Source organism: Pontibacter sp. LHS2 (genome assembly GCF_058932845.1).
Map to the genome: position 1 here is coordinate 173,015 of NZ_JBZYWG010000004.1, position 57,671 is coordinate 230,685.

The following is a 57,671-nucleotide window of genomic DNA, read 5'->3' on the forward strand; positions in this document are numbered from 1 at the left end:
AGTATACAGTTCTTTTGCTTTCTCGTAGTTACCGTTGCGTTTAGCCGCTTCAGCATAATGGTAAATACTGGCTGGCGTTACATTTTCAAAACCGGTAGCCTGGGCATACCAGAACTCGGCCTCCTTGCTGTTGTTCATCAGGCGGTAGCTATCCGCGATGCGCTCGAGCAAGTAAACGTCTGGCTCTTTGCGCTCCATCAGTTTTTTGTAAGCATCGAGGGCCAGGGCATACTCAAAGCTATTGAAGTATTTATCAGCCTCCTTCATCTCTTTTTTCTGCGCTGCAAGGGGTTGCGCACATACTGTTGCCAGAAGAATCAGTAGGTATAGGAATCGTAATCTCATGTCTGCTTTCTGGGTGAAATTAGAAGTAACGTGGGGTCAGCATTCGGTTATCCTGCTTCTTGAAGAAAGAGTAGCCTAATGATATTTCGTGGCTGGCATGCTGACGCAAGGCATTTAAGCTCATATCGTAAGAGTAGCCCAGTCGCAACTTAGGTGTTACATACAACTGTGCGATAGCTGCCCATGCATTGCGACGGTCAAGCTCATATTCATCTGAGTAATTGCTATGCACCTTCACAGCCGTACGGTAAGATCCTCCTAACCAAATGCGCTCTCCCAGCAGGAAAAATGCATTTAGGTCCAGGCTCGTTGGGCTGTTGAAATCCTCTTTCACCAAAAAGCTCGGCTTGAAGATAAGCGTTGACGAGAGGTCCATCACGTAACCTGCCGACAGGAAATAATGTCGGTTTGGCATCGTCACCTCCAGGTTGTCACTCCCTGTATTGATCAGGTTGGCAACCGACAGACCTGTGTAAAAACGCTCCGTGTTAAAGAATGCTCCAATGCGGAAATCAGGCATCAGCTCTGATACACGCCCCGGGTTCAGTGCCTGGTCAGGTCTTGAGTTTCCTGTGTTGAGCTTGGTGCCATCGAGTGTATACTGTGCCAGACCTGCCGCAAAGCCAAGTGCCAGCCTGGAGGTCTCGCTCATCTGCAGACGTACAGCCAGGTTGCCATGAAGTCCCATTTGGCGCTGTGCTCCCAGTTCGTCGTTCATGGCATTGAGGCCAAAGCCTAATCGTCCACTACGTGAGGCCCCATCCACACTGAAAGTCTGGGTGGTAGGAGCGCCCTCTATACCTACCCACTGGCTGCGGTGCGTTAGGTTGGCGTTCACAATCTCTTTGCTACCCGCGTACGCCGGGTTGATGATCAGCTCGTTGAAGATGTACTGTGTGTATTGCGGTGCCTGCTGCGCATAGCCTTCCCAGGACAGCAGCAATAACACCAGAAGTACCCCTAATTTTCGCATGGTAATCACTTAATTCGTTTGTTTTCTTATCGGACGATCATCACATAACCCTTGTAGGTCTTCTCAGAGCCATCGCACAGCGTGAGACGAATCAGGTAGTAGTAAGTACCTTCCGCTAATTTGTCTCCGTTCCAGTTGTTTTGATAAGCCTTGCTCTTGTACACTTCATTACCCCAGCGGTTCACTACTACTACATCGTTGTCCGGGTAATTTGCCAGGTTTCCGATTATCCAGGTATCATTCTCGCCATCATTGTTAGGTGTAAACACATTTGGCACGTTCAGAGCAGCTTCGCGCATGCCTGGGTCTGAGATCATGGTCACCGGGTCGCTCTTACACTCGCCGTTGTCAGCTACTACAGTAATTTCTCCTCTGTTATTACCCTGCATCACCGTAATCACGCTAGTACCCTGACCTGAAAGGATCTCCCATCCGGTAGGAACTTCCCAGGTAAAGAGAGCAGATGGGCTGTTTGACTCCAGTTCGAATGTAGCAATATCAGAGCAGGCAAGCGTGCGGTCCACAATGCGGCTGATCACAGGAAGTGGTCTGGTAGTGACTGCCAGTGTAGTTGCATTGCTCTTGTCACAGTCATTCTCGGCTTCCACACTGATACTTCCTGAACTAGTGCCCATCTGTACGGTAATTTGTGTAGTGCCCTGGCCCGACATAATGATCCACCCTGCTGGTACTTTCCAGGAATAAGAAGAGGCGTTCGCTACTGCGTCAATTGAGTAGGTCGTGATGCGTGTTGCGCAAGTCAGCGTTTCTCCTTTGATAGCAGCTGGTGCAAGCGGTGGCGATGTCACGACTTCTACTGTCAGTTTCGCCTCTGCCGTCAAACCGCAGGCATTCTTGGCTCTCACTCTTACATCGCCTCTGCCTGTTATTTTTACTCTAATGCTATTTGTGCCTTCACCTGCCAGTATTTCCCATCCGGTTGGCAGCGTCCACAAATATGTTTCAGCACCGCTGATAGCAGGTATAGAATATACGGCGTCTGTTCTGCCTACACAAGCCAGCTCAGGCCCTTTAATAGCTTCCGGGTTCATGAGCGGACGCTGAGGCTCTGTCAGGAATTTTACACTCTGGCTCTTTCCACAGGAGTTCACGGCAACTACCGTAACTTCACCGCCACTTGTACCGGCAGTTGCTTTTATCTCGGTTGTTCCCTGCCCGGACGTGATCGTCCATCCTTGTGGTACCGCCCATTCATAACTCAGTGCTGTCGGAACAGCTGCTATGCGGAAAGTAAGTCCGGTTGAATTGCCGCAGTACGTATCATTATCACTTACAATTGCTGATGGTGAAGGTGGTACTGAACCTACTGACTGCACTGTCAGGCCTGTAGCTGTGCTTCTGGTTCCGCAATTATTAACGGTTGCTACACTTACTTTACCCTGCGTTGTACCTGCCTTTACGATTACACGTGTTGTGCCTTGTCCTTCTACGATCACCCAGTCTTCGCCAGGGAAGGTCCAGAAGTAAGAGCTTGCACCCTGTACCGGGTTAATAGAATATGTTTGATTAAGGCCGGCACAGTACTGAGCATTTCCGGTAATTGGTCCTGCCACCGGGGCTGGAACGTCGGCTACTGGAGCAACCCGCAGCCTGGCAGGCATACTGTTGCCGCATGGGTTCGAGGCCGTCACAGTGATGTCACCAGCCAGTGTACCTACTTTCACTACCACTTGCGTTGTACCCTGACCTGACAAGATGGTCCAGCCAGACGGTACGGCCCAGATATACTCTAAGGTATGATCAACAGGCTCCAGCATATAGACCACTTCGCTCTGGCCTATACATACTTCGTTAGGACCTTTGATGGCAAATGGAGTCGCTGGTACTGTTGGGAATGGTCTTACGGCTTTGGTAGCAGGGCTACTCTGACCGCATGAGTTTACCGCGATCACACTTACGTTGCCCGACTGACTACCAATCGTTACGGTAATACGGGTAGTACCCTGTCCGCTATTGATGGTCCAGGTTGCAGGCAGTGTCCAGGTATAGCTCTGAGCTCCTGCGACAGGATCTATTTCATATACAGTTGTTTTAGCGGAGCAGCCAAACTCTTCTCCTTTTATCACGATAGGAGCAGATGGAGCGGCTGTTGCAGTGGTTACATCTTTACGGGTGATACCGCTTGCGCCGCATTCGTTGACTGCTTGCACTCGGATCTGGCCTCCGCTGGCATTCTCACTCAATGTTACTGTGATTTCATTTGTACCCTGGCCTGCCGTAATTGTCCAGCCGTCTGGCACATACCAGGTATAGCTGGTTGCTCCTGGCACTGGTGCTACTGAGTATTTAGTGCCCACACTGCCTTGGCAAACAGGGAAAGCTCCTGAAATATCTCCTGGATTGACTGGAGGGCCTGGAACAGGCACTACACTGAAAGTTCTCGATGGGCTCTGACCGCAGGTGTTTATACCTTTTACTGTTACAGTACCGCCTACTCCATTCGGATTAAAGACAACGGTGTTTGTTCCCTGTCCTTCGATCAGCGTCCACGCAGCTGGGTATTCCCATACGTATTCTGCCACATCGCCACTAGCTGTTACACTAAAGGTCACACGATCTGTCGTCACACAGAATGGAAGCGTGCCAGAGCCGGAGATATTAGATGGCTGGTTTGGAGCCTGCAGGAAAGGTTTCACATCCAGTTCAGATGCGCGGGGGCTTTCGCCGCAGACGTTTGCCGCTTTTACAGTTACTTTACCAGCAACTTCTCCCACACTTACCGTGATTTGTGTCGTACCCTGACCTGAAACGATCTTCCAGTCAGATGGTACAGTCCAGATATAAGTCGTAGCATCCTTAACAGGATCTATGGAATATGTTGCACCTTCACCGGCACATACGCCTTCATTAGCCGTAATCGGCCCAGGGGTTACAGGTGGATCAGGATAGTTATTTACTTTGAGGCGGCTTGGGGGGCTGGCGCCACAGCTGTTGTTCACCGAAACCTGAATGAAGGCGTCGTCATTTCGTGATGTTGCCCTAACAACGATTTTGGTAGAGTTTCTGGAGCCAATAATTTCCCATCCGCTTGGCACGTTCCAGGTATAGCCCGTGGCACCAACTACTGGTTCTATACTGTACTCTCCGTCATTTCCCACGCAAAGCTCTACCGGACCTGTGATAACCCCTGCATCTGGCAGTACCGCGCAAAAGTTAATATCAACCGTGTTATTTTGCTGGATCTCATCTTCAGCCGCACCGGAGACAGTACCACGCACAAAGCCCGGGCCTGTTTCGTTGATTGTTGCCGTAAGTGTGAGGGTGTAGGTCTGTCCTACTTTCAGGCTGCCGATATTCCATACCCAGTTGCTGTTGACAAGCGAAAAGGTAGAGCCTGGCGCATCCGTTGTAAAACTGTGGTTAGCTCCTGAAAAGAGGATAGGAGTCACCCGCACGTTTTCGTCATCAACCGGTCCCCTGTTTGTGACAGTGAAGGTATAGGTAATCGTTTGGCCTACAATGTAACGGTCAACACCGGCACTACCTTCTGTTTTCTGTATTCTGATTTCCAGGTCTGTCGGCAGGAAGAAGTTATTGTTGTTCAGCCTTACTTCGCTTTGCAGGGAAGCCACACGTCCTCTTACAATGGTACCATCACCCAAGGTTACGGCCTGCTGCGCCAGATATTGGCCCTTAATCTCCGCTCCGTTGGCTACGGTGAGTGCATTTTCCACTACCCAGAAAACATTGCCGATTTTGGCATCCCGAATCAGCTCAATATCAACTCCGGCGCTTATACCAAGATTTCCCTTGATGATAAAAATGAAGACTGCATTGGGGTTATTGTTTCCGTCCAGTGTGATATCATTGGCTACTGTCGCATTGCCATTATACAGGTATACACCTGGGGCGTACGTACGGCCGCCAAGTTCAGGACTGGTAAGTGTAGTGGTAGGAGCAGTGGCAGCGGCCGTATTGTAAACTGCAGTAGCTGCGGCAAGTGCTTCGTTGGCGGCGGCGTTTGTGTTCTCGATGCCACGCCATACTGAACCGTTCGTAAAGCCTTGAGCAGGTCTGCTAACAGAAGCTACTTTTGCGCGAACAACTGTACTTGTATTGTTCTGGTTGAAAACCCTATCGCCACCTACTACGTTATAGTCGTAAAAGGCCCCCAGTGTGGGCGCTTGTTGCGCATTTACGCCAAAAGTAACCAGCCATAAGCCTAGCACTAAGAGCACGGCTCTACTTAAGAAGCTTGTCATGAAATCAATGAGTATAAGTTTGTTATAGAACTTGGCGTTTTAAGTATTCAACAATTTGCAACTCCGGATAGCCATTTCCGAAGCTCTTTCTTTCCATCCCTTCTGGCCAAATAAGTCGCAAGTATATACTTTAAAAAGTACATAATAAAGCTTCAAAAGTATATTGCACATATTTGGGGCTATATTAACCTCTAAAATTTAACAAAATTTGATAAGCACCAAATTTTAAGTTAAAGTTTAAACTTAATTACAGCAAAGTCCTATTTGATCTTTTCTATTACTAAGCAGCTTCAGCTTCGCTTTTCAGATCAACTGCCCACATCCGTGCAGGGCTATTCCGCAATAGTATTTTTAGACTTGGGTGCAAAAGTAGACACAATTAGGCACACTCTGTATCAGCAACATAAAAAAAATATTACTTCCCAGAATCTCTCTAAATTGTACTTAAACAAAAAGTGCTTACGCTGTTACCATACCCATTGCGGACAGATGATACGGCGGTCATTCAGCAGCTTAAAGCCTACTATTACCTCGTGGGTTCCGGCGCTTACCCGGTTGAGGCCTGATGTAGTAGCATCATAAGAATAGGAAATATCAATTAGCGGACTAACGTACACGCCCACCATACCGACTATGGCATCGTTGTGGCGGTAGGAAGCCCCCACCCAGAAGCGCTTATCGTAAAGTGCGCGTAAGTTTACATCAACAGAGAGTGGACTTGGGGCAGCCAACTTGAGCATCACTGACGGGATCAGATCAATGCGACCTCCCGGAGCAAAGCGGTAACTACCCGTCAGGAAGTAATGCCGCTGCAAGTCAAGCGACACGTTGTTATTCTCAGCGGAGCGGAAAGTACCGGCATTCTCCAGCAGTTGCGCCCCAGCAAGGCCAACAGAGAAGTTACGTGAGTAAACCCACAACCCCAGCGACAAGTCCAGTACGTTCTGATTTATCCGGCCACCGCCTATGAGCGGCTCTGCCGGATTAGTAAACTCCAGCTCGGCACTGTTCACAGTATTGCGAATGAGGCCCGCCGCCACACCCGCAGACACATTGATGGTGCGGGTGACAGGCAGGTGATACGCATAGGTGCCAGACAGCCCCGTTCGACGCAAAGGGCCCGTTTTATCAGTATGAAGAATCACTCCCGCCCCGTGATGGGCGAGCGCCTTGGCATACTTGGTGCTTGCTGCGCCCTTATTGAGCGGCATGTGGGCAGAGACATAATAGGTAACAGGCGCACCATCGAGCCCTACCCACTGCTGTCGGTTACTTACGCGTATATCGGCATAGTCTTCTATACCTGACAGGGCGGGGTTGAGCAGAAAGTTATTGACCATGTACTGGCTATACTGCGGACGCTGCTGTGCGAAAGCCTGCGTAACAACACCTACCAATACAACCAACAGGAGAGACAGCTTTTTCATAGTCATTATCTGATAATAGTCACATGCCCTGAAATCGGTTTTTCGGAGCTGTTGAGATAGATGATATAGTAATAGGTTGCCACCGGCAAAGACTCCCCGTTATAGGTACCGTCCCAAGGCGTGGCATAGCCAGTTGAACTAAAAATCTGGTTACCCCAGCGGTTGAAGATCTCGATGCGGGCATCCGGGTAATTCTGGATGTTCTCAATCTCCCACACATCGTTTACCCGGTCACCGTTTGGCGAGAAAGCATTTGGCGCTGTGATGGCAGGTATAACCGTTACAGTCACTTCATCAGTTGCCGTACAGCCTTCTTCCGTCGTGATAGTCACCGTGTAAGTGGTAGTCACGTCTGGTCTGGCTACTGGGTTTGATACATTAGCATTGCTGAGGCTGGCAACAGGCTCCCACTGGTACGATACCCCGCCGGAAGCGCGCAGCTCTGCAGGTCGGCCTTGAATAATAGTAACATCCTCACCGGCATCAGCCACAGGCTCTACCACAGTTACGTTTACTGCCGTACGGGTAGCATTCGTGCAATTGCTATTGTTTCTAGCCTGCACATAGAAAGTAGTATTGCCAGTAAGCTCTGGTGTCACGAAAGTAGTACCTACAAAGAGCGGTGACCCACCGGTTGGGGCGTCGTACCACTCAATGGTATTACCGGCGGCATTGGCTACCGTCAATGTAGCAGAACCGCCCACGCAGGCTCGGGCATTCTGCACTGTCAGGATAGGGGCATTTGGCAATGGCAGCATCGAGATCAGCACTGCTTCCGAAGGGTTCTCACAGCCTCCAGAAATAGCCACACGCCGGAACCAGGTATTGCGGGTCAGCACAGGTGGACTATAACCCGCTCCTGTATTCTGACCAGGCGCAGGATTGAAGCCTGCATTTGGTCCGCTGATGCTGCTTTCCCAACGATAAGTGAATCCACCGCTGCCACCCGAAGGGGTGGTACCCGTCAACGCGGCTGGCTGTGTACCTGAGCATATCTCCTGGGCAGCCGAAATGGAGTTACCCGTAATGGCAGGCCGTATACGGATCTCCACAACATTGCTCTCGTTTGGCGTGCATTGTCCGGAGCGCACTATTCGCTGATAATAGGTGGTCTGGGTGATAGCACCCGGGGTATAGCTCTGCTGATTGTTGGTGCCCGGTGCTGGCACGAAACTGCCTGCATTTCCCGTTCCACTGATCAACCATTCGTAGGTATAGTTACCGCTGCCGCCAGATGGAGCCGAACCAGTAATAGCACCTGGTGCAGCACCCGAGCACTCATCCTGGGCTGGCGCTGTAATGGTGTTATTGGCAAGGGCTGGAAATACAGAAATCTTAACGGTTCCTGAAACGACTGTACAGCCTCCTGATGTAACAGATCTTCTGTACCAGGTATCCTGGGTCAGCGCAGAAGCAAAGGTATAGTTCTCTCCTGCGTTGTTGCCTGATGCCGCTACAAAACCGGTGTTAGGACCAGTGGTACTTTCCTCCCAGAGATAAGTATAAGGCTCGCCGCTACCACCTGTAGGTTTTGAGCCAACCAGTTGCGCTGGCACCTCTCCACCACATATCTCTTGATTGGCACTGATAGTGTTATTCTCAACACGCGGCACGGTTTGGATCTGCACCACATTACTGATGTTTGGCTCACAATCGCCCTGCCGCACAACACGACGGAACCAGGCATTTGCACTAAGGGCCTCCGGGCTGTAATCCTGGTTGTTATTCACACCGGGAGCCGCTGTAAAGCCATCATCCGGACCTGTCGTACTAATTTCCCAAGTATAGGTATAGTTGGTGTTACTGCCTCCAGTTGGTTCACTGCCTTCTAGCGTTGCAGGGCGATCGCCTACGCAAATGCCCTGGTCTTCGCCAATCGTGTTATCAGCTATACCTGGCACTACATTCACCACAACAGTGGCACGAGGACTCACGCAGTTATTTGAGTTTACGCCCTCCACATAGAAGTTTGTAGTTGAGCTGAGGGGCTCCGTTGTAAACTGCGCCCCCTCAAATACGGGTACTCCGCCGCTAGGCTCTGTATACCAGCGATAGATCAAGCCACTAACAGGTCCAGAAGCACGTAGAGTAGCAGTCCCCCCAATACAGGCTGGCGCTGGCGCAGGCACAGTAGGCGCAGTAGTTAGCGGAGGCAGTACAATAACCTCCTGCTCTGTAGGACCCTGGAAGTCGGATCTGCCGCATTCGTTCTCACCGAGCACCCGCACACGCCAGGTTCCTACCTGATTAAAGTTTATCGTCTGGTCTTCTCCTGTTCTGTTGGTTGTAGTACCGTCTGGAGCAGTGATCGTCCAGGTCACCGTGAACTCGTTACCGAAGTTTCTATCAAAAAAGGAATTTGTACTGTTGAAAGTAAACTCATCTGGCCCGCAGAATGGCCCTACAGTCGGCAGCTGTACCTGCGGGTAGCCTACTACCACACTTTCTTCTGCTTCGTCGGTACCACAGGCATTCTCAACCGTTAGTTTTATCTGATAAACCCCATTGTCAAAGAAAATTACTTTAAGGTCTTTCTGGTCCAGCCCACCTTCCACTATCTCGTAAGGTGTAACACCCGGCGGAGAGGTAATTTCCCAGGTATAGGTCAGGCCACCTCCTGTAGACTCTTTCGCCTCCTGATCCTCCGTCTCTTCGGTTTCCGTCATGGTGACATAAACTGGTCGACAGCCAATGCCAGGCTCTATTTCAGCAGGCTTTTCAGGATCATTCTTTGCCGGGTTGAAACCAGCTTTAGGCTTCTGCAGAAACTCGAACACCTCTTCATAAATAGAGGAGCATCCATTTGCATTTACTGCTCTGATTCTAATGTTATAAGCTCCTAGTTCTTCGTAAACAGGACCTTCAACCGGAAAAGTAGTGACACGCTGCTCTTGCTCATCCTCACCAAGACCCCATGTTATGTAGTACTCTGTAATATTGTTAAGCTGCGGAGACTGTGGGTCTGACACGACAGCACGTACCTCCGCTTCTGTAGGATCTTCGTCTTCCGGAAGGCACTGTGTAAATGTCTCGCCGTCCTTGTCCTTGCCTTCTATGGTATAAGTAACCTCAGCCTGCTGCTGCACCGATACGGGAGCTTGCCCTTGTTGAGACGGGCAACCACCCGTTCTGCTAATAGCAGTAACTCTTACTGTAAAAGGAACACCACCGGTTCCAATACTCTCAAAGCTATGTGTTTCAGTTGCGCTTCCTCTTGCAATTACATTCCCGTCACCGAAGTCCCAGTCAAATGTATAGTCTGCATCTGAGAGGTTTGTAACGTTGAAGGTAAACTCCTGCCCTGAGCAAATAGGGCGATTAGGATCAACTACAATGGTAGGGGTGGGAGGGGTTGCGGAAACAATAACTGGGTTCGTGCGCAATGGTATGTTATTATCGCATGCGCCGGGAGCTGGTGTAGCGACGGCGTAATATGAGCCAGGTTCGCTAACTGAAAGGGTATTGGCATTCGGAGCGCCGCTGATCAACTGTTCATCTTTATACCATTGCCAGGTTGCTACAGTAAATGTAGCATTTGCGGTAATAACCGCTGGTTGACTTCCCAGGCATACATTTACATTATTATCGATCGTTGCAGTTGGGGAAGGGCAGTTGTCTACATTCCCCGATGCCTGCTGGACAACAGCGAGGAGTAAGAGTAAAAACCAGGTAAAAGTCTTATACGAAGTGAACCGCATCAGGAAAGCTTTAAGGGTGAATTTGGGCTGCGCCTAAACTATAACGATATAACCTTTAATTATGATTTATAAGGGCGTGACTTTAAAGTAAACATCGCTTAAATATAAGCAAAACAATTAAATAACAGCATATATACACTTGGCAATGGTCACAAAGCAACTTCCTAGAATTGACTTACAAAATAAGTGCACTTATGTTTCGGTTTCTCTTCGTTATTTCTCTAGAACAGAAGACCCTTGTCTACGTCAGCAGGTATAGTTCTGTTCAAATATAGTAGTAATAAAATTTAGTAAGTAGTACTCAGCAAGGTGAGCTTTTGGGCAAATTTGATAATAGCAAGTGCCCCTTTCAGATGCAGCCTTGCTAGGCGTTTACATCTCCAAATATTGACTGTAAACGCCTAGAAGTGATTACTCATTCACGCTTCTACACAGCCTTATTAGCATACCTGTAGCCTACAGGCGCTTTGCGTTGATGTACCCTTTTAGTGGTTTGATGCTTTTTAAGCTTCCAGATAAAGAAGCCTGAAATTGCCAGTATCCCTGGCATGAGCCCGAAGAAGCTATAGAGCAGTTTAACGGCAAGACCGGCATAGTCTCCGAAATGTAGCGGCTTGAGTACCGTAATTGCGCGTTCGTGCCATGGTTTATCCCGCACAAAACTCACGCTTTTAATTTCACCAGAGCTTAAGTCTACCTGCAGATTACTATAAGTGGCTCCGTAATAAGCGGGGTCAGACTTAAGCCGCCCTAATACCGATAAATTCCCACCTGCTATTCTAAGGTATTTGGCTTCAAATTCTGGGTAGTCCTGCCTCACCTTCTCAAGCACCTCATCAACAGAAGTGGTAACCGGTGAGTTGCCAACCGAACCAGCACTTACAGGCGCAAGAGCACTCTGCACAATGGTATAAGCTATCCAGGTGCCTGTAATACTCAGCAACAGATTAAATGCTAGGCTCCACACCCCAATGATACGGTGTAGGCTGGAGAAAAAGGATCGTCTGCTTTTAAAAGAAATACGCTGCCTGAACGCAAGCACTTTCAGAATGGATTTGCGGTATAACAAAAAGCCCGTAATAGATAGCGCAATCAAACAGAGACCTCCCAATAACACGATCATCTTACCCGGCGTGCCCGATAGAAGATTGTAATGAATATCCAGAAGAACATGCACCAAACGCTTATCTGCCCGTGCTAACGTAGCCAGTGTATGGCCTGCCTCCGGATGCACAAAAATCCACTGTCTGGTGTTACCCTGCCTAATCTCATATTTTAGCGCCTGCCCTGGATCCTTGGGAAGTTCCGGTATCCGGATATCTGCTGCCGGAAATTCGGCCAGTATCCGCTTTAAAGAAATGTCCACATTAAGTCTGCTGGCAGGTGCCGGCAACTCAGAGATATGGGCAAACTGGGCGTGGTCAATATCGTGATGGAATACCAATACCGATCCTGTAATACTGCTAATAAGAAGAAATACACCCGTCACTAAGCCCAACCAGTGATGAATGGAAAATGCTTTGTTTACCCGTTTTTTCAAGTCTCTATTTTAATACTATCTGACATGCTCGACACAAACCCTTTTCAAAGTTTATTTCGATCCAAAGAGAAGCAAATCTATAGGGAAATGGTATAAGGTCAAAAGCTTATTTAAAATTATTCTAAATAATATTTGCCATTATAATTTTCAGCTTTACTTTTGCCGAACCAATTATTTATAACAATTCTAAATAAGCCTAATGAAAAAAGTTATACCCATACTGGTCGCTTGTTTTATGTTTGCGATAAGTGCCTTCGCTCAAACTGGTAGTATCAAGGGTAGCGTGTATGATGCACAAAACACCCCCTTGTCTTATGGAAGTGCTTTCCTGCAGGGCACCAGCAAGGGAACAGCAACTGATGCTAATGGCAATTTCCTTTTGGAAAGACTGAAGCCCGGCACATATAAACTGGTGGTATCTGCTGTAGGATTTGAACGCAAAACTGAGACTGTTCAAGTTCTGGAAGGTGCAGTAACAGAGGTAAGAGTGTCTTTGTCTCCGAGCCAGCAAGGGCTCAATGAAGTTGTTGTTTCAGCCAGCAGAACCCCGGAGACCATCGATCAGGTACCTTCTTCGATTACTGTCCTTTCCAGAAAATCGATAGAGCAGGATATGCTGGTAACAACCAACATTATCGATATTCTTAGCAATACGGTACCGGGTCTGGCGCCTAGCACTACTACAAGCAGCAACTGGGGGCAAACCTTAAGAGGTAGATCCATGCTGGTTATGATTGATGGTGTACCACAGTCCACCCCACTCCGAAATGGCGCTATGGACATGCGCGCACTCGACCCGGATGCCATAGAGCAGGTTGAGGTAATCAAAGGAGCTACTGCCATTTACGGCAATGGTGCGGCAGGCGGACTCATCAACTATATTACCAGAACTCCTGTTCAGCAGAAGCCATTTTCTTCCAGAACTTCGCTGGGTATGACTGGCTCTTTAGTGGATGCTGACAATAGCATTGGGGCAAGGGTTAGCCAGATGTTTTATGGCAAAACAGGCAAGTTTGACTACGTATTAAGCGGTGCTTATGAGCAGACCGGAGAATGGAAGGACGCAGAAGGCGATGTACTTCCCCCGGACTACGGACTTGGCGAAACAGACTCATACAATGGATTCGTAAAGCTCGGCTACGACATTTCAACCTTTAATCGCGTGCAATTCACCTACAACTACTACAGCAGCGAACAAAAGACAAACTATGTACCGAAGTATGGCAACTACCAGGATCGTCAAAAAACAACGGCCGTGCTGGGTGAAACACTCGGCGTTCCACAAGGGGTTCGCTCTAATCATAACCTAAACCTGCGCTTTTCTGGTGAGCATGCTTTCCTGAACAGCCGTTACGAGGCAGATGCTTACTTGCAGTCAGTGGACAATGTCTTTTTCTGGTCTCCTAATTTTGAGTTTGGCGGACAGTCCATGATATCTTCTGTGAAGAAAGGGGCAAGGGGCGTTCTTACTACGCCCTATAAAATAAGCGATGCGATTGACGGGGATGTAACATATGGACTTGATGTGCTGAACGACGTGACATCACAGCCATTGGTAGATGGCAGAAGCTGGGTTCCGGAAATGAACATGCTGAATGTGGCTCCTTTCGTACAGTTAAAGACTACGATCGCTGAGGACCTTATCCTTAAAGGTGGCTTCAGGGCCGAGAAGGTGAACATCTCTGTAGCTGATTATACTACACTTCGCACAGTAAACCCAACTACCGGCGCAATTGACAACCCGGGTTTTAATGTAAAGGGTGGAGAGCTGGGCTACAATGCGTACCTTTTCAATGCGGGGCTGCGCTATAACAAATTCAGCTTCTTTACTCCTTATGCCAGTTTCTCACAAGGTTTCTCTGTAGCGGATATTGGGGTGATGCTACGCTCTGCCAGAGTGGATAACATCAGCAAGATCAGCACTGAAGCCATTGTAATCAATAATTATGAGGCAGGCTTTGTAAGCAGACTCGGCAAGCTCAGGTTTGAGGGTGTTGGCTTTATCAGCACATCGGAGCTTGGCGCCAGCGGGCAGTACAAAGATGGTGTTTTTGTTGTTATGCGCACACCCGAGAAGATTCATGGTTTTGAAGCAACGGCCGACCTGAACTTACTGGAGCATCTTCGAATGGGTGCAACCTTCTCTTATGTGGAAGGCAAGATGGATGTCAATAAAAATGACAGCTTTACTGACGCTGAAGATGTCTATCTGGGTGGCGAGCGCATTTCGTCTCCGAAGTACACGGCTTATCTGCGTTACGCTTTGCTGGACAACAAGCTTGGCTTAAACCTGCAGTACACAGGAGTAGGAGAAAGAGACCGATTTGAGCAGAATGATAAAGGGACTTATAATTTTTACCAAGGGCCTGTGAAACCATACCAGTTGGTCAACCTATCAGCTAGCTACAAACTGAGCGAATCTACTTCGTTTAACGTAGGTGTTGAGAACTTGCTAAACGAAGATTACTTTCCAGCCCGTGCCCAGTGGTTCACTTCACCAACCATGTACTCAAAAGGCAAAGGTGCCGCCTTCAATGTTTCCATGATCGTAGAACTCTAAAAAGCCAGTTTTAGTCATAAATAAAAAAAGCCCTGGTGTCGCCAGGGCTTTTTTTATTTAGTGCACAGTATACGTTTTGATCAGGTATGTACATAAAAAAGCCCTTTAGAATTAACTAAAGGGCTTCTAGGTAGCGGGAACAGGACTCGAACCTGTGACCTTTGGGTTATGAGCCCAACGAGCTACCAACTGCTCCATCCCGCACTGTTATTGTGTTACAAAAGTAGTATAAACATACTTACAATGCAAGTATAGGTTACTAAAAACCTCAAAAAAATTGCGCTCTGCTAGAATTTACTTGTGATGCCGAAGTGTATCTTCGAGGCTCTCAGTGACATAGGTTGCTGTTCTGATTTTCCGACTGAGTAAACTAATTGAAAAATTCCGGCGCCGGTACTGAAGCTGATACCTCCGCCAACACCAAGCGGCAGGCCTTCCGCTTTGGATTGCTCCAAATCACTTCGGTAATAGCCCTGGTCGTAGAAGAGCAGCACGTAGGAGTCTTCGGCTGTGAACAAGCGGTACTCCAGTGTACCGATGCCGTAGGTGGAAGCAAAAAAGAAATACTCATCAAAACCCCGCAAGGACGCCAGTCCGCCGATGCGGTACATGTCATTCAGGAAAATCTGGTCATTGAGCAGTGCCTCTCCACGCACCCTGGCCAGCAGGGCACTGTTTTTGCCAACTCTGAAGAAATTCTCCAGACGCACGCCTAAGCTAAGTTGGGTCGTGTTCACCTCTAGGGTATCATAAAACTCCTTCTCCAGACTTGGGTTGCGCAATAGCTTCTTGCGCCCTGCCGCCAACTGTAATTCCACTAATCGCCCTTTACGGGGAAAATAGAAGTCATCCAGGTTGTTCCAGAGGTAGTTCAGGCCATAGGTATTGGTACGCGCATCGGCCAGGTCGAGGGCTCGCAGACTTTGCGGGCTGGCCGTGGAGAGAATGCGGGAATTACGCCATTCCGTAAACACACTGAAGCGCCCGTACCGGATGGTGTTATACGCCAGCTGCACCCGTGGCTGTATGGTGATAAAACTGGAATCCTGCTTGAGCAGTCCGAAGCGGGTACCTAGCTCAAAGGGAGTTCCGAAAAGATTGGGATGCAGGTACTCGCCGTTAAGAATCACAGAACCTTTGTTGACCCGACGCCACTGCAGGCCAAGCTGCTTGCCGCTGCCTTTGATGTTGCGGATGTTCATGTTGGCCTCACCTGTGATGAGCAGCTTGTTGCCTGAGCGACTCGGGTCAGGCAGAAAACCGACCACGCCATCGATCTGGTTTGTTTGGCGATCTTCAAGAAAGTATACTACCCGTGCCTTGTCGCGGTAAAACTGCACCTGCGGAGGACGCACTACTTTCAGGTAGGGCAGGGTGGTGAGCATGCGTTGCGATGCCTCCACCTGATCCTGGTTGTAGGGCTGATCCGGGTATAGCTGCAGGTAGCGCATCAGGAACTTAGGCTGTGTCTTGCTGCCTCCCATCACCTGCAGCGAGTCATAGGTCACAATAAAAGCTTTCTCAACCATAAGGGCCGCTTTTATTTTGTTATCTACTATCTGAATAGAGTCGAGCCAGACGGAGGCGAAGGGGTAGCCGTTGCGCTCGGCATAATCGAGGATACGTTGTTGCAAACGGGCGTATTCGGCCGGTTTGAAGGGCACGTTGCGGTAAAATTTTTCCCGGAAGCCAGACTCCACCAGTATACCTTCGCTCAAATTGCCGTTCCGTAATTCGGCCCAGTCAAAGCGATTGCCGATGTGCAGTTTCACGTGGAGCGTATCGCCACGCTTGTATGAGCTGTCGCCTGAGGCGAGCAGGTAGGCATCCTGGTGCAGGCGATGCACCAACGCTGTGACTTCTTTGCGGGCTTCTACGGTATCGGTGTGCTGGGTGCGGTAGTTGTATTGCCGCAACACCTGTCGCTCAGCACCTGTCGTGTATACTTTTAGCGCTGCTTTTGTCTGGTTTACCAACTTGGGTGTTGGCGGCTGTACCTGCTGCTGCGGCACAGGCGGCTTGTCCTGCGCCTGCGCCAACAAGGGCAGCCATAGGAATAAGCACCAGACTAAGACAGCGATTTTGTACATTTGTATTCCGAATTGTTGAATTGTTTAAGGGCTAATTTGTTAAATCTAGAACAGGAGCCCTTGTCACAGTATATCGTAGCGGCAAAGGTATGACCGCCCGGGCGGATTCCTGCATGCTATTTTCACATATTACACAAGCTGACCAACAATTTAACCATCAACAATTTAACAATTAAAATATTGTCCGGCATCTACCTCCATATACCTTTCTGCAAGCAGGCCTGCCATTACTGTGATTTCCACTTCAGCACCTCCATGGGGCACAAGGAAGCCACCATACAGGCCATTGCCCGTGAGCTGGAGCTGCGCCGCGACTACCTGCAGGGTCAGGAAGTGGGCACCATCTATTTCGGAGGTGGTACCCCATCACTGCTCACACAGGCGGAGCTAAGCCTTCTCCTGCAAACCATCAAAGACCTGTTTATAGTTTCGGAGGAGGCAGAAATAACACTGGAGGCTAACCCGGACGACCTTTCACCGGAAAAGCTGCAGGAACTGAAAGCGGCAGGTATAAACCGACTGAGCATTGGGTTGCAGTCCTTTCATGAACCGCACCTGCGCATGATGAACCGCGCTCACAATGCAACAGAGAGTTTGCAGTGCGTACGCGACGCACAGGCTGCTGGCTTCGACAACATTACCGTAGACCTGATTTATGGTATACCTGCCCCTGACCACAGCATTTGGCTCGAAGACCTGAAAACATTGTTCTCACTGAACGTGCAGCATGTTTCCTGCTATGCGCTTACCATCGAACCTGACACGGCGCTAGGGCGCTGGAGCAAGAAAGGCACCTTCAAGCCTTCAGAAGATGAATTCACGGCACAGCAGTTTGAGATTCTGCTAGAGCAGATGAAGGCGCATGGGTATGTACAATACGAGGTATCTAACTTCAGCAAACCTGGCCATGAATCGCGGCATAACAGCAATTACTGGCGTGGGGTGCATTACCTGGGGGTGGGACCTAGTGCGCACTCCTTTAATGGACCTAGCCGGCAGTACAATGTAGCCAACAACCGCAAGTATACCGCTGCCCTGGCAGAAGGCACTATACCTACCGAGGTCGAAGAGCTTACGCAGGCTGATCAGGCAAACGACTACCTGCTCACCACGCTCCGCACTATTTGGGGTTGCGACCTCAAAGTGATGCGCGACAGGTATGGCTACGACCTACAGTCACAACACAAGCTATACCTGCATCAGTTACACGAAAAAGGACTGGCTTGGGTCGAGGCTGATGTGCTGTACTTAACTGACCAGGGCAAGCTGTTAGCCGACCAAATAACACTGGATCTCATGGTAGATTAGCTCTTGCGGATAATATCAGATTTATTCGTAGATTTGATAGCAGCCGGAATATAGCCCCGTGCTACACCACTATGAAGCTATTGGAAACACTTTACTTAAATGACATCAGCCAAATTGCTGCAGACCGCCATCACGGCATATTAACGAATACCTGGCTACGCCCTGTAGAGCATAACGAGATGCTTCAGACAGCAGCGAAAATAAATTTACTGCTACAGGAGATGGAGGCTGATAAGCTACTTCTTAATGCGCTTGTTATTGGCAAGCTGCTGCCCCATACCAAAGAGTGGCTCTCTACGACTTACTACAAATCCCTATCGGATCTGGGCCTGAAGAAACTAGCCCGTGTGCTGCCTGAAAATGTGTTCAACAGGCTTTCCTTTGAGGCTGTGATAACAAGGGCTGAAGCACTGGGCGGTGTAAATTTCGAAGTCAAAAACTTTACCAGCGATGAAGCCGCCCTGCGGTGGCTCCGGGATTAAACGCTTTAGCTACATGGAAGCTTCCGTCACGTACCGCGACCAACCCTATACCTTTGACCCAACGCAACCGTTGGATATCTCCATGCCACTGCACGACCGTCAGCAACAACCCGAGTGCTTCTGGGCTGAACCGGTGGCGTTCGATGTGATCCGGGTAGGTGATTTTGTGGGCAGTGTAGCGGAAGGCGGCAGTACAAATTACAAGCGTGTACATGTAACACCACACGGAAACGGCACTCATACCGAGTGCTATGGCCATATCTCAGCAGACGAAAATGCCACCATCCACAATTGCCTCAAGCGCTTCCTGTTTGTAGCGCAGCTGATTACGGTAACTCCTCAAAAGCAGGAAAACGGTGACCAGGTAATACTGTTGGAAGATGTGAAAACCAAGCTGCAAGGTATAAAAGCTGAAGCGGTCATACTCCGCACGCTTCCTAATACTGACGAGAAGCTTACCCGCCATTATTCCGGTACCAACCCGCCATACCTCGAGCATACCATCGGGCAGTACCTGGCTGAGAAAGGTATACAACACCTGCTCCTCGACTTACCCTCCGTAGACCGTGAACTGGACGAAGGCAAACTGCTCTGTCATCACGCTTTCTGGCAGTACCCCAAAAATACCCGCTGCGGTGCTACCATCACAGAGCTGATCTACGCACCCAATCATATCGACGATGGGCTATACCTGCTTAACATTCAGATTGCAAGTCTCCAGCTTGACGCCAGCCCGAGCAAGCCAGTGCTGTATAAGCTATCACCGGTATTCCCGGCTTTATAAGCACTTCCATTTTGTGCCAGCTCCTGTGAGCGCCTGATACTTGATCCTTAGTTGGCTACTAGACGCTCACAGGTCTGGGAGACACTGTGAGGTCGTGCAGCAGGTATAGCTATACCTCATAAAAAAGAAAAGCTGGCGCCATGAGCACCAGCCTTAAGGTTAGGTTTAGTTTAGTTGTGGTTTCTCTAAAACAGCGCCTCTGCGACTTTCCGCACGGACTCTGACTTGCCCATTGAATAGTAGTGCAAACAGGGCACGCCAAACTCCATCAGCTCTTTGGACTGCTGTATCGCCCACTCCACACCCACCTGCGCAGCAGCTTTGTTGTCCGGACAGCCTTCAATGGCATCGGCTAGTGCGCAGGGGATTTCGATGTGGAACAAGCTTGGCAGTATGGTGAGTTGGGTCTTGGTGGTCATAGGCTTCAACCCTGGAATGATCGGCACGTTTATACCTTCGGCACGGCAGCGCTTCACAAAGTCAAAGTACTTCTGGTTATCAAAAAACATTTGCGTAACGATGTAATCTGCTCCCATTTCTACCTTCTTTTTCAGCCAACGAAGGTCAGACGTAATATTGGGCGCCTCAAAGTGCTTCTCCGGGTAACCTGCCACACCAATACAGAAGTCAGTGCCATTATGGTAGGCCTGCTCCTCGTCCAGGTAACAACCGTTGTTCATTTTCACGACCTGCTCTATCAGCTCAGATGCGTAGTTATGCCCATCAGGTTCCGGCACGAAGCGCTGTTCGCTCTTTACACAGTCGCCCCGCAGCACCAGCACATTATCTATACCCAGAAAGTGTAGGTCTATCAGGGCATTTTCGGTTTCCTCTCTGCTGAAGCCACCGCAGATAAGATGCGGCACGGTGTCTACTTTGTAGTGGTTCTGGATGGCCGCACAAATGCCGACCGTACCCGGCCGCTTGCGTGTGGTACGCTTCTCCAGCAAACCGTTTTCCCGCGACTTGTAGATATACTCTTCGCGGTGGTAAGTCACGTCAATAAAAGGCGGGCTGAACTCCATCAGCGGGTCGATGTGGCTGAACAGCGTCTTCATGTTTTCGCCTTTGAGCGGAGGCAAGATCTCAAAGGTGAACAGCGTCTTGCCGTTAGCGTTCTGGAAGTGCTCGGTTACTTTCAAGGTATGTAGATGGTTTACCTCACCCCGGCCCTCTCCTAAAAACAAGAGAGGGTGATTCCAGAGGTGAGAAGTAATTAATAATTCTATGTCTCAAATATCATTGCTATTCCAGAATTAAAATCTAAAACAGCTTTTTAGCTCCCTCCCCTGTTTTTAGGAGAGGGTTGGGGAGAGGTGTGCCTTTGGCTCGTAGTTCAGGTTTGGCGACAACCAGCGTTCCAACTCCTCTTTGGCCATTCCTTTGCGTCGGGCGATGTCGGCTACCTGATCTTCGCCGATCTTACCTAAGCCAAAGTAACGGGAGTCCGGATGAGAGAAATAAAGACCACTCACCGAAGATGCCGGATGCATGGCCAGGTTCTCGGTCAGGATCACACCTGTTTCTTCCGCCTTCAGCAAGTTGAATAACGTGATCTTTTCGGTGTGGTCCGGACAGCCAGGGTAGCCGGGAGCCGGACGTATACCTTTGTATTGCTCTTTGATCAAGCCTTCGTTATCCAGCTGCTCATCCGGTGAGTAGCCCCACAGTTCTTTGCGCACTTTTTGGTGCATGTGCTCGGCGAATGCTTCTGCCAAACGATCGGCCAAGGCTTTGACCATAATGGCCCGGTAGTCGTCGTGCTCGGCTTCGTACTGCTCCAGTAATTTCTCGATGCCAAAGCCAGCCGACACCACAAAACCGCCGAGGTAGTCGGCTATACCTGTTTCCTTTGGTGCAAGAAAGTCAGAGAAGGCGAGGTTAGGCACATTGGCTCCTTTCTTGCCTTGTTGGCGCAAGGTATGGAACTCGGTGAGGACGTTTTCACGTGAATCATCGGCGTATACCTCGATCGTATCGTCGGCCTCCACATTAGCCGGGTAGAAGCCCACCACGGCGCGGGCTTCTAGCAATTGCTTGTCTACGATCTCCTGCAGCATGGCTTGCGCATCGGCAAACAGCTTAGTGGCTTCCGCTCCCAGTTCCGGATCGTTCAGGATTTTCGGGTACTGCCGCTTGAGCTCCCAGGTATGGAAGAAAGGGGTCCAGTCGATATAAGGAATAATCTCTTCCAAGGGATAGTTGGTGTATACCTTGTTGCCAACGAAGCTCGGCTTCGTTACTTCAGTGGCTTCCCAGTCAACCTGATACTTATTGGCGCGGGCTTCTTGTATACTTGCAAAAGCGCGGTCTTTGGTGCGGTTCAGGTGATCTTCGCGCAGTTTCCCGTACTCTGCCTTGATCTCAGCCATGTAGCTGTCGCGGTTGCCACCCAACAGGTTGCTCACCACCGTCACGCTGCGGGACGCATCATGCACGTGCACGACCGGTCCGCTGTACTGCGGCGCGATCTTCACAGCCGTGTGCACACGCGAAGTTGTAGCGCCACCAATCAGCAAAGGGATTTTCATGCCGCGGCGTTCCATCTCCTGCGCGATGTAAACCATTTCGTCCAGTGATGGTGTAATCAGACCGCTTAGACCGATGATGTCAACTTGCTGTGCTTCGGCTTCTGCAAGAATCTTATCCAACTGCACCATCACACCAAGGTCTATCACCTCGTAATTGTTACATGCGAGTACCACGCCTACAATGTTTTTCCCGATGTCGTGCACGTCCCCCTTCACCGTTGCCATCAGGATCGTGCCAGCTGTTGATTTGGACGTGTCGGATGCCAGCTTTTCCTGCTCCATAAAGGGCAACAGGTAGGCTACTGACTTCTTCATCACGCGGGCGCTCTTCACTACCTGCGGCAGGAACATTTTACCTGCGCCGAACAAGTCGCCCACTACCTGCATACCTGCCATCAGGGGGCCTTCGATCACGTCGAGTGTCTTAGTGGCTTTCTGCCGGGCTTCTTCGGTGTCTTCGTCTATGAAGTCGACGATGCCTTTCACCAAAGCGTGCTTCAGGCGTTCTTCCACGGGAGCTTCGCGCCAGGAGTTGTCAGCAACTGTAGCAGTCTTGCCTTTGCCTTTGATGGTTTCAGCATAGTTCACCAATCGCTCTGTTGAATCCGGGTGATGGTTGAAGATGACGTCTTCGATCAGGTTGCGCAGTTCGAGCAGCACCTCTTCATAAATACCCAGCATACCTGCATTCACGATGCCCATGTCCATCCCCGCCTGCACAGCGTGGTAGAGGAAGATGGTGTGCATGGCCTCACGCACCAAGTCGTTGCCTCGGAAGGAGAAGGACAGGTTGCTCACGCCGCCGCTCACCTGCGCATGCGGCAGATTGGCCTTGATCCATTTCACCGCCTCAATGTAGTCGACGGCGTAGTTGTTGTGCTCCTCTATACCTGTGGCGATGGCCAGGATGTTCGGGTCAAAGATGATGTCCTGTGGCGGGAAGCCCACTTCGTCTACCAGGATGCGGTAGGAGCGCTCACAAATCTCGATGCGGCGCGGCAAAGTATCGGCTTGGCCCCGTTCATCAAAGGCCATCACCACCACAGCGGCACCGTATTGGCGCACTTTGCGGGCCAGTTTCTTAAAGGCTTCTTCGCCTTCCTTCAGTGAGATGGAGTTTACGATTGATTTACCCTGAACACATTTGAGGCCTGCCTCTATCACGCTCCATTTCGAAGAGTCGATCATGATGGGCAGTTTGGCGATGTCGGGTTCAGAGGCGATCAGGTGGAGGAAGTCGGTCATGGCCTGCTCCGAGTCGAGCATACCCTCGTCCATGTTCACGTCGATGATCTGAGCGCCACCCTCTACCTGCTGTCGGGCAACCGATAGGGCTTCCTCAAACTTACCGTCTACGATCAGGCGGGAGAATTTCTTGGAGCCGGTGACGTTGGTGCGTTCGCCAACATTCACGAAAAGGGTATCGGAAGTGATGGTGAGGGGCTCGAGGCCGCTGTAGCGTGGGAGGGGAGCTACGGGAGTGGGAACGTGCGGTTTATACCTGCGCACCAGGTCTGCGATTACTTTGGTGTGTACTGGCGTCGTGCCACAACAACCACCCAACACGTTTACCAACCCTTCCTTCAGGTATTCCTCTACAATAGCACCCATCTGCTGGGCTGTTTCATCGTAGCCGCCAAAGGCATTTGGCAAGCCGGCATTCGGGTAAGCACTGATGTAACAGTTGGATATGCGGGAGAGCTCCTGAATATGCGTCTTGAGCTGACGGGCACCCAAAGCACAGTTGAATCCCACACTCAGGATGGGTGCATGCGAAATGGAGTTCCAGAAGGCTTCCACTGTTTGTCCGGATAAGGTACGGCCGCTGGCGTCGGTGATAGTGCCCGACACCATGATCGGCAGCTCCTTGCCACCGTCATTCACATATTGCTGTATCGCAAAGAGGGCGGCCTTACAGTTGAGCGTATCGAATACCGTCTCCACCAGCAGGAGGTCTGAACCGCCGTCCATCAGCCCGCGCACCTGCTCGTAATAAGCCTCCACCAATTGGTCGAAGGTGATGGCGCGGTAACCGGGGTTGTTCACATCCGGGGAGAGGGAAGCCGTGCGGTTGGTCGGGCCAATAGCGCCTGCTACGAAGCGCTTGTGCGCCGGACCTTTGGCTTCCACTTCATCAGCCGCCTCACGGGCTATTTTGGCTGATTCGTAGTTTATCTCATACACCACATGCTCCAGGTGATAATCAGCCATCGCGATGCTGGTGCCGCTGAAGGTATTGGTCTCGATGATGTCAGCGCCAGCTTCGAGGTACTCGGTGTGGATGGCCTTGATAATATCGGGCCGTGTGATAGAGAGTAAGTCGTTGTTACCTTTGAGATCAGACGGATGGTCCTTGAAGCGCTCGCCACGAAAATCGGTTTCGGAGAGCTGGTAGCGCTGGATCATGGTGCCCATGGCGCCATCAAGCACAAGCACGCGCTCCTGCAGCAAGGTATGGATCGGATGTGATTTGGTCATTTTGGTGTTCCCCCTCTTGGTTAAGTCTACATACGCGCTTATCAAGAAGGACACCCAAGGTAGGTATACTCTCTTATCTTTTCCCGGCCAAGGTATGGCTGAGAAGGGAATTAGCACCAAGCTGGTACAAGGTTGCTAAGACGTCATAGGGCCCTGTCCCTCGGTCTTTCTTGATAAGAATGCTGCAAAGATACACACTTATCCGCAAAAGGCGAATTTTTGTTGCATCAGGATAAGAGGATATCAGGAGAGAAGGAGGTTTAAAGTCGCGCCCAGAAAAGTATAAAAACAGAAAGGGACACCAAAAGTGTCCCTTTCCTAAAAGAGTTTAATTGTTTTCACTCTATAACTCTTTATACCTTCTTATACGGAGGCGCTAACCCGATTGTTCTTGCCTCGGAGAAGTATTTACATTTAGGCAAAATAAAAAGGGACCACCTTGCTGGGAGTCCCTTTTTACTTCAAAGCCCAAAGACTTTTGGTATCGGTCAGAATTAAGCTTCTGCTTCTACTTTAGGAATTACAGAAACGAATGAACGGTTCTTAACGCCTTTTTTGAATGAAACTACACCGTCAACCATAGCGAACAGTGTGTGGTCTTTGCCCATACCCACGTTCTGACCCGGGTGGTGTGCAGTACCTCTTTGTCTTACAATGATGTTACCAGCGATGATATCCTGGCCACCGTAAATCTTAACGCCAAGTCGTTTAGAATGCGACTCACGACCGTTGTTAGAACTACCAGCTCCTTTTTTGTGTGCCATTTTGTTTAATTATTTACTCAGGGCGATGAAACACCTGAAAAATTCAACGTTTAATTTCTTCTTACTGCTTAACCAATGCTCTCGATCAGAACTTTCGTGAAGTGCTGGCGGTGACCATTCTTCTTACGATAGCCTTTTCTTCTCTTCTTTTTGAAAACGATTACTTTGTCGCCTTTCACGTTGCCAAGGATTTTACCAACCACTTTAACACCGCTAACGAAAGGAGCACCTACAGTAAGCGTGCCGTTATCATCAGTAAGAAGAACATTGGTGAACTCAACGGCGTCACCATCATTGCCGGAAAGCTTGTTAGCGTAGATGAACCTTCCGGCCTCTACTTTGGTCTGTTGACCTGCGATTTCTACAATTGCGTACATCAGCTTCAATGTATGATTTAAAAAATTTTAAGTCTGCAAAATTAGCAGTCTAAAAATTAATATGCAAATCATTGTTCCTTAATTCATTCTGTTTTTTCAGACCTTATGCACAACTATGTGGATAACGATGTTGAAATCTCTATTCAATTATTTTGCACCTCCTGAAATAGCACATAACACACTAATCCGCAGAACGTTGCCTCTCGATTGAGAAATTCACGTTTTCCACACCAACTCCATAAGCCGGGCAAAACCTTCCTCCGAATTTGGAGCCAAGCTTGCTGTTTATTGGATTTTAGACCCTGCAAAATGCCCACACTTGCTTAATAGGCGTCACAAGCTTGCACTTTTCATCATTTAACAATGATTTAATATTGTGTTTACTATATAAAGACAATTATATATGTCAACACAATCATGTTAATAAGCCTGTTAATTCCATGACAAAAATCACACAATCAAACACTTAGCAAAGTGTTAATAAATTGAACAACTTTAGCCCTCCAATTCAAGTTCTTATCACTATATTTGAAAACCTGTTACCTTAAAGTCACCCGCCAAACGGTGCCTTGACTTCTAAGTCTGACATTATATAAAACAGTAACGAAGTGTCGCTGTTAGTTTAAATAACATTAAAGTTTACGCGCATGGAGCCAATACTACAAGAGAACCCAAATCGCTTTGTTTTATTCCCGATACAGCACGACGAGGTGTGGCAGATGTATAAAAAGGCAGAGGCCAGCTTCTGGACCGCCGAGGAAATCGACTTGTCGCAGGACCAGAAAGACTGGGAGAACCTGAACGACGGCGAACGCCACTTCATCAGTCACGTACTGGCTTTCTTCGCTGCTTCGGACGGCATCGTAAACGAGAACCTGGCCATCAACTTCATGCAGGAAGTACAGCTACCGGAAGCTCGCTGCTTCTATGGCTTCCAGATCATGATGGAGAACATTCACGCCGAGACTTACTCCCTGCTGATCGACACTTATATAAAGAAGCAGTCTGAAAAAGACTATCTGTTCAACGCACTGGAGACAGTGCCTTGCGTGAAGAAGAAAGGCGAGTGGGCGCTTAAGTGGATCAACAGTGAAAACTTCACAGAGCGTCTGATCGCTTTTGCGGCTGTGGAGGGTATCTTCTTCTCCGGTTCTTTCTGCTCTATCTTCTGGCTCAAGAAGCGTGGCCTGATGCCAGGCTTGACCTTCTCTAACGAGCTGATTTCGCGTGACGAAGGCCTGCACTGCGATTTCGCCTGCCTGCTCTACTCTATGCTGAATGAAAAGCTGCCTGAGAGCCGTGTGCACGAGATCATCCGTGATGCGGTGACCTTTGAGCAGGAGTTCGTAACCGACGCGCTGCCAGTTGACCTGATTGGCATGAACGCTAAGTTGATGAGCCAGTACATCGAGTTCGTAGCTGACCGCCTGTTGGTATCACTGGGTTGCAGCAAGATCTACAACGCCACCAACCCGTTCGACTTCATGGAAATGATCTCGCTGCAGGGCAAGACCAACTTCTTCGAAAAGCGTGTAGCGGAGTACCAGAAAGCTGGTGTGATGGGCGACAAAGACAAAAACGTGTTTTCGCTCGACGAAGACTTTTAACAATCTGAATTACTTAGTAAGTTTAGGAGATAAAGAGAGCCGGGTGTCAGGCCCGGCCCTTCCTTCATTACCTTGAATACTCCGGTTGCAGGTATAGCTGCCTTCGTAGCTCCCCGGCACCGGATTCATAAGCTGGCATCAGCCGCCAGACGGGGCGTCCGCCTCAATTTCTGTAAAAGCATTTGGCTTTACCTGTTAAAGTATAGTATTTCAACGGCTTAGGTATCTATATACGTATTGCCTTATGATAATATTAGCATGTTTCAACCCGCTGCTTTAAGAGCGGATCATTTATACCTATATCTTATAAAAACCCGGGCATTTGACTCCCGCTAAATGTATACGCTATGTTAGTAGTTAAAAGAGACGGCCGACGCGAATCCGTCAAATTCGACAAAATTACCGCACGCATCGAGAAGCTGTGCTATGGTCTGAACATGGACTATGTGTCGCCGATTGAGGTGGCCAAGAAAGTAATTGACGGCATTTACGACGGCGTGAGCACCATCGAGCTGGACAACTTGGCTGCTGAGACAGCTGCGTCCCTGACGACCAAGCACCCGGACTACGCAGTGCTGGCTGCCCGTGTGGCGATCTCTAGCCTGCACAAGGTGACGAGCAAGTCGTTCTCCAACACCATGAAGCGCCTCTATACCTACGAGGACCCTAAGACAGGAGAAAACGCTTCGCTTCTGGCAAAGGATGTGTACGAGATCATCCGCAAGCACGCCGCTACGCTGGACTCGACCATCATATATGACCGGGACTACAACTACGATTATTTCGGATACAAAACGCTGGAGCGCTCATACCTGCTTCGCCTTGACGGCAAGATCGTGGAGCGCCCGCAGCATATGTTGATGCGTGTGGCCGTGGGTATCCATAAGGAGGACATCGAATCTGCCATCGAGACTTATAATCTCATGTCTGAGAAATGGTTTACGCACGCCACGCCAACATTATTCAATGCCGGTACACCAAAGCCGCAGCTATCCTCGTGCTTCCTGCTTGCTATGCAGGACGATAGCATACCAGGTATCTACGACACGCTGAAGCAATGCGCACAGATCTCACAGAGCGCCGGCGGTATTGGCCTGAGCATCCACAACGTGCGTGCAACAGGTTCTTACATCAAGGGCACAAACGGTACGTCTAACGGTATCATCCCGATGCTGAAGGTGTTTAACGACACTGCCCGCTATGTGGACCAAGGCGGTGGCAAGCGCAAAGGCGCTTTCGCGATCTACCTGGAGCCTTGGCATGCTGATATCTTCGAATTCCTGGATCTGAAGAAGAACCACGGCAAGGAGGAGAACCGCGCCCGTGACTTGTTCTACGCTCTTTGGACGCCAGACTTGTTTATGAAGCGTGTGGAGCAAAACGGCGACTGGAGCCTGTTCTGCCCGAACGAAGCACCCGGACTCGGTGACAGCTGGGGCCAGGACTTTGAGCGCCTGTACGAGAAATATGAGCGTGAAGGCCGTGCCCGCAAAACGGTAAAAGCACAGGACCTGTGGTTTGCTGTGCTGGAGTCTCAGATCGAGACAGGTACGCCATATATGCTTTATAAGGATGCCGCTAACCGTAAGAGCAACCAACAGAACCTTGGTACCATCAAGAGTTCAAACCTCTGCACCGAGATCATGGAATATACCAGCCACGACGAAGTAGCGGTATGTAACCTGGCGTCGCTTGCCTTACCTCGTTACATCAAAGAAGAAAACGGCCATAAGACATTTGACCACCAGAAACTGTTTGACGTGACGTACCACGTGACGAAGAACCTGAACAAGGTGATCGACATCAACTATTACCCAGTGCCTGAGGCCCGCAACTCCAACATGCGCCACCGTCCGATCGGATTGGGTGTGCAGGGCTTGGCGGATACCTTCATCACGCTGCGTATGCCATTTGAGAGTGATGAAGCCCGTGGTCTGAACAAAGACATCTTCGAGACGATCTACTTCGCCGCTATGACGGCTTCTAAGGACCTGGCCAAGAAAGACGGTGCTTATGAGACGTTCAAAGGTTCTCCATTGTCAGAAGGCAAGTTCCAGTTCGACATGTGGGGTGTAACACCAGACAGCGGTCGCTGGGATTGGGAAGAACTGCGCCAGGAAGTGGTTAAGCACGGTGTGCGTAACTCCCTGCTGGTAGCGCCAATGCCAACTGCTTCTACAGCACAGATCCTGGGTAACAACGAGTCGTTTGAGCCTTATACCTCTAATATCTACCTGCGTCGTGTGCTTTCAGGTGAGTTCATGATCGTGAACAAGCACTTACTGAAGGACCTGATCGGCTTGGGTCTGTGGAATGACAAGATGAAGACTGCCATCATCGCAGCCAACGGCTCGGTGCAGGACATCCCGAGCATCCCACAGAACATCAAAGACTTGTACAAGACGGTTTGGGAGATCAGCCAGCGTACAGTAATTGACATGAGTGCTGACCGTGGCGCTTTCATCTGCCAGAGCCAGTCGCTGAACCTGCACGTAATGAACGTGAACTTCGGCAAGCTGACTTCGATGCACTTCCATGCCTGGAAGAAAGGCCTGAAGACAGGTATGTACTACCTGCGCACTAAGGCTGCTGTAGACGCTATCAAGTTCACGGTGGAGAAACAAGCCGCCGAAACGCTGGAGCCGGTTTATAACCAAGTAGACCAAAACCGCAGCGACATGAGCTGCTCCCTGGATAACCCAGACGCTTGCGAAGCTTGCGGATCTTAAATAATTAAAAAGGGGTAAGTTAACTTACCCCTTTTTAATTTATCTCTTAGCGTCTTTCCATTGTAAAATATTAAACTCCTAAAACGGCTGCTTCAACCACACCAGCGCCTTCGCTCTATCGTCGAAATCCTTTGTTACAAGGTCGCTCTTTCCTTCGGCACGCTTATAGATTTGCTCTACTGCCGTTTTGTTAAAGAAGTCTTCGGATTGAAGTACTGCATTCCGGCGCAGAGAAGACTGCTGTAGCCGGGGTATAATATGCGTTACGAACCACTCCTGATCTACCGGACGGATGACCTTCATTTTACGATTATCGCCAAGCCACCTGAGCGGCTTATACTTCTCAATGGCATCAATACAGGCAGTAATGGCTTCTGTAAACTCTGCACTACTTAAAAAGCCCTCCCAAACAGCAGTTCCTAACTGCCACTCATCGTCGTAGGTAATGGTTACTACATTATTTTGGAAGTATACTAAGGTCATAAATGAGTGACGATAATTGAACAAGCCGTAAAATTAACTCATTCTCTTATTTAAATTATTAAAACTAGATTAATGTCCTACCTAAAATTACGAACAAAGCACATACTTTTATAGATCACTGGTAGGTAAGTAAAAGCTCTTGATAGGTTAGCCAAGGTTTTAGCAAAGCTGAACTAGAGTGCCGGTTTAATATTTAGCCTATACCATTTCTAGTCCTTGTGTTATCACCGCCAAACTAAACAGTAAACAATTTACTTCAGTAAAAGCTTTTATACCTTATAAGCCGAAGATGCTAAACCTAACCTTACTGAAGCTATACCTGTGAGCACACCGCATGATCAGAACGATATAGACCGACACGGTATAAGCCGTCGCAACTTTTTAGGCAGATCCATCTTGCTTGGGGCAGCAGGAATGGCAGGCTATACCGGCGCCTTTGCCGGTGCAACATCAGCCCCCCTGCAGAAGCAAGACCGGAGCCTCCCGCCACAGGGGCACTACCTCATCAAAAATGCTTATGTCCTCACCATGGACGCAAAGCTGGGTGACTTGAAGCAAGGCGATGTGCTGGTGCAGAACGGCGAGATAAAACAGGTAGGGCAAAAGCTAAGCGCAGCCGGCGCGGAAGTTATACAGGGAGAGGGCATGATCGTGATGCCGGGCTTGGTGGAAACACACTGGCACCTCTGGACCTCCCTGCTACGCAGCATGGCGGGCTCAAAAGAGGGCCGGGGCTATTTTGATGTCACTCGCACGGTGGGCCAGCACTACACCCCAGAAAGCATGTATGCCGCTACCCGCCTGGCGATCGCAGAAGCCATCCACTCAGGTATAACTACTTTACACGACTGGAGCCACAATACCCGAGGCCCAGCCTTCGCTGAGGCTAGCCTGCAGGCCCTTCGCGAAGCAGGTATACGGGGACGCTATTCGCTGGGTGTACCGGCCGGAGAGGGCGGTGTAGTCGACCTGCAGCTGCTCGAAAGACTGAAAAAGGATTGGCCAAAGCTCGCTAGCGACACTTTATACCTGGGCTTGGCTTGGCCAGGTATAAACGATAGAAAGGAACAAGGTATAAAAGAGCTGAAGCTAGCCCGGCAGTTAGGTATACCTGTATCTGTGCATGCCAGTAAAGCAGGCGTGATCAGCGGACTGATGCGAGAGAATTTACTTGCTAAAGGGATGCAGCTCATCCACTGCAAGGATGCTACCCCAAGCGAAATACAAGGTATAGCAAAAGCCGGTGCCGTTGCCAGCTTATCACCCTTCTCGGAGTTACGCATCGGGTATGGCATACCTCCCGTAAAGGAGCTGCTGGATGCAGGCGTTACCATTGGTATATCAGAGGACACCACCACACTAACAGGTAATGCAGACTTATTTGCGGCACTTAAGATACTCCTGAACCTAGCCAATGCACTTAACAGAAATGAGTTTGCCCTCAGCGCTAAGCGCACACTGGAAATAGGCACAATCGAAGGTGCCCGCTCTCTTGGGCTTTCAGATCAGACTGGCTCCCTCACTCCAGGCAAACGAGCAGACCTGATCATGCTCTCCACCAACGCCTTGAATTTAGGCTATGTTACGGAACCGTATCAACTCATTGCAGAAGCTACGCAGCCTGCCAATGTACACACCGTGATGATCGACGGAAGAATAGTAAAAAGGAACCATACCCTTACTCACCTGAACAAGGATAAAATTATGGCAGAGGCCAAAGCTGAATTCGAAAAGATAATGAAGAAAAGTGGCTGGCAAGAATAGATTTCTACCTTAGCCTAAATTGATCAGTTGATGATGCGGGAGAGCAGTTTCAGGACTTTCCAGTAACCACTGCAAAGCCTCATGCTCGTCCTCAAAATTCCTGAGTTCTAATGGCTGATTAAACGTATGTCCCTTGTTAATCATTGTCTCTACAGCTGCCCGGTTATGCTCAAATTTGGAAGGTATACGGGCTATTCGCGTTAATGAGCTTTTAGCCATCTGAGGCACATGCACCTCGAGACTCCATTTTAGGTCTGCAGGTGATATCATACCCATCAGGCGATCATCAGCCAACCACCTTGTCAACGAAAAACGGTTGATCATGTCATGGCAAAGCAAATAAGCCTCTCTGAGCTCAGCACCTTGCAAATGACCGCGCCATTCGGCTTTGCCTAGTCTCAGGAGTTTGTCATATGTAAGAATGACGAAGTTGTTTTTAAAGTAGAGTTGCATCAAGAAAATTTCCTCGCGAGCGAGATTAGTATTAGAAACAAAGTATTGAGCGGGTCAGCTTCCGGATCGAAGTAGGGCGAGGCTCAGCCAAAGCTAAGCTTGCTCCTGCACAGCCAGTGGCTCGAGCAGCCAGGTCATTGCAGCTTCCACACTCTCAAAATCCATCAGTACCATATCTCCCAGGTTATTTGACCGTTTGATGATCTGTTCTACTGCCATCCTGTTAAAAAGGTCCTCGGACACGATTGAGGCATTACGATGCAGCGTGCCGGCTACGAGCTTTGGCATGACAGACTCCACGAACCAATCCTGGTCGGCTTGTCGGATTGCCCTTAATTTACGATTATCACCAAGCCAACGCAAGAGTCTTTGCTCTTCCATCAGCTTCAGACACGTCCCTACTGCTTCTCTAAACTCCTCGCTACTCAGAAAACCATTCCAAACAGCCATACCTAGCTGCTGCTCCGGATTATAAGAGATCGTTACGACGTGGTTCTGAAAGTAGGGAATCATCATAAGGCTACTCCTTCAAATAGATCTTGTTTACAAATATAGTTAGTAACTGTATACGCGCAACACTAAAAATTGCACTTTTACTTTAAATCAAAATTTATTTTAAAAGCGCCAGTCTAGTGAAATACATCGCCTCAGGGATACACTTAACAATGAACCCCCATCTAAATGTTTATATAAAAGTGCTGGGCTCCCATCTTGCAACAGGAGCCCAGCTACTCATTATCCATTATAAAGCTATAATTAAGGCTGCATATTCTGTCCATTGTCCGTTCTGGTAGCTACCATCACAACCACACGTCGGTTCTTCTGGCGCCCTTCTGCGGTTTCATTTGTTGCAATAGGTCTCGCCTGACCAGCTGCCTCTATTGTCATACGGGAGGCATCGATGTTTGCATTCTTTTCAAACCAGTTTTTTACCGTATTAGCACGGTCTGCGGCTAGTTTCTCATTGTAACTCGCACTGGCAGTTGAGTCGGTGTGACCCACTATTCGGATAGGGCCGCGCTCACTTAGTTCATTTATAGACGCTGCAATACTGTGCAATTTGTCTTCTGCGCCGCTACGAAGGTTAGCCTTGTCAAGATCAAAAAGCACTTTTTCATCCATCGAGTAAATCGTATAGCCAGGGTTGCTTCGCACCTCCACGTCACGGTCCTGCACATTGCGGTCTGTCACAACAGGGGCGTTATAATCAACACCTGACCAGAAACTTTCATTTACACTGATGATCTCAGCACCATCAGCCTCTACGATACCCTGTAGGTCGCCATACATCACGGCTGTATCAGCTGACGCTAATTCCTGCACATCTTCGGCATTTTCAACTCTTTTATCTGTCTCACTGCAAGCCATGAAAGTGCCTACAGACATAAAACAAGCGAATGTTATTACTTTTCTCATATCTTATTTTGTATTTAGTCCTACTAAACCTACGGGCATATGCACGATTCGTTCAAAGATGGGCCATATTACAAGATGTAAGCTGGCTATAAACAGAAAGGACCAGCCCGTGGGCTGGTCCTTTCTGTTTAGTTAGGATTGAGGTTTTATTAGCGCTTCACGATACGGAAAACCTCTTTCTGTCCTCCATTGATTACTGTAACAAAGTACACCCCATTTTGCAGACTCTGTACTGGTAGTACCACTTGGCGTTCTGTTGGATTCTGAACGGCCATAAGCTGCTTCCCTGCCATATCAGCCACTGCGATAGTTACCTGCTCGTCAGATGGCGCTATTCTTACTGTAACTTCTTGCGAGGCCAGCGTTGGGTATACCGAGGAAGCGATAACAGGTACACTGTTCACAGCAACAACTTTAGAGTATTCGAAGGCGCCGTCAAAGTCAACCTGCTTTAAGCGATAGTAATTGGTGCCAGCAATTGCTCTTGTGTCAAGGAAGCTGTAGTGCTGTGTAAGTGAAGTAGTGCCTACTTTGCTTTCAACGAAACCTATCTTTCTGAAATTCTTGCCATCAGCTGATATTTCTACCTCAAAACCTTTGTTGTCCTGCTCTGAAGCGGTTTTCCAGTTAAGCTGCACACCATCTTTCGTAGACTGAGCTTTGAAAGAAACCAGCTCTACAGGGAGGGGAGTGATATCACCAGCAACTCTTCCACTTATGTTATATATTCCTATACCTTGCGTCCCTTGGCTCGAACGTGTCTGATCAACATTATAATAAGCAATGTTAATCTGCTTCACCGGAGATGGGAATGTAATGACAACGTTGCCCTGATCAGAGCTTCCTATAATATCCTCAACGGAATTTCCTGTGATCGTCCCAGTAGCTGCATCGAAGCTTATCGTGGATCCTCTCAAAACATTCTCATTCTTGAGGACTACCTTTTCGCCTAAACTGTTCACTGCAGTTATAATAACCTGGTCTTGGAACTGGCCTCTATGCTGATCCACATCAAAGAGCGTCAATTTAAGATCTGCCATATTATCATCGAAGACAATACTAACATTACTGCCTTGAGTAGCTGTAGCGCCAGTTTGAACTAATGTTAAGCTCTTGTTGGGAGTCAAAAATCTTTCATTACGCACAGACCGGGTATCTAGCAATGTGGATCCACTAACTGAGCTAATCCAGCGCATTGGCACATAATCTAAAGTGTAAGGGTTCGGCGAATTAGGGTTGGATACGATAAATGGATCTTCATTGTAAGCACGTGTAGCCCAGCTAAACACATCATTCTCGCTTGTCTTTTCGGCAGTAATGATGATATCGTCGATTCCATAATAGCCCCCTTGATGAGTTTCAACATTAACAGACCATCTTAAACTAATTGTGGTGGCGTTGGCAGGAAGTGTAGGTAGCACGATAGGATTTCCATTATTAACCGGGCGCCATACGCCATCATCCTGTAGGTTTTCTATTGCTATAGGTACACTAATATAATCTCCGTTATTGATTTTGTACTCTAACTTCACTGGGAAAGAATTCCTCCTGTTGTTATGATAACCAACCCTAACACCATTCCATTTCAACTGGATCTTACTATATTCCTTTACTGAAATGCTGGTGAGTTCTAATGAATTTGCCGTGTTAGTTGCTCTTAAATAAAAACCTCCTGAAACCTGATTGTTTGGAGTTACGGCATGTTGATTATTTCTGGACCAAGTTCCAAATACAGTAGTATAACCCACAGGTAATGCATTTGCAGCTAAACCCACTGTATTGATGCTAAAGTCTTCTTTGTAAATTGTAACCTGTGCTTGAGCAGATGATACTAGCACGAAAAGAGAAATCAAAAGAGTATAAATGTGTTTCATGGCTTGCTTTCTTATATCACTATATATGAAAGAAGCGTGCCAGTGCGCTATAAGTCTAATTTATTGAACTAAAGTGCAACACCAAATGGAAACTCTAAATCTTATATGTTCATTAAATATATGCATTACAAGCACTTACGGAAAACTCTAGTGATGGTGAAATTTCACTAATGCACTTATAAAATAAACTTATAATATGAAAAAGCTCAATTATTTTCCATCAATGGGAAAAATTGCACCGATTTGGGACATAAACCCTTTTTTATAAAGCCTCATAATTGTATTAGAATTTGCTAGCTCTAGCATCAATTACATTCGCTTCATTTATAATTTGAAATCATAAAATCCATCGCAAAAGCCATTATGACATGATTGAAGCTATTAAAATCCAATTAACCAGTCAACTTGTCGCTTAATGTCATTGGCATTTGATTTGCATCATTATTCATCGAAACCTTTAGAGGAGAAAGAGATGAAAATAATAAAAGATAAAGCGTTTTTGAGATCTATTGCACACCAAATTGACTTGCTTAATACAGTAGGCGGTGGTGTGAGCGAAACTTATACTGAGGTTGAAAAGAAGAAGAAAAGTGCTGTGATCAATGTATGGGCAGCAGGTGTGAACCCGGAGTCATTCAGAGTTGTACTTCACCAGAATCAGCTTACCATCTTCTCAGTACTGCAAAGCCAAGATGATGCACAGATGGCTATTCCTATGTTTAACCGGATTTTTCTGCTGCCTCCGCAGGTAGACTTAGGACGGATAAAAGCGGTTTATAAAGACGGTGAACTGCGTGTCAAACTGCCTTACCATGACGCCGCATTGGAGCCGCGCCAGATTGATATCATACAGCTATAATTAGATATACTAGCGGCGGGGATGTTCCTGACGCCAGCCCACTACTGCCGTGATACCCCAAACGGCATAAAAGGGGGTAAAGACTGACGCCAGATATGGGTCAAAAGCCACAGAAACAATCAACTGGGTAATAAAAGTCAGCACTACTCCCCAAAAAGCAATTCTATAATACTTGTTCCAATTACTCATAAAGTCCCTTAAATAAAAATACCCGGCGTTAGGGCCGGGTATTCATTAATCTAAACGCCTCCGCGCGCGATATCTTCTTTTCAATTATCAACGGTGGATCGTCTTCCTTCGATATAACTAATGTATAGTTGTTATTATTATCCTGATAATAGATAAGTGTCGTGAGATCTTCATAGCCTATGCTAAAGATCTTACGTGTCTTATCACCATAGTTAAAATAGTGATTGTCTAATTTAACATTCTTCAATAACCTCATATCCCTACATTCATCTGGTATTTTAACGGGTTGATCCGCTATAATTGTTTCATATTATTGCTGATGTGCAAGCATATTCTTCTTATCTTACTATAAATTGCACTAAAAAGGTGAACCTACTCCATACAGCCAGCACCAGTTATGATCTATGTGCTTAGTAATGAAATGCAAACAACATGCCAAGCCCACTATATAATTAACTAAGAATATAGGATAAACATGTATAAAGCATTAATTAAGGTATACGCTTCCTTTCTAAATTGAGCGTGCATTACCACTTATTTGAATCCAATTATTATATTTATAAGAAAAGTAACTGCTTAGATCTGAAGTGTTTCATTGCATGACGCGCTTCAAAACCCTCGGTTCAGCCTTTTCACGGCCAATTAACGGAGAGTACCTGGAGCGGGCGTTACCGTTTATTCTAATAGATAAAACACAGCATGGCTGCACACAAACGCGACAGGCTTTATGGCTTGTTTTTCTTTGTCCTTTTCGAAGTAGTTGTTTTCTTTTCACTACGCTACTTAGTAGCTGACATGGGCATGGATAACCAATACCAGGCCGAGAACACGATAGTCCCTAACTGGGTAAAAGCTGTTACTTTTATACTATTATATATATTATGCGTACTGATAGCCGTTGTATTTGTAAGCAATGTTGTGCCCAGCAAGCACAGAGGCCAGCTAATGAGCTGGGTATACCTGGCGCTGGCAGGCATGCTTGTGATGCTCGCACTTATATTCTAAGCAAAAAGCCTATTTTGAAACTTAGCTGAAATCACCCACATACATGAACAAGACAATTTTTGCACTCATTACCTGCATGCTTCTAAGTTTTGGTCTGCAAGCGCAGGAGTACTCCCAGGAAAACTACCAGCCGCAACGCCAGAAAGGCCGTCACTTTTTACAACTTCGCAACGGACAAGTGGTATACGGCAACAGGGTACAGTATAAATCACCTTTATTTAAGCAGGACTTCTTCCTGGTGGACGACACACTGAAGTATGCCCCTGAGCTGGTGGATGTGTATCAGAATAACGACGGCTACTTTGCAAGAGTGGCTGCCGGCAACCGCTTTGACTCTTTTGCGAAGCGAATTATGGAAGGGCCACGTGTCTCTAAGTTCTTCACTACCACCATCGATTACGCAGCCATGGGATACCACCCGTATGGGTACGGCATGCCCCGCACCAGCCGTCGCCGCATTTACTTCTTCTCCAAAGACAACGGACCGCTTATGACTTTCAACCAGCAAAACCTAGAACAGGCGCTGGCTGATAATCCTTCAAGCATGGTGCTGATCCAGCGTCATAAGCGTGAGAGAACCATCTCGACGGTGATGGGTATAGCGGGCGCAGGCCTGCTAACTTACGGCTTGTTGTCCTCTTCTCAAAGCTCTACTAACCCGAATGCTGTTAATATATCGCCAGCCGTATATGGCGGAGCCGGACTTATAGCTGTGCCACTGGTTATACAGCTTTTCCGAAAAGACAAGCTGACACAAGCGGTAGACGTCTATAATTATCAGGTAAAACAGTAAGACAAGCCATGCCAGATCTGTTGCTTCTCCATGGCGCCCTGGGAGCTGCGAGCATGCTACAGCCTCTGCAGCAAGTGCTTGAGGCAGACTTCGGGGTGCATACCTTGAATTTTCGGGGACACGGCGGTAGTGCTACCCCTCTTGAAGACTTTAGCATCGAGGCATTTGCGGAGGATGTGCTTCATTACCTGGATCAGCAGCAACTGCAGCAGGTTGATATATTTGGCTACAGCATGGGAGGCTATGTAGCGCTATACCTGGCGCTTCGGCACCCACACAGAGTAGGGCGTATTTTTACGCTTGCTACCAAATTCGCCTGGAGCCCGGAAACTGCAGTGAAGGAAGTGAAAATGCTGCAACCGGAGAAGGTACTGGAGAAGGTTCCTGCTTTTGCCGCCATACTGGCTGAGCGCCACCAACCTACCGACTGGCAGGAAGTAATGCGCCGAACAGCCGGTATGATGCAGTGCCTAGGCAACCAGCCATTGCTGACTGAAGAGACGCTGTCGTGCATTGAAGTGCCTGTCCGTGTGAGTGTCGGTGACCGCGACAACATGGTTAGTCTGCAGGAAACGGCATGGGCTTACCAGCAATTGCCTACCGCCAGCCTGCAAGTATTCCCCAACACACCCCATCCGCTGGAGAAGGTCAATGTGAACCGGCTACAGTACGAGATCCGGCAATTCTTTGGAAAAACCTCCGTTTAGGCTTATATTAAGCTGACAATAACTATTGCGAATACTTATGCGATTACAACACATATTCGGCGCCTTTCTGATTGCTTCTTCTATACTGACGAGCGCCTGCACTGCTACGAACCCTACTGTAGGCCAGCGTGGGTATACGGAAGCAGGCAAGGCATCCTATTACAGCAATAAGCTGCATGGACGCAAAATGGCCAACGGTGAGTCTTATAATAAACGAAAGCTAACTGCCGCTCACCGCACCCTTCCCTTCGGCACCAAAGTAAAGGTCACCAATCTGCAGACAAAGAAATCAGTTAAAGTAAGTATTACAGACAGAGGACCTTTCGTGAAGGGGCGTGTCATTGACTTAAGTGAAGCCGCTGCCAAACGTTTGGACTACATCAGTGCAGGTATAGTGCCTGTAGAGGTAAAAGTCGTGAAGCCTGCGCCTATGCGCTAACATAGCATAATTACACGCTAACAGTCTTTCAGCTTACGCTTGCTAAAATCATTTCAAAAGTCTACAAATATTCCTATTAATCATTTGGAATACTGCATTTTATATTATAGTTTTGGGCATGCATAAAAAGTGGAAATCTGTTTCAATGACGGTTGCACTAGCGACAATCCTGTTGCTGGGTGTCACTGCTACACCAAATGCAGCCAACTTGAATAACGGTAATGCCACAGCAGAAACAACTGCAGTTGTAACGCCTGGCCCTACTGGAACTGCCGCTACAAACGATGCGAAGCCTGCAACTCAGAAAAAGCAGAAATCTATTTTGGATGCTGAGGTCCTGGAAAGCCCTTTTTCCTTCTTCAAAGACCTCACTTCTGGTTCAGATGAAGATGACTCTTCTGATGTAGCTGCTAAATCAAGCACGGTGATACTCGCCTTGAAAGCACTTGCTGCTACGCTGCTTTCAACCATTATGTAATTAACTTCCTCACTACCACTTGCAGGCTGATCTACATCAGCCTTTTTTGTTTTTAGCCCGTTTCATACCTATCAATTCCTATCGCAGGAGACCAGAATAGCTGTAAGTAAAACCAACATGCTCATGTTGCGGAACGGTTAACCAAGAGGAGGCAGCCTGTCTTAATAGGTATAGCTCTGCCGGTATACCTTATATAAAATCAGTCAGCAGTGCCAAACCCAGACCGACTAGAGTCGCTAGCAGTTTGTTGCGGTTGAAACGGTGATCAGGGCTCGTCTCAAATAGAATGGTCGTGGAGATATGCAGAAAGTTACCTGCCACTAAGCCTGTCAGCGCTGTAAAGACCAGCTCACCACCGATATTATCTTTTATTATGTAATTGCTCACCAGTATCCCCAGTGGTGCTCCAATGGCAAAGATAAGCAACCAAATGAAGGCTTTGCGGAAAGAGCCGATGCGTGACATAAGCACCGACATAAGCGCAAATGCAGCCGGCACGTGGTGTATGGCTATACCTAACAGTACTGCATAAAAGTTTTCACCTGCATGGTGATGGCCCATGTGCCGCTCACTGCCTTCTACCAAAATGCTACCTTCCAGAAATGAGTGAATGAACAGGGATCCAAGCAGCAGAAAAGGCATTGAGTCTGTATGACTGTGCCCATGGTGGTTGGTATGCATGTGGCCGTGCTCCACACCATGCGAGAACAGCTCCAGCACCAGCTGCAAAAAGAAGCCGGCCAGCACCCAGTACCCAACGCGATGCGGGTTTGGATTGCCAATAAGCACATCCGGCAGCAGGTGTACGATCGTGATGGTAAAGAGGTAAGCACCGCTGAACGCCAATGCCATTTTTAACCAGCGGCTGTTATCCGGCGGAAATACCTTAACCAGGAAGCTTGAAAGCACCACCGTGAAGAAGAGCACAAGTATAGCTATGATCATACCGCGTTACTTTTTTAGCACGAAAATGATTCGCTCACTTTTATCCGGATCAAAGGGCTGGAGCCTGTAGTCACCGAACACTTCGACGAGGCGCAACTGAGCAATACGAAAGTACTCCATAAAGTTTTCTTGTCGTAATGCCCTTACACGTTCCTCAAAGTGGTAGTCCTGTCCTTTGTCCTGAAAGCGGATGGTTTTGACGATAAAATCATGCTCCACTTTGCGGCTTATATTAAACTGAATTCCCTGCACCTCTTTTTCTTCATGTGATACAAGACGTTCAATAGTGCGATCAGTGTTCATGAAGTCGACAACTAACTTGCCACCGTGTTTCAGGTTTGCAGCCGCTGCCTTCAAGGCCACAACATTCTCGGTTTCACTTTCAAAGTAGCCAAAGCTGGTAAACAGGTTCAGCACAAAATCGAATGCCTCTGGCTTGTATACCTCCCGCATGTCATGCACATCAAAGTGCAGGTGCTCGTTCTCATACTGCCGGGCGTAGGCAATGCTTTTCTCTGACAGGTCTATACCTGTCACATCGTAGCCGAGCTGGTTGAGGTAAAGTGAATGGCGGCCTTTGCCACAGGCAAGGTCCAGTATTCTGTGTTGTGGTTTGGGGTGCAGGTAGGCCAACAGGTTATCCATAAACAGCCGGGCATCGCGATCGTCGCGGTTGCTGTAAAGGATATGATAGTAGGGGGAGTCAAACCAAGTGCTGAACCACTCTTCCTGTTGGGCCATAGGAGCTATGCAATTGCAATAAGGGTGCAAATATACTCTTTTATTTTCGGAACACGGGTATACGCACACCGAGTTGGCGGGTATAGCTAATCATGAAAAAAGTCTGCTGCCACTGTAACGCACAGCAGCAGCAGACCTTTTTTGTATGAGAAAGCGGTCGATTAAAGTTTGTCGGCGCCAGCTTCTGAGTTCGTCACACCCTTTTCACGAACACTATCTTTTGGCTGTATTGTATTACCACCTTGGTCGTGATTAGGCATTAATTCTTCATTTGCGCCGTGATCTTTTAGTGTGTGACCAGTAACCTCTTCGCCACCCATGTCAGATACATTGTAAGTGCTGCGAGTACCTGGCTGCACATAATCAACAGATGCTTTAGCGCTTGGTCTATTGTCTTTTGGCGTGTCGCATGAAATCATTGCCAGGCCACAAACTGCGGAAAATACTGCAAGTACGTTCTTATTCATCTCTATTTTTAATTTATAGGTCTTTATTATAAAGCGCTACTACACAGCGCAGTAGCAAATCTATCATTACGAGGGCAACGTTGCCCGGGATTCCGGAGCGACTACTATGCGATCAGGTTCTTACGACGCAGCATCGACTCCAGCAACTTAATATCATTCGGGTTGTTGAAAATGCGGAAAGGCAGCATCACAAACACCGGAGACTGGAATGTCTTAGCCAGCCAGCCTTTCCAGCCACCTGGCAGTTGGGCTTCTGTAGGAGGCTTCAGCCACAGCAGGTAAGATTCACCTTTACGCTCTGCCGTTCCGATCATATCCCAAGTCAGGGTCATGCCTTCGCGCTCGTTACGCTTTAAGATGATCTGACGCGCATCGATCTCATAGCTCAGCTTCTCGAACAGGGGGTTGCCCTGCTCCATTTGCGTCACGCCCATTACCTGTGCCGAACGAAGCAGCACAAAGATAAGTGTAACCAGAATAGCACCCGCTACCCACCACCATGAGAAACTAAACACAGCCGGCAGCAGGAAAAGCACCAGCGGAATAAGAGCCATCCACCAGTCTTTGCGCCATACCTTGGCCAAAGCTATACCTGTAAAAGTATTTTTCTCCAGTTGGTACTTTTTGGTACGAATGGCATTCGGAGCAGCACTTGACTGCATCCGGTAACGTTGATTTTGTTGCATAAAAAAGTAAAATATAAGCGCCTGCCTTTGCCAGCAGGTATAAGTTCAATTAATAAGCCTTCAGACTCAGGTCCATGCTCTTGATAGAGTGTGTCAGTGCTCCTACCGAGATAAAGTCAACACCACACCTGGCTACTTCACCGATCGTCGCCTCCGTGATGCCACCTGATGCTTCTGTTTCAAAACGTCCGCCAATCAGTGCTACTGCTTCGCGCATCATCTCTGGTGTCATGTTGTCGAGCATGATGCGGTGAATGCCACCTGCCTCGAGCGCTTCCTTCACTTCCTCTAAGTTGCGGGTCTCCACCTCAATGCGTAGGTCCTTGCCTTTCTCTTTCAGATAACGCTGGGTGGCCTCTATGGCTTCGCGTATACCTCCTGCGTAGTCCACGTGATTGTCTTTCAGGATGATCATGTCGAACAAGCCGAAGCGGTGATTAACGCCGCCGCCAATCAGCACGGCCCACTTTTCCATCATCCGGAAGTTCGGCGTCGTCTTGCGGGTGTCCAGCAGTTTAGCCTTGGTGCCAGAGATCAGCGTGTTCAGGTAATGGGTATAGGTCGCGATGCCGCTCATGCGCTGCATGCAGTTCAGCACCAGCCGCTCAGCCGTGAGGATGGACTGCGCCTTGCCTTTTACAGTGAGGGCCACGTCGCCAAACTTCACTTCAGCGCCGTCCTGCAACAGGACTTCTATCTGCAGGTCAGGGTCAACTTGGTTAAAGATATACCTGGCCAGCTCCACGCCAGCCAGTATGCCGTCACCCTTCACCAGCAGTCTTGCTTGGTTCTGGGCATCGTTCGGAATAGAAGCCAGCGACGAATGGTCGCCATCGCCTACATCCTCGGCCAGGGCCCGGGATATAAACTCGGCTATGCTTTGTTCTGTCAGGTATGATGCTTTCACGGTGCAAAAATAAAAAAAGGCCCGGTATATATCCCGAGCCTTGCTAAAAATCTCACTATTATCTGCTTAATCTTTTATGAAATCAATGGAATGTATCAGGAATTTGCCTCCTGCATCTTTTACACGGATCAAAACGGTGTAAGAACCGTTGCGATGCGTATAGGTACCAATCACATAGCGCTTGTCTTTTCTCACAGACTCGCTTGGAGTCGGGAAGTTGTAGGCAAAGCCTGTAGGAGGGTTTTTGCTGAAGAAGTTCTTCATCACAAATTCCGCCTGCGTCTTGCTGTAATCCGTCGCTTTCTCGTCAGCAAATGACAGACTTACCTTGCTGTCAAAATGCCTGGATAAGTCTTTAGCCGATCCTGCCCGCAAGGCAGCCTCCACGCCGTCAAATACATCCTTCTGGGCAACGGCCTGTCCGGTAGCAAACAATGACGTGACAAAAGCTAAGAAAAGTACTACAGCAATGTTTTTAAAGTTTTTCATAAGGTGTGTAAGTAATCTCGTCCTCGTATCAGCGAAAACTATGCCAACAAAGGTCGTAAGCAAGACCCTAAAATTAATAGGAATAATCAATATATACCGATGTAACGGGATAATTATACCTGCCGTTACGTATCTATATGCTGGGCTGTTTCTATCCACGCAGTCAATAGCTACAGCGCTGGATTAAGCGACCTTAATCGGCTCTTTATTCCTGGCATCAGCTACAATTTAAGCATTTATGCGCAGGCTTCCCATAGCCAAAGCATAAATCGACCATATAAGCCATAAGGCACCACAGATTATCTTATATTTGCACTATGGATAAAAAGGTAATGCTCATGATTCTGGATGGTTGGGGAATCGCCACCAACCCAGAGGTTTCAGCTATTCATAAGGCGCACACGCCCTTTTACGATCACATCATTCAAACTTACCAGCATACCACGCTGCAAGCTTCAGGCGAGGCAGTAGGGCTACCGGAGGGACAAATGGGCAACTCTGAGGTTGGCCATATGAACCTGGGCGCTGGCCGGGTGGTATACCAGGACCTGGTGCGCATCAACAAATCTGTTGCGGAGCATAAACTCGGCGCTATGCCGGCCCTGGCGGGTGCGTATACCTTTGCCAAAGAAAACAAGAAAGACGTGCACCTGATCGGTCTGCTATCCGACGGCGGTGTTCACTCTCATATAGAGCACCTTAAGGCACTCTGCACCACTGCTTTCGACTACGGTCTGGACAAGGTATACATCCACGCTTTTATGGATGGCCGTGACACAGACCCCAAGGGAGGCGTGAAGTATATCAACGAACTGGAGCAGCACCTCGAGAACACAACAGGCACTATCGCCTCCGTGATCGGGCGCTATTACGCTATGGACCGCGACAACCGCTGGGAACGTGTGAAACTGGCTTACGACCTTATGGTGCATGGAAAGGGCTCTCCATCACAGAACCTGATCAAGTCGGTGCTGGACTCTTACAATGCAGGCGTTACCGACGAGTTTATTCAGCCTATTATCAAGGTAAATAACGAGCAGCAGCCAATCGCCACCATCAAGGACGGTGATGTAGTGATCTGCTTTAATTTCCGCACGGACCGTGGACGGGAGATCACGCAGGCACTGACGCAGCAGGACTTCCCGGAGCAGAACATGCACAAGCTCAATCTGCAGTACATCACCATGACCAACTATGATGAGACCTTCGTAGGCGTGGATGCTATTTTCGAGAAAGACAACCTGAACAATACCCTCGGCGAAGTGGTGGCCAAAGCTGGCCGCAAGCAGATTCGCATTGCTGAGACAGAAAAATACCCGCACGTTACCTTCTTCTTCTCAGGTGGCCGCGAGCTACCATTTGACGGCGAAAAGCGTCTGCTGTGCCCATCACCAAAGGTGGCCACTTATGACCTCCAGCCTGAGATGAGCGCCTATGAGATCCGAGATGCGATTGTACCGGAGCTTCAGCAGAAAACAGCCGACTTCATTTGTCTTAACTTTGCCAACCCGGACATGGTAGGCCATACCGGTGTGTTTGAGGCCGCTGTGAAAGCCTGCGAAGCGGTAGACCGCTGCGCCGAGGCCGTCATCAATGCAGCTTTAGAAAGCAATTATGACGTCATTGTGATAGCAGACCATGGCAATGCTGACTTCATGATCAATCCGGACGGTACGCCAAACACGGCCCACACCACCAACCTGGTACCTTGCGTACTGGTGAGCAATGACTACAAAGGCACTCTAAAACCAGGTAAACTGGGCGACATGGCCCCAACCATACTGGACCTGATGGGGATAGAGCAACCTCTGGAAATGACAGGCGAATCACTTCTTCAGAAAGCACTTTAAGTTGAGCAGACTTCGCATCATTGGACTATTTGCCCTGCTGTGGGGCGTCACAGCTTGTGAGCGGCCCTCCCAGCCGCTTGCAGAAGGCACAGTGCCTGCCTACGACCTGACAGGCTATCTAAACGAGCAGACAGCACGCCTGCAGCAGGAGAAACCACCGGTGCTCAAGTCTGTCGCTACCAAAGGGGAGAAGACCGAAACGACACAAATGAACGAAGTGGACTGGGAGAAAGAGCTAGCCATTTTTCAGGAAGTTGATCTGAGTCGTCCTGCCTTGCGTGATTTTTATAGGGAGGAGCGGCAGACCTTGCCTAATGGCAGCACGGTGAGCATCTTCATAAAAGACGCCGAAGCCGCCGCCCCAGTCGAGCGCCTGGAGCTTACAGTATCGCCTTTCCAGAAGCTGGAGCGATTAGAAGCAGTGGTACTGGAAGAAAATATGCTGTTCTACTCGAAACGCAACATCAGCCTGACCGCCGAGTCTGGTACCGGCAATCTCACAGGATACCGGGTTGAAGGCGTGCAAAAGCTCATTTTAGGAGATTCTCTCCGATATCGTATCGACGCCAACCTATAAGCAGGTATATCCTGGGAGCTTCCTTCTGCCTGATTTCCAATTTAAGGGTTAATTTGCGTATATTGCTCTACTAAGCTGCTCAAGCCATGCACTTTAGATGTGCTTGTAGCCATTAGTTGCCTGTTTTACCTGTGTGTATGCGTACTTTTACCTTAGCTCTCTTGTTCGCCCTTACCTTCACCCGTTTGGCATTCGCGCAAACGGCTGGTCAAGGTCGTAGCTGCAGCACGGACGCATACCTGGAGACTTTAAAGCGGGAGGACCCGGGCTTTGAGGAGCGAAGCCTAAAAACACGAAAGGCAGTGCAGCAACTCATGCGCCAGCGCCCTCTTGGTCAGGCCATGCAGCAAGCCACTATCACCATACCTGTGGTGTTTCATGTCGTGTACAAGACCGGTGGCGAAAATATCAGCGATGCGCAGGTGCTCTCTCAACTTGCCGTGCTCAATGAGGACTTCCGTCGCCTCAACGCTGACACAACCAATACCCCGGCTTACTTCCAACCTTTCGCAGCTGACACCCGCATTGAGTTTTGCCTCGCAATAGTAGATCCAAGCGGAAACCCAACTTCAGGCATCACCCGCACACAGACTACGAAAGAAAGCTTCAACTACTTTTCTGACCTGATCAAGTCTTCCGCTAATGGAGGCCTCGATGCCTGGGATACCAGACGGTATCTGAACATCTGGATAGGAAACCTGGGCACCAGCAGCATCGGTTATGCTTCGTCGCCTGACGTATCACCTGATCGCGACGGGGTGGTGCTGCACTATCGCACAGTAGGAGCGGCTCCGTTTAACAACAGTCTGTGGGCCTATAACCAGGGGCGAACCGCTACACATGAAGTAGGACATTGGCTGGGCCTAAAGCACATCTGGGGGAATGGGATGACCTGTAACGACTCCGATGACATTGACGACACACCCAACCAACTCACGCAGACTGATGGCTGTCCGAGTGGGATCGAGCTATCCTGTGACAATGGCCCCTACGGTAACATGTGGCAGAATTACATGGACTACTCCGATGACGCCTGCATGAGCCTGTTCACGAAGGGCCAGGCTGCCTACATGCAAGGCATACTCCTGTCAGCCCGTAGTTATATGTTTGAGTCCACGGCTTGTTCCGGTGAGTTACGCTCCCGTTTCAGCACCGCTGAGCCTCAGGACACGCTGTTGGCTCCCGGCGACCAGGTGCAGTTCCTGGGCTCATTCGCTGGTTTCAGACCTACACAGTGGCAGTGGAAATTTGAGGGCGGCACACCAGCTTCTTCTACAGCGCAGAACCCAACTGTGAAGTACGACCGACCGGGTAAGTATCGAGTTACCCTCACTGTTTCGAACGAAAACTCCAGCCATACGCTCACTAAGGAAGACTTCATCTATGTGACGTCAGACAATGTGAAAGTATACCCGAATCCGGCGAAAGACTATATTGTACTCGAGCAGGCAGCCCGTCAGCAGATTCAGGTAGTAGAACTCATGAATCGTCACGGACAGGTGATGCTGCGTGAACAGGTAGAAGACCGGGTGATCAGGCTGAATGTGCAACAACTGCCAGCCGGCATGTACCTCCTGCGTACGACCAGCACTAACGGCATCACTGTCACCAAAGTAAGTATTGTAAAGTAGCAGTCAGCTATACCTTAGTATCCTTCGCCCTGCAATGTAACGACAACCGTGCGCTTTGAGGCGTGGTTGCGGTGCTCGCACAGGTATACCCCCTGCCACGTACCCATATTAAGTTCCCCGTCAGCGATCGGCACTGTAACAGAACTCCCCAGCAAAGCAGCCTTGAGGTGCGCCGGCATATCGTCGGGGCCTTCCATGGTGTGGCGGTAGTAAGGAGCGTTTTCAGGCACCATGTGATTGAAGTGACTCTCAAAATCCTGCCGCACGGTGGGGTCGGCGTCTTCGTTAATGCAGAGGCTGGCAGAGGTATGCTTGATAAAGATGTGCGCCAGACCCACTTTATAATTCTCCAGCTCAGGCAACTGTGCCGTAAGCAGGTCGGTAATCAAATGAAACCCGCGTTTCACGGCTGGCAAGCGTATCTCTTTTTGAAACCACATGGATTTTTTATTTTTGAATGAGTGGATGAGTGATGGAGCGAATAGTGATCACTTTTTAGATGACTTTTTGAATGAGCCGATCGCTAAGATTCATACGCGAATATACTATCCAGGTAAGTTTAGATATCAAAAGCCCGCCTCTTCATTAATTGCTGCAGAACAAGTCAATTTACTCCGTCACCTATTCGCTTACTCAGAAATCTATAGCCTCCTCAATCAATAGTTCGCTCGAAAGCGCCAATGTCGGGTTTGGTTGCGCTGCGGTTTATACCTTTGAAGTCCTTGCCTATACCTGGCAAAGGCAGCGCAGCGCTGCTGGCAGGAGAGAGAGTGTCGAGGCTGAAATTTTGCTTGCGCACGTCTTTGAACTTAGGGTCGATGTTGAGCAGGTTGCCGTTTATGTTGAGCGTATTTTTGTAAGCTTCAGTGCGAAGGATGTTGTTGGATATATCAGCGGTTATATCGCCCTCTAACAGCACCTCGTTTGCATAGCTTGAGCCGTCGCTGGACACAATGCTGTTGACCAGTCGCAGCTGTGTCGGTTGGTTACGGATATCAGTGCCAGGTATAAAGTCGGCTATTACAAAGGCCGGTGTCTCGCGCTGCATCTGGTTCTGGTAGTTGACGATCGTAGAGTACAACACCTCATAATTACCACCGCCCAAGCCTCCAAAGCTGTACTGCCCGCAGTTATGGATCAGCGTATTCACCACCTTTACATCCGACGTGAAAGCCACGATGCCATCCAGAAAGGCATACTGTATGGCGCACCCTTCTACTAAGGTGCCATTTTTGCCGGGGTTGCCGATCCGCAGGCCGCGTATCGTGTTGCGGATGTCGGCATAGCGGATGGTGTTGTTCTGGCTACCTGTCAGGATGCGTATACCTTCCCATTGGCCAGGTGCATTGACATAGGCCGGCTCACGACGTATACCTGAAAAACTGACCCGCTCCTCTGGCGTGCCATCTACCTGTAGTGTTCCGTTGATCAGTAACACGGCTTTGTTTGTGGCAAATATGCGTGCCCCTTTTTCGATGGTCAAGATGGCTCCTTCACGCAATAGCACCGTGTCAAGCAGCACATGTGGTTTGCCTGCCGACCAAGTAGTGTTCCCGATTACCTCTTTCTGATGGAATACAGCATCCTGTCCGTAGGCCACGAGCTTTACGTTCTGTCGGTTTCCGTTTGTGTGAAACAGTATAGAATCTGCTACCAGGAAGGGCTGGTTCTGATCAGCCGGATTGATGTTCACACGCACCAGAATATAAAGGCTGTCCTGCCCGCGTAACTCCAGGTTGTTTGCAATCGGAGTTTGCTGCCCGTTGATAATCAGCTTGTAAGGTGAAGTGTTAGCCCCACCCAGACTAATACTGCTAATACGTACAGCCTTTTTTTGAGGGTTGTATACCTTGAATCGACGCGTCACGCTGCCCTGCGTCACAAACACTGTATCAAACAGCACGGTATCTGCCGAAAAGCGCAGCATCGCACCAGGGTCATTTGTTACGATCTCTTCCTTCGGTTCACAACCCACCATCGAGAGCAGGAACAGCAGAGGCAGTATGGCAAGCAGGTATTTCAAGGCGTTCCAGTTAAGCGGTTGTCTCTTTTAGGCAAGTATCAAAATAGGGTATTAACTTCTGTTTTACTTAAGCTTCACAGGTATACCGTGAAAGTAAATTAATGATACAGCTAGTAGCAAGATAGGTATAAAAATAAAAAAAGGAATGCAGCGCAGCTTTCGGCTGCACCACATTCCTAAATATATCTTATACAAACAGATTACTCTGCGGTAGCACCTTCTTTCAGACGCTCAGAGTTTTCTGCTATACGCAGCTCTTCCACGAAATCTTCGATACCGCCATCCATGACGCTAGGCAGGTTGTAAACGGTATACCCGATACGGTGATCCGTTACGCGACCCTGCGGGTAGTTGTAGGTACGGATCTTGTCAGAGCGATCACCGCTACCTACCATACTCTTACGCTGGGCACCTTCAGCCTCTAGCTTCTTGGCAAGTTCCTGCTCGTAAATACGCGACCGCAACACAGCAAGTGCTTTGTCAAAGTTCTTGAGCTGCGACTTCTGGTCCTGGCACTGCGCCACCAAACCAGTTGGTAAGTGCGTCAGACGAACGGCTGAGTAAGTCGTGTTTACGGACTGACCGCCCGGGCCTGAAGAACAGAACAGGTCCTTGCGGATGTCGTTCATATCAAGGTCAATATCAAATTCCTCTACTTCCGGCAGTACTACGACTGAGGCAACAGAGGTATGGATACGGCCCTGTGTTTCGGTAGCAGGTACACGCTGCACACGGTGTACGCCCGACTCAAATTTGAGCTTGCCATACACGTCCTCACCGGACATCCCCACGATAATTTCTTTGTAACCGCCCGACGTGCCTTCTGTGGCATCGATCAGTTCGGTGCGCCAGCCCATCTTCTCCGCGAAGCGGATATACATGCGGTACAGGTCACCGGCAAAGATAGACGCTTCGTCGCCACCGGCACCGGCACGGATCTCCATGATGATGTCCTTGCTGTCGTTCGGGTCTTTCGGTATCAGCAGTTCTTTCAGCAACTCTTCCATTTGCTCACGCTGTGGAAGTAGTTCATCCAGTTCCTCTTTTGCCATTTCACGGAAGTCCTCGTCCTTTTCCGTTGCGATCACCTGCTTGGCGCTGTCGATGTTGCTCAGGATGTTGAGGTACTTCTTATACTCTACTACTATTTTGTCAAGGTCCTTATATTCTTTATTCAGCGCTTTGAATTTCTTCATGTCGCTGGCCACATCAGGCTGGATAAGCAACTGGCTTACCTCTTCAAACCGGTGATTAATGGCTTCTAATTTATCTAACATTGCTCTGTTATGGTTTTAAGCTGCAAAGATACTAAATTGGCGCTGAAGTAATAAAACATAAGTGCGGGTTGCAGCTGTTATATTACTTATTTACCTACTACAAATTTGTTTCGAAAGATGTTCAATGTCCGTTCTTTGCTCGCTACTATAACCCTTGCCACAGTCTTTATAGTTTCAGGCTGCGACGTGAAAGTGAAACCAATAGAGGGTGGAAAGGAAATCGCCCAGGAACTCGAACGCCATAAAATCAAGCGGCTAACACAGCAGGACATCCTCAATGCCGCCCTGAAGCATGGGGACTCCATTGTAGTGGTGGCGCAGCGCCTTCATGAGCAGCGCCTGGCCGAGCACCTTGCACAAGGAGGAGTAGAGGCCGCTATACCTTATTGCCAGCCTGAGAACTATGAGGAGGTAGAGACTTTGCAAGATAAGTTTGGTGCCATCTCCCGTCGCTTCAGCGAACGGCCCCGCAACCCGCAAAACCAACCCAAGGGTGCGACTGCCCAAGTATTAGCCGGGTATAGCAGTGGACAGGAGCGGCAGTCAAAAGTTGAAGCACTGAATCAGAACGAGCTCCGCTATACCGCTCCGATCTATCTGCGGGATGAAAGCTGCCTCAACTGCCACGGCACCGTGGGGCAGGAAATAAGCGAAACCGATTATGCCCTCATCAAATCCAGGTACCCGCAGGACCAGGCCACCGGCTATAAGAAAGGTGATCTGATGGGCATGTGGGAACTCACTTTTGACAAGATGGACCTGGTTGCTTTCCTCAACGATCAACCTAAGAAAAGCCGCCGTCCACGCTAAACATTTCGCTACTGTTGCTGTTCTTGGCCCAAATGACCGTGCTAAGATGACAAACGTCACTGCATGTTTGGTCTGAAACTTTTAACTTTGCACCTAGTATGATTAGGCTATACCTGATCTGATGTTTAATCTTATAAAAAGAATAACATGGCTGTAATTGTAGCAACCGATAACGATTTCAATAACGTACTCAACTCAAACCAGAACGTGGTAGTGAAATACTATGCTGACTGGTGCGGCAGCTGCCGTCTGTTTTCGCCTAAATTCAAGCGCATGTCAGACGATGAGGCCTTTGCCAATGTCGCTTTCGTGGATGTGAATGCCGAGACAAGCCCAGAGGCACGCAAACTGGCTGGCGTAACCAATCTGCCTTTCTTTGCTGTATTCAAAAGCGGTAAACTGGTAGACACCGTGGCTGCCAGCAAGGAAGAGGCTGTACGTGATCTGATCAACAAACTGACTGTTTAAGAAATGAAGATACCCGCAATTAAGAAATTGGTAGAAACCGAGTCGCTGGAAAACCTGACGGCAGCCGAAGAGGCGCTGATGGAGGAACAGCCGCTTGCCATAGAGGTAGAAGGTGACGACGAAGGCGAACAGCTGACACACGTGATAGCCGCTGCCTGGATCCTGAATTATATGAATGACAATGGCGTCGACTTTAAGACGGCACTGCGTGAATACACAAAGAAGGTGCGCGTTTCTATCAGCTAAGCTTAGCATGATAACTCAATAAAAGCAGTAGGCCCCGAAGCGATATGTTTCGGGGCCTACTGCTTTTAGCGTATTGGTGCTGCTTACATCTTGTTCTTAGCGAAATACTCCTCTGCCAGCTTTCCGCCCTTATCAGTGCATATTCCGCGCACATAATAAAGATAGACGCTACGGAATACTTCGGACAAGTCGTATTTCTCTGGCGGGAATGACACAGGGTTGAGCATCATAAAGAATTGCTCAATGATGATCTTGGTCACCAGTTGCAGGTTAATGTCCTTGCGAAAAAAACCTTGCATGATTCCCCTGTTCAGAATTTCAGAGTTTACGTGCTGGTTGTTATCAACCGCATTCTGCATACTCAGCTGCCAGGCTCCCGGGTATTTTTGCATATCGGCAATGTAAATCGGATTTATATCGCGTATAGTCCGTATACCGTCCACCAGTAGGCACATAATCTCTTCAACAGGGTTGGCTGCCTTTGCCAGCATAGCCTGTTGCTTCCTGTTTTGCACTTCAATATCGTAGAGGGTTACCTGCTTTACCATATCGTCGCGGCCCGCAAACAACTCCTGAAAAGTTGACTGCCGGATATCAAGTTTCCTGATCAGATCTGCGTCCGAATTCGCCTCTATACCTTCTCGTTTGAAGATCTGGAGGAGCTCACCTAATATGGTTTCTAAAAATGTCATGAAATAAAGAAGGTCATCGAGCCCATGTATGGATACAAGTCTATACCCATTACGAAGTTAGAAGCTTGATGTATATTTTAAATTTGTTTTTTAAGCTTAGCTAAAAGCATGCAAATGTAACACTATACAATGCGCCTTGCAAGCTGCTTAGACATCGGGGAGCATAAGTTTTATAGTAAGGTCCAGATACTTATGAAGAACACAGCTTGCACCAGGTATACGTATGGCGCCAGGCGGTTCTGCTTATAGATCGGGGCTTTCTGAAAATATACCTGAAACAGAAAAGCTAGCCCGAGCCACCCAGCAAAGTTCGTCCACGGGATATGCCCTCCCTGCCAGTTCCAGAAGTCGAAAGCTACAGCCACCGGTTCCAGAAAAAAATCAAGCCCAACCATGAGCAGCGCAGCTACTACCGCTTTGATTAACCAATGCGTATCCATCATGTTAACCAAATGCCCCGTCGTGTAGACGAGCATCAGCCAGTTAAGCCCGATCAGCAGCGGCACATCTAGCAACTGGAAACCTAGAGCTTCGCCATAAGCATAATCCCCAAATAGCAGTCCAGTGTGCACGCCCAGGACCTCTGCAAAGTAACCAGCCAGCATGATCACCACCGCAAAAAGCAGAAATGCCATATTCCAGCGCTTGTGGAACGAGAAGAGTAAAAAGTTCGTGAGGAGCAGGTTCATGGGTGTGAGCCGCTGAAATTTCTCAGGCTCACCGCTAAAAAGAAGTCCCCAGAAACCCACGGCATGAAATATAGCCACCACTCCCAGCGCCACAGCAAATGCATAAGGTCTAAAGCGCTGAAGCAAAGGTATAGCCGGTTGGTATGGGTGTATGGTATCAGGCATGCTGCTTTGATTTATTAACTGATGTTACGACAGGCACTAGGTTCCCCACTATACGGGCAGAAAGCAGACAAAGAGGTATACCGCCGCCTGGGTGTACGCTGCCTCCGCAAAAGTAGAGTCCCTTTAGCTTAGAACTGAAATTTGGGTGCCGCATAAAGGCTGCCATGCGGTTGTTGGAGCTGCTGCCGTAGAGCGCCCCCGCAAATGAAGACGTCTGCTGCTCGATCAGCAGTGGGTCCAACACCTGTTCGCAGGCGATTGCCTCCCGCAGGTCGGTTTGGAGCATGCGGCTTAATTTATCGATCACAGCTTGGCGGGTAGTATTGATGAGCTGTTTCCAGTCCTGCCCCTGGTGATGCGGCACGTTTACCATCACAAACCAGTTCTCACCGCCGGCAGGAGCATCACTCTTTTCCATTTTGGAGGTGATATTCACATACACCGTCGGGTCGGGGCTGATGGTCTTATGCCGGAAGATGTGTTCGAACTCCTGCTTGTAGTCCTGACTGAAAAAGATGTTGTGCAGGTGAAGCTCCGGAAATTCGCGGGCTATACCCCAATAATAGATGAGCGCAGAGCTGGAGCGTGGCTGCTGCAGGGTCTGCTCTGGTGCAGGTTGGTCAGGCAGTAAGCGGCGGTAAGTCGGCACTATATCCATATTACTTACGACAATCTCGGCGCTATACCTACCCAAGGTGGTCTCTATACCTGTTGCGCTGCCGTTGTGCGTGATAATCCGCTCTGCACGTTCGTTATACCTGAATGCTACGCCCAGCTCCTCTGCCAGCTTTACCAGACTGGCTGCAATACTATAAATACCGCCTTTCGGGTAAAAAGCGCCAATGTTATGCTCCAAATGCGGAATGAGGTTGAGTGTGCCTGGAGCCTGGTAAGGATCGGAGCCATTGTAAGTGGCAAAGCGGTCGAGCAGCTGCACAAAGCGCGGGTCATCAAACAACCTGGCATTGGCATCGTGCATTGTCGTCGTCAGACCCAGATCCGATAGGCATCCCAGCGCTTTTAGCACATCGGCGCTCAGGTAGGTACTGGCTTTGTGAAGCGACTTGTGCAAAAACGTATTAGCCGTGCCCTTGTAAAGCCGGGCGCTCTTGGCCAGCACATCCTGTACATCCTGCGCCTTTACGCCCAGTTGCTGTTCCGCCTCACTAGCAAACGCCTCGGCATCGGCGTAGGCTCTCAAGCGGCTGCCATCAGGCCAGAAGTAATGCGTAATCGGGTCAAGGCGGGTATAGGTGAAGTAGTCAGAAGGGTTGCGGCCAGCCAGTGTGAAGAGCTCATCCACCAGGTGCGGTAATGTGAAAAGCGAAGGACCAGCATCGAAGCGATAGCCCTGCAGGTCGAACTGGTGCATCTTGCCACCAAAGGAAGCGTTGGCTTCAAACACCGTCACATCATAGCCTTTCACCGCCAGCCTGATGGCTGTGGCAATGCCCCCTATACCTGAACCAATGATGGCCGCTTTCGTCATACCCTAATTTAAGCAGATTATTTCTTTCCTGCACTTAACTGATTGACGGTGGCAAAAGTTTTGGGATTGTTGCTCAAACTCCGCTGAACACTTTCTTATAAATTGGCTTCCGCATACCAAAAGCCGCCAGCATCATAGGGTATAGCATGAGGTCCAGCATTTTATACCCCGTGCTGTAGTCTATGATGTCGTGGATGACAGCTCCATTGCCGTGCTTCGTAACCAGGTGCTTGTGACGCCAGCTGCGCAAAGGAGGGGGGACCTCCTGGCCTTCATCCACAAACCAAGCCGCTGCATCCGTCACCTCCTGCTCTGTGATCAGGCTAGTCCAGCGGAAAGACTTTATACCTGTCTGCAGTTCCACCTCCATTATATCGCCCGGTGCACTGCCATCAAACCGCAACAGCTTTAGTCGTGGGTAGGGCGGAGCCAGCTTCCGGAACAGCTGCTCATTAAAGGCCTTGAAAACACTCAGATAATCTTGCTGCACAATGGTTCTCAGGTGAAGGCGCATGTATACTTAGTTGTTAAACTGGTAATGATTAAATCTTTTGATGAAGTATACATCCGGCCTGCTGCTTTGCAATAGGCCCATATTATACCTACCAAAAATTATGGAATATGACACAAGCAAGCCTAAGGTATAATGATAACAGGGCTATACTTTAATTGTCTATACCTGCTTTCTTAACCATGTTTGAAGCCTAATGTTGCTGCACGCTATTAGTTATACTTACACAACCATAGTTTATCGATTATGGCGTACTGCGAGGTCCTAACAGGTATAGCCTCTCCTTTGTTATACCTGTTAATATAGCCGTACCTGCCCTTATACCTAAAAGCTACATCTATTAACCATACATAAACTATAAGGTTATACCTGCCTCGCGCCGTATCCACAAAAAAAGCCGCAGCACTCAACATGCTGCGGCTTTGGTATAATCATTCGCTATCGAACCACCGATTAGCCTTTAACTCAACAGATTGTCAATATCCTCTTTTGTCAGGCTCTTGATGATGTTCTCGTCGGTGCTGATCAGGTCAGTTACGAGTTGAATCTTACGGTTCTGCAGCGCCAGGATTTTTTCCTCAACGGTATCTTTGGTGATGAACTTGTAAGTAAACACCTTGTTTTGCTGCCCG

Annotated in this window: 50 protein-coding genes, 1 tRNA gene and 1 riboswitch (2 of these 52 running past the window's edge); of the genes, 19 read left to right on the forward strand and 32 right to left on the reverse strand. The window is 48.7% G+C overall.

The window, feature by feature from the left end; translation table 11 throughout:
• The 6 genes from AC5FX6_RS18660 to AC5FX6_RS18685 form a co-directional block, all read right to left on the reverse strand.
• Nucleotides 1–345, reverse strand: partial view of an OmpA family protein gene (locus AC5FX6_RS18660; RefSeq protein ID WP_493598480.1) — the 5' end (the start) only. Its footprint begins 1,650 nt before the window's first position; only the first 345 of its 1,995 coding nucleotides appear in the window; it begins with the start codon at nucleotides 343–345; the stop codon falls past the left edge of the window.
• Between the two features lie 19 nt (nucleotides 346–364).
• Entirely contained in the window at nucleotides 365–1,318 is a 954-nt protein-coding gene (locus AC5FX6_RS18665; protein ID WP_493598481.1) for a PorP/SprF family type IX secretion system membrane protein, read from the reverse strand.
• 26 nt (nucleotides 1,319–1,344) lie between these two features.
• Nucleotides 1,345–5,541, reverse strand: coding sequence for an ice-binding family protein (locus AC5FX6_RS18670; protein WP_493598482.1), 4,197 nt, complete (start codon nucleotides 5,539–5,541; stop codon nucleotides 1,345–1,347).
• A 467-nt stretch (nucleotides 5,542–6,008) separates the two neighbouring features.
• Nucleotides 6,009–6,968: a PorP/SprF family type IX secretion system membrane protein gene (locus AC5FX6_RS18675; protein ID WP_493598483.1), complete on the reverse strand. Its 960-nt coding sequence runs from the start codon at nucleotides 6,966–6,968 to the stop codon at nucleotides 6,009–6,011.
• Between the two features lie 5 nt (nucleotides 6,969–6,973).
• On the reverse strand, nucleotides 6,974–10,666 hold the full coding sequence (locus AC5FX6_RS18680) for a DUF8696 domain-containing protein (protein ID WP_493598484.1): 3,693 nt from the start codon (nucleotides 10,664–10,666) through the stop codon (nucleotides 6,974–6,976).
• Nucleotides 10,667–11,093: 427 nt separating this feature from the next.
• Nucleotides 11,094–12,206, reverse strand: a complete 1,113-nt coding sequence (locus AC5FX6_RS18685) for a PepSY-associated TM helix domain-containing protein (protein ID WP_493598485.1) — start codon at nucleotides 12,204–12,206, stop codon at nucleotides 11,094–11,096.
• A gap of 199 nt (nucleotides 12,207–12,405) precedes the next feature.
• Between AC5FX6_RS18685 and AC5FX6_RS18690 the strand changes: the two genes are divergently transcribed.
• Nucleotides 12,406–14,766 carry a TonB-dependent receptor gene (locus AC5FX6_RS18690; protein WP_493598486.1) on the forward strand — a complete coding sequence of 787 codons (2,361 nt, stop codon included), beginning with the start codon at nucleotides 12,406–12,408 and terminating at the stop codon, nucleotides 14,764–14,766.
• Between the two features lie 131 nt (nucleotides 14,767–14,897).
• Here the strand turns inward: AC5FX6_RS18690 and AC5FX6_RS18695 are convergent.
• Both AC5FX6_RS18695 and AC5FX6_RS18700 read right to left on the reverse strand, forming a co-directional pair.
• Nucleotides 14,898–14,970 (reverse strand) — tRNA-Met (locus AC5FX6_RS18695).
• A gap of 83 nt (nucleotides 14,971–15,053) precedes the next feature.
• Complete coding sequence (locus AC5FX6_RS18700; protein ID WP_493598487.1) at nucleotides 15,054–16,856, reverse strand: BamA/TamA family outer membrane protein; 1,803 nt, start codon at nucleotides 16,854–16,856, stop codon at nucleotides 15,054–15,056.
• 180 nt (nucleotides 16,857–17,036) lie between these two features.
• Between AC5FX6_RS18700 and hemW the strand changes: the two genes are divergently transcribed.
• The 3 genes from hemW to AC5FX6_RS18715 all read left to right on the forward strand — a co-directional run bounded on the left by hemW (nucleotide 17,037) and on the right by AC5FX6_RS18715 (nucleotide 19,430).
• Complete coding sequence (gene hemW, locus AC5FX6_RS18705) at nucleotides 17,037–18,164, forward strand: radical SAM family heme chaperone HemW (RefSeq protein ID WP_493598488.1); 1,128 nt, start codon at nucleotides 17,037–17,039, stop codon at nucleotides 18,162–18,164.
• A 71-nt stretch (nucleotides 18,165–18,235) separates the two neighbouring features.
• A complete protein-coding gene (locus tag AC5FX6_RS18710) occupies nucleotides 18,236–18,646 on the forward strand; it encodes a hypothetical protein (protein WP_493598489.1) in 411 nt (136 codons plus the stop codon).
• A 13-nt stretch (nucleotides 18,647–18,659) separates the two neighbouring features.
• Complete coding sequence (locus AC5FX6_RS18715; RefSeq protein WP_493598490.1) at nucleotides 18,660–19,430, forward strand: cyclase family protein; 771 nt, start codon at nucleotides 18,660–18,662, stop codon at nucleotides 19,428–19,430.
• A gap of 185 nt (nucleotides 19,431–19,615) precedes the next feature.
• Here AC5FX6_RS18715 and metF read toward each other — a convergent pair whose 3' ends face one another.
• The 4 genes from metF to rplU form a co-directional block, all read right to left on the reverse strand.
• A complete protein-coding gene (gene metF / locus AC5FX6_RS18720; RefSeq protein ID WP_493598491.1) occupies nucleotides 19,616–20,572 on the reverse strand; it encodes a methylenetetrahydrofolate reductase [NAD(P)H] in 957 nt (318 codons plus the stop codon).
• Nucleotides 20,573–20,725: 153 nt separating this feature from the next.
• A complete protein-coding gene (metH, locus tag AC5FX6_RS18725; RefSeq protein ID WP_493598492.1) occupies nucleotides 20,726–24,439 on the reverse strand; it encodes a methionine synthase in 3,714 nt (1,237 codons plus the stop codon).
• Nucleotides 24,440–24,509: 70 nt separating this feature from the next.
• Nucleotides 24,510–24,619: riboswitch (SAM riboswitch) on the reverse strand.
• 314 nt (nucleotides 24,620–24,933) lie between these two features.
• A complete protein-coding gene (gene rpmA, locus AC5FX6_RS18730) occupies nucleotides 24,934–25,203 on the reverse strand; it encodes a 50S ribosomal protein L27 (RefSeq protein ID WP_493598493.1) in 270 nt (89 codons plus the stop codon).
• Nucleotides 25,204–25,271: 68 nt separating this feature from the next.
• Nucleotides 25,272–25,580 (reverse strand): 50S ribosomal protein L21, encoded by a 309-nt coding sequence (gene rplU, locus AC5FX6_RS18735; protein WP_299706537.1) that lies wholly within the window; start codon nucleotides 25,578–25,580, stop codon nucleotides 25,272–25,274.
• A gap of 647 nt (nucleotides 25,581–26,227) precedes the next feature.
• Between rplU and AC5FX6_RS18740 the strand changes: the two genes are divergently transcribed.
• Nucleotides 26,228–27,187 carry a ribonucleoside-diphosphate reductase small subunit gene (locus tag AC5FX6_RS18740; protein WP_493598494.1) on the forward strand — a complete coding sequence of 320 codons (960 nt, stop codon included), beginning with the start codon at nucleotides 26,228–26,230 and terminating at the stop codon, nucleotides 27,185–27,187.
• A gap of 347 nt (nucleotides 27,188–27,534) precedes the next feature.
• Nucleotides 27,535–29,916, forward strand: a complete 2,382-nt coding sequence (locus tag AC5FX6_RS18745) for a ribonucleoside-diphosphate reductase subunit alpha (protein ID WP_493598495.1) — start codon at nucleotides 27,535–27,537, stop codon at nucleotides 29,914–29,916.
• 78 nt (nucleotides 29,917–29,994) lie between these two features.
• Here the strand turns inward: AC5FX6_RS18745 and AC5FX6_RS18750 are convergent, their stop codons facing one another.
• Nucleotides 29,995–30,399, reverse strand: coding sequence for a hypothetical protein (locus AC5FX6_RS18750; protein ID WP_493598496.1), 405 nt, complete (start codon nucleotides 30,397–30,399; stop codon nucleotides 29,995–29,997).
• Between the two features lie 321 nt (nucleotides 30,400–30,720).
• On the opposite strand from AC5FX6_RS18750, the gene AC5FX6_RS18755 reads away from it, so the two are divergent.
• Complete coding sequence (locus AC5FX6_RS18755) at nucleotides 30,721–32,163, forward strand: amidohydrolase family protein (RefSeq protein ID WP_493598497.1); 1,443 nt, start codon at nucleotides 30,721–30,723, stop codon at nucleotides 32,161–32,163.
• A gap of 9 nt (nucleotides 32,164–32,172) precedes the next feature.
• On the opposite strand, the gene AC5FX6_RS18760 is transcribed toward AC5FX6_RS18755, so the two are convergent.
• The 4 genes from AC5FX6_RS18760 to AC5FX6_RS18775 form a co-directional block, all read right to left on the reverse strand.
• Nucleotides 32,173–32,616: a hypothetical protein gene (locus tag AC5FX6_RS18760; protein WP_493598498.1), complete on the reverse strand. Its 444-nt coding sequence runs from the start codon at nucleotides 32,614–32,616 to the stop codon at nucleotides 32,173–32,175.
• Between the two features lie 93 nt (nucleotides 32,617–32,709).
• Nucleotides 32,710–33,132, reverse strand: a complete 423-nt coding sequence (locus AC5FX6_RS18765; protein WP_493598499.1) for a hypothetical protein — start codon at nucleotides 33,130–33,132, stop codon at nucleotides 32,710–32,712.
• Between the two features lie 240 nt (nucleotides 33,133–33,372).
• On the reverse strand, nucleotides 33,373–34,032 hold the full coding sequence (locus tag AC5FX6_RS18770) for an OmpA family protein (protein WP_493598500.1): 660 nt from the start codon (nucleotides 34,030–34,032) through the stop codon (nucleotides 33,373–33,375).
• Nucleotides 34,033–34,181: 149 nt separating this feature from the next.
• Entirely contained in the window at nucleotides 34,182–35,906 is a 1,725-nt protein-coding gene (locus AC5FX6_RS18775; RefSeq protein WP_493598501.1) for a T9SS type A sorting domain-containing protein, read from the reverse strand.
• 499 nt (nucleotides 35,907–36,405) lie between these two features.
• Here AC5FX6_RS18775 and AC5FX6_RS18780 point away from each other — a divergent pair, with 499 nt between their 5' ends.
• Nucleotides 36,406–36,765, forward strand: coding sequence for an Hsp20/alpha crystallin family protein (locus AC5FX6_RS18780; RefSeq protein WP_493598502.1), 360 nt, complete (start codon nucleotides 36,406–36,408; stop codon nucleotides 36,763–36,765).
• 9 nt (nucleotides 36,766–36,774) lie between these two features.
• On the opposite strand, the gene AC5FX6_RS18785 is transcribed toward AC5FX6_RS18780, so the two are convergent.
• Nucleotides 36,775–36,954, reverse strand: a complete 180-nt coding sequence (locus tag AC5FX6_RS18785) for a hypothetical protein (protein WP_493598503.1) — start codon at nucleotides 36,952–36,954, stop codon at nucleotides 36,775–36,777.
• Between the two features lie 699 nt (nucleotides 36,955–37,653).
• On the opposite strand from AC5FX6_RS18785, the gene AC5FX6_RS18790 reads away from it, so the two are divergent.
• The 5 genes from AC5FX6_RS18790 (at nucleotide 37,654) to AC5FX6_RS18810 (ending at nucleotide 40,376) form a co-directional block, all read left to right on the forward strand.
• Complete coding sequence (locus AC5FX6_RS18790; protein WP_493598504.1) at nucleotides 37,654–37,959, forward strand: hypothetical protein; 306 nt, start codon at nucleotides 37,654–37,656, stop codon at nucleotides 37,957–37,959.
• A 43-nt stretch (nucleotides 37,960–38,002) separates the two neighbouring features.
• Nucleotides 38,003–38,752, forward strand: coding sequence for a hypothetical protein (locus AC5FX6_RS18795; protein WP_493598505.1), 750 nt, complete (start codon nucleotides 38,003–38,005; stop codon nucleotides 38,750–38,752).
• A gap of 8 nt (nucleotides 38,753–38,760) precedes the next feature.
• A complete protein-coding gene (locus AC5FX6_RS18800; RefSeq protein WP_493598506.1) occupies nucleotides 38,761–39,459 on the forward strand; it encodes an alpha/beta fold hydrolase in 699 nt (232 codons plus the stop codon).
• A 37-nt stretch (nucleotides 39,460–39,496) separates the two neighbouring features.
• Nucleotides 39,497–39,898, forward strand: coding sequence for a septal ring lytic transglycosylase RlpA family protein (locus tag AC5FX6_RS18805; protein ID WP_493598507.1), 402 nt, complete (start codon nucleotides 39,497–39,499; stop codon nucleotides 39,896–39,898).
• 118 nt (nucleotides 39,899–40,016) lie between these two features.
• Nucleotides 40,017–40,376 (forward strand): hypothetical protein, encoded by a 360-nt coding sequence (locus tag AC5FX6_RS18810; RefSeq protein WP_493598508.1) that lies wholly within the window; start codon nucleotides 40,017–40,019, stop codon nucleotides 40,374–40,376.
• Nucleotides 40,377–40,565: 189 nt separating this feature from the next.
• On the opposite strand, the gene AC5FX6_RS18815 is transcribed toward AC5FX6_RS18810, so the two are convergent.
• From AC5FX6_RS18815 to AC5FX6_RS18840, 6 genes are all read right to left on the reverse strand, one after another.
• On the reverse strand, nucleotides 40,566–41,321 hold the full coding sequence (locus tag AC5FX6_RS18815; protein WP_493598509.1) for a ZIP family metal transporter: 756 nt from the start codon (nucleotides 41,319–41,321) through the stop codon (nucleotides 40,566–40,568).
• A 6-nt stretch (nucleotides 41,322–41,327) separates the two neighbouring features.
• Nucleotides 41,328–42,062 (reverse strand): class I SAM-dependent methyltransferase, encoded by a 735-nt coding sequence (locus AC5FX6_RS18820; protein ID WP_493598510.1) that lies wholly within the window; start codon nucleotides 42,060–42,062, stop codon nucleotides 41,328–41,330.
• Nucleotides 42,063–42,223: 161 nt separating this feature from the next.
• The gene (locus AC5FX6_RS18825) at nucleotides 42,224–42,529 is read right to left on the reverse strand and encodes a hypothetical protein (protein ID WP_493598511.1); all 306 of its coding nucleotides are present in this window, start codon (nucleotides 42,527–42,529) and stop codon (nucleotides 42,224–42,226) included.
• Nucleotides 42,530–42,633: 104 nt separating this feature from the next.
• Nucleotides 42,634–43,215 carry a hypothetical protein gene (locus tag AC5FX6_RS18830; protein WP_493598512.1) on the reverse strand — a complete coding sequence of 194 codons (582 nt, stop codon included), beginning with the start codon at nucleotides 43,213–43,215 and terminating at the stop codon, nucleotides 42,634–42,636.
• Nucleotides 43,216–43,264: 49 nt separating this feature from the next.
• Entirely contained in the window at nucleotides 43,265–44,122 is an 858-nt protein-coding gene (gene nadC, locus AC5FX6_RS18835) for a carboxylating nicotinate-nucleotide diphosphorylase (protein WP_493598513.1), read from the reverse strand.
• Nucleotides 44,123–44,188: 66 nt separating this feature from the next.
• On the reverse strand, nucleotides 44,189–44,611 hold the full coding sequence (locus AC5FX6_RS18840; protein ID WP_493598514.1) for a DUF4783 domain-containing protein: 423 nt from the start codon (nucleotides 44,609–44,611) through the stop codon (nucleotides 44,189–44,191).
• 317 nt (nucleotides 44,612–44,928) lie between these two features.
• On the opposite strand from AC5FX6_RS18840, the gene gpmI reads away from it, so the two are divergent.
• The 3 genes from gpmI to AC5FX6_RS18855 all read left to right on the forward strand — a co-directional run bounded on the left by gpmI (nucleotide 44,929) and on the right by AC5FX6_RS18855 (nucleotide 48,669).
• Nucleotides 44,929–46,461 (forward strand): 2,3-bisphosphoglycerate-independent phosphoglycerate mutase, encoded by a 1,533-nt coding sequence (gpmI, locus tag AC5FX6_RS18845; RefSeq protein WP_493598515.1) that lies wholly within the window; start codon nucleotides 44,929–44,931, stop codon nucleotides 46,459–46,461.
• 1 nt (nucleotide 46,462) lies between these two features.
• Entirely contained in the window at nucleotides 46,463–47,038 is a 576-nt protein-coding gene (locus AC5FX6_RS18850) for a hypothetical protein (RefSeq protein WP_493598516.1), read from the forward strand.
• Between the two features lie 137 nt (nucleotides 47,039–47,175).
• Nucleotides 47,176–48,669 carry a M43 family zinc metalloprotease gene (locus tag AC5FX6_RS18855; RefSeq protein ID WP_493598517.1) on the forward strand — a complete coding sequence of 498 codons (1,494 nt, stop codon included), beginning with the start codon at nucleotides 47,176–47,178 and terminating at the stop codon, nucleotides 48,667–48,669.
• Between the two features lie 14 nt (nucleotides 48,670–48,683).
• Here AC5FX6_RS18855 and AC5FX6_RS18860 read toward each other — a convergent pair whose 3' ends face one another.
• The 3 genes from AC5FX6_RS18860 to prfA all read right to left on the reverse strand — a co-directional run bounded on the left by AC5FX6_RS18860 (nucleotide 48,684) and on the right by prfA (nucleotide 51,969).
• Nucleotides 48,684–49,109: a secondary thiamine-phosphate synthase enzyme YjbQ gene (locus AC5FX6_RS18860; RefSeq protein ID WP_493598518.1), complete on the reverse strand. Its 426-nt coding sequence runs from the start codon at nucleotides 49,107–49,109 to the stop codon at nucleotides 48,684–48,686.
• A 212-nt stretch (nucleotides 49,110–49,321) separates the two neighbouring features.
• On the reverse strand, nucleotides 49,322–50,692 hold the full coding sequence (locus AC5FX6_RS18865; protein WP_493598519.1) for a hypothetical protein: 1,371 nt from the start codon (nucleotides 50,690–50,692) through the stop codon (nucleotides 49,322–49,324).
• A 200-nt stretch (nucleotides 50,693–50,892) separates the two neighbouring features.
• Entirely contained in the window at nucleotides 50,893–51,969 is a 1,077-nt protein-coding gene (prfA, locus tag AC5FX6_RS18870) for a peptide chain release factor 1 (protein ID WP_493598520.1), read from the reverse strand.
• Between the two features lie 192 nt (nucleotides 51,970–52,161).
• Between prfA and AC5FX6_RS18875 the strand changes: the two genes are divergently transcribed.
• From AC5FX6_RS18875 to AC5FX6_RS18885, 3 genes are all read left to right on the forward strand, one after another.
• Nucleotides 52,162–52,779: a Tll0287-like domain-containing protein gene (locus AC5FX6_RS18875; RefSeq protein ID WP_493598521.1), complete on the forward strand. Its 618-nt coding sequence runs from the start codon at nucleotides 52,162–52,164 to the stop codon at nucleotides 52,777–52,779.
• A 147-nt stretch (nucleotides 52,780–52,926) separates the two neighbouring features.
• Entirely contained in the window at nucleotides 52,927–53,247 is a 321-nt protein-coding gene (locus tag AC5FX6_RS18880) for a thioredoxin family protein (RefSeq protein ID WP_493598522.1), read from the forward strand.
• Nucleotides 53,248–53,250: 3 nt separating this feature from the next.
• Nucleotides 53,251–53,493, forward strand: coding sequence for a DUF6952 family protein (locus tag AC5FX6_RS18885; protein ID WP_007659864.1), 243 nt, complete (start codon nucleotides 53,251–53,253; stop codon nucleotides 53,491–53,493).
• Nucleotides 53,494–53,576: 83 nt separating this feature from the next.
• On the opposite strand, the gene AC5FX6_RS18890 is transcribed toward AC5FX6_RS18885, so the two are convergent.
• The 5 genes from AC5FX6_RS18890 to AC5FX6_RS18910 all read right to left on the reverse strand — a co-directional run.
• Nucleotides 53,577–54,185: a TetR/AcrR family transcriptional regulator gene (locus AC5FX6_RS18890; protein WP_493598523.1), complete on the reverse strand. Its 609-nt coding sequence runs from the start codon at nucleotides 54,183–54,185 to the stop codon at nucleotides 53,577–53,579.
• Nucleotides 54,186–54,355: 170 nt separating this feature from the next.
• On the reverse strand, nucleotides 54,356–55,039 hold the full coding sequence (locus AC5FX6_RS18895) for a carotenoid biosynthesis protein (RefSeq protein WP_493598524.1): 684 nt from the start codon (nucleotides 55,037–55,039) through the stop codon (nucleotides 54,356–54,358).
• A complete protein-coding gene (crtD, locus tag AC5FX6_RS18900) occupies nucleotides 55,032–56,528 on the reverse strand; it encodes a 1-hydroxycarotenoid 3,4-desaturase CrtD (protein WP_493598525.1) in 1,497 nt (498 codons plus the stop codon). Before crtD ends, AC5FX6_RS18895 begins: the two co-directional genes overlap by 8 nt.
• Nucleotides 56,529–56,601: 73 nt before the next feature.
• Nucleotides 56,602–57,042: an SRPBCC family protein gene (locus tag AC5FX6_RS18905; protein ID WP_493598526.1), complete on the reverse strand. Its 441-nt coding sequence runs from the start codon at nucleotides 57,040–57,042 to the stop codon at nucleotides 56,602–56,604.
• A 457-nt stretch (nucleotides 57,043–57,499) separates the two neighbouring features.
• Nucleotides 57,500–57,671: the end of a DEAD/DEAH box helicase gene (locus tag AC5FX6_RS18910; RefSeq protein WP_493598527.1), read on the reverse strand. Its footprint extends 2,762 nt past the window's final position; 172 of the gene's 2,934 nt are visible here — the last part of the coding sequence; the start codon falls outside the window, past its right edge; the stop codon is at nucleotides 57,500–57,502.

Excerpts from the sequence above, each read along its gene's own strand:
- AC5FX6_RS18665 (WP_493598481.1), bottom strand. The coding sequence starts at position 1,318 with ATGCGAAAATTAGGGGTACTTCTGGTGTTATTGCTGCTGTCCTGGGAA.
- AC5FX6_RS18670 (WP_493598482.1), bottom strand. The coding sequence starts at position 5,541 with ATGACAAGCTTCTTAAGTAGAGCCGTGCTCTTAGTGCTAGGCTTATGG.
- AC5FX6_RS18675 (WP_493598483.1), bottom strand. The coding sequence starts at position 6,968 with ATGAAAAAGCTGTCTCTCCTGTTGGTTGTATTGGTAGGTGTTGTTACG.
- AC5FX6_RS18680 (WP_493598484.1), bottom strand. The coding sequence starts at position 10,666 with ATGCGGTTCACTTCGTATAAGACTTTTACCTGGTTTTTACTCTTACTC.
- AC5FX6_RS18690 (WP_493598486.1), top strand. The coding sequence starts at position 12,406 with ATGAAAAAAGTTATACCCATACTGGTCGCTTGTTTTATGTTTGCGATA.
- AC5FX6_RS18700 (WP_493598487.1), bottom strand. The coding sequence starts at position 16,856 with ATGTACAAAATCGCTGTCTTAGTCTGGTGCTTATTCCTATGGCTGCCC.
- AC5FX6_RS18710 (WP_493598489.1), top strand. The coding sequence starts at position 18,236 with ATGAAGCTATTGGAAACACTTTACTTAAATGACATCAGCCAAATTGCT.
- AC5FX6_RS18715 (WP_493598490.1), top strand. The coding sequence starts at position 18,660 with ATGGAAGCTTCCGTCACGTACCGCGACCAACCCTATACCTTTGACCCA.
- metH (WP_493598492.1), bottom strand. The coding sequence starts at position 24,439 with ATGACCAAATCACATCCGATCCATACCTTGCTGCAGGAGCGCGTGCTT.
- rpmA (WP_493598493.1), bottom strand. The coding sequence starts at position 25,203 with ATGGCACACAAAAAAGGAGCTGGTAGTTCTAACAACGGTCGTGAGTCG.
- rplU (WP_299706537.1), bottom strand. The coding sequence starts at position 25,580 with ATGTACGCAATTGTAGAAATCGCAGGTCAACAGACCAAAGTAGAGGCC.
- AC5FX6_RS18740 (WP_493598494.1), top strand. The coding sequence starts at position 26,228 with ATGGAGCCAATACTACAAGAGAACCCAAATCGCTTTGTTTTATTCCCG.
- AC5FX6_RS18745 (WP_493598495.1), top strand. The coding sequence starts at position 27,535 with ATGTTAGTAGTTAAAAGAGACGGCCGACGCGAATCCGTCAAATTCGAC.
- AC5FX6_RS18750 (WP_493598496.1), bottom strand. The coding sequence starts at position 30,399 with ATGACCTTAGTATACTTCCAAAATAATGTAGTAACCATTACCTACGAC.
- AC5FX6_RS18760 (WP_493598498.1), bottom strand. The coding sequence starts at position 32,616 with ATGCAACTCTACTTTAAAAACAACTTCGTCATTCTTACATATGACAAA.
- AC5FX6_RS18765 (WP_493598499.1), bottom strand. The coding sequence starts at position 33,132 with ATGATGATTCCCTACTTTCAGAACCACGTCGTAACGATCTCTTATAAT.
- AC5FX6_RS18770 (WP_493598500.1), bottom strand. The coding sequence starts at position 34,032 with ATGAGAAAAGTAATAACATTCGCTTGTTTTATGTCTGTAGGCACTTTC.
- AC5FX6_RS18775 (WP_493598501.1), bottom strand. The coding sequence starts at position 35,906 with ATGAAACACATTTATACTCTTTTGATTTCTCTTTTCGTGCTAGTATCA.
- AC5FX6_RS18785 (WP_493598503.1), bottom strand. The coding sequence starts at position 36,954 with ATGAGTAATTGGAACAAGTATTATAGAATTGCTTTTTGGGGAGTAGTG.
- AC5FX6_RS18790 (WP_493598504.1), top strand. The coding sequence starts at position 37,654 with ATGGCTGCACACAAACGCGACAGGCTTTATGGCTTGTTTTTCTTTGTC.
- AC5FX6_RS18795 (WP_493598505.1), top strand. The coding sequence starts at position 38,003 with ATGAACAAGACAATTTTTGCACTCATTACCTGCATGCTTCTAAGTTTT.
- AC5FX6_RS18800 (WP_493598506.1), top strand. The coding sequence starts at position 38,761 with ATGCCAGATCTGTTGCTTCTCCATGGCGCCCTGGGAGCTGCGAGCATG.
- AC5FX6_RS18805 (WP_493598507.1), top strand. The coding sequence starts at position 39,497 with ATGCGATTACAACACATATTCGGCGCCTTTCTGATTGCTTCTTCTATA.
- AC5FX6_RS18810 (WP_493598508.1), top strand. The coding sequence starts at position 40,017 with ATGCATAAAAAGTGGAAATCTGTTTCAATGACGGTTGCACTAGCGACA.
- AC5FX6_RS18815 (WP_493598509.1), bottom strand. The coding sequence starts at position 41,321 with ATGATCATAGCTATACTTGTGCTCTTCTTCACGGTGGTGCTTTCAAGC.
- AC5FX6_RS18820 (WP_493598510.1), bottom strand. The coding sequence starts at position 42,062 with ATGGCCCAACAGGAAGAGTGGTTCAGCACTTGGTTTGACTCCCCCTAC.
- AC5FX6_RS18825 (WP_493598511.1), bottom strand. The coding sequence starts at position 42,529 with ATGAATAAGAACGTACTTGCAGTATTTTCCGCAGTTTGTGGCCTGGCA.
- AC5FX6_RS18830 (WP_493598512.1), bottom strand. The coding sequence starts at position 43,215 with ATGCAACAAAATCAACGTTACCGGATGCAGTCAAGTGCTGCTCCGAAT.
- AC5FX6_RS18840 (WP_493598514.1), bottom strand. The coding sequence starts at position 44,611 with ATGAAAAACTTTAAAAACATTGCTGTAGTACTTTTCTTAGCTTTTGTC.
- gpmI (WP_493598515.1), top strand. The coding sequence starts at position 44,929 with ATGGATAAAAAGGTAATGCTCATGATTCTGGATGGTTGGGGAATCGCC.
- AC5FX6_RS18855 (WP_493598517.1), top strand. The coding sequence starts at position 47,176 with ATGCGTACTTTTACCTTAGCTCTCTTGTTCGCCCTTACCTTCACCCGT.
- AC5FX6_RS18860 (WP_493598518.1), bottom strand. The coding sequence starts at position 49,109 with ATGTGGTTTCAAAAAGAGATACGCTTGCCAGCCGTGAAACGCGGGTTT.
- prfA (WP_493598520.1), bottom strand. The coding sequence starts at position 51,969 with ATGTTAGATAAATTAGAAGCCATTAATCACCGGTTTGAAGAGGTAAGC.
- AC5FX6_RS18880 (WP_493598522.1), top strand. The coding sequence starts at position 52,927 with ATGGCTGTAATTGTAGCAACCGATAACGATTTCAATAACGTACTCAAC.
- AC5FX6_RS18885 (WP_007659864.1), top strand. The coding sequence starts at position 53,251 with ATGAAGATACCCGCAATTAAGAAATTGGTAGAAACCGAGTCGCTGGAA.
- AC5FX6_RS18890 (WP_493598523.1), bottom strand. The coding sequence starts at position 54,185 with ATGACATTTTTAGAAACCATATTAGGTGAGCTCCTCCAGATCTTCAAA.
- AC5FX6_RS18895 (WP_493598524.1), bottom strand. The coding sequence starts at position 55,039 with ATGCCTGATACCATACACCCATACCAACCGGCTATACCTTTGCTTCAG.
- crtD (WP_493598525.1), bottom strand. The coding sequence starts at position 56,528 with ATGACGAAAGCGGCCATCATTGGTTCAGGTATAGGGGGCATTGCCACA.
- AC5FX6_RS18905 (WP_493598526.1), bottom strand. The coding sequence starts at position 57,042 with ATGCGCCTTCACCTGAGAACCATTGTGCAGCAAGATTATCTGAGTGTT.